Source organism: Cupriavidus respiraculi, assembly GCF_914271545.1.
GTDB classification, from domain to species: Bacteria; Pseudomonadota; Gammaproteobacteria; order Burkholderiales; family Burkholderiaceae; genus Cupriavidus; species Cupriavidus respiraculi.
Genome location: NZ_CAJZAH010000004.1, coordinates 230,687 through 287,466, shown reverse-complemented (window position 1 = coordinate 287,466; position 56,780 = coordinate 230,687). Strand labels below are relative to the sequence as shown.

Sequence of the window (56,780 nt, the reverse complement as noted above, 5' to 3'; positions counted from 1 at the left end):
CGACGGCCCGCAGGACGTCAAGGCGGCGTGGGAGTATGCGATGGCGGGCGGGCGCGTCAGCCACGGCCGCGTGATCGTCGAGGGCTTTATCGACTTCGACTACGAGATCACGCTGCTGACCGTGCGGGCGCTGGGCGCGGACGGCCAGGTGCAGACGCACTTCTGTGAGCCGATTGGCCACGTGCAGGTGGCGGGCGACTACGTCGAGAGCTGGCAGCCGCATCCGATGCATCCGGCCGCGCTGCACAAGGCGCGCGAGATCGCCCGCGCCGTCACCGGCGACCTGGGCGGCCAGGGGCTGTTCGGCGTCGAGCTGTTCGTCAAGGGCGAGCAGGTATGGTTCAGCGAAGTCAGCCCGCGCCCGCACGATACCGGCATGGTGACCATGATCACGCAGTGGCAGAACGAATTCGAGCTGCACGCGCGCGCCATTCTGGGCCTGCCCGTCAGCACGGCGCTCAAGAGCCCGGGCGCCAGCGCGGTGATCTATGGCGGCGTGGAAGGAAAGGGCGTGGCGTTCGACGGCGTGGATGAGGCCCTGCACGTTCCGCAGACCGAGCTGCGCCTGTTCGGCAAGCCGGAGAGCTTTGCCAAGCGCCGCATGGGCGTGGCGCTCGCCTACGACGCCGATGTGGAAACCGCCCGGGCGCGCGCGAAGGACGCCGCCGGCCGGGTCAAGGTCCGGTAAGCCGGCGGGCTGACTACGATGACGGGATCGACGTGAAGCGACTTCTGATGGTACTGGCGCTGGTGGCGCCGCTGAGCGGCTGCGGCGTGTTGGCGGCGCCGTGCCGCGTGGCCTCGGCGGGCATCAAGATGGTGCCCCTGGTCGGCGGCGTGGCGGCATTGCCGACCGACGCCTGCGCCGAGATCATCGACTAGCCGGCGGCGCCGGCGCTCATTCCGGCGATGCGCTGCCGGAGCCGCCATCGATCTGGTTCAGCGCATCGGCGATGGCGCGGGCATCGTTCGGACGCACCAGCCGGCCGATCTCCTTGCCGTCGCGCAGGAAGATCAGCGTCGGCCACAGCTTGACGCGGAACGAGCGCCCCAGCGGGCGTCCGCTGCCATCCTCGATCTTCAGATGGCGGATGTCGGGATGGTTGGCGAACGCCGACGCGATCAGCGGCTGGGCGCGCATGCAGAAGCCGCACCAGGGCGCGCCGAACTCGACCACCGTGGGGCCTGTCATGGCGTCGACATCCGCCCGCGGCGGTTCGGTGGGCGCGTAGGTCTGGGTCATGGTCATCGGATGGCTCCTGCGTGCCTATCGGGCCGGAATCAGCTTGACCTGCTTCACGTCAAGCTCGGATGTGCCGAAGGTTTCCTTGTCGAACTCCCCCGTCAGCTCCACCGTGTCGTTGGCGTCGATAGGCTGGCCCTGCGGGAAATAGCGCTTGTCGATATCCACCTGCATCTCACCGGTGCTGTCCACCAGCACATAGCGATCGCCGCCGATATGGCGCGCCAGCTTGCCGCGCACCGTTACCTGCTGGTCGTCCTTGCCCTGGTCCAGCAGCTGTTTCACCGTCATGACGGGCACGGTGGACGGCCCCGTGTAGCCGGACTGGGCGGGCTGCGTGCCTTGCGCAAGGGCGGGCGCGGTGGCCGCGGACAGCAGCGCCAGCGCGAGCGATGCGCCGATCCGCGCGGCGATACGGGTTGGATTCAAGGTTCGTGCAGGCGACATGGAAGCCCTCCTCTATCGATTGCGACCAGCCTAGTACGGGCACTCCGGGCGCGCAAGGGGCGCTCCTCCTACACGGCGCCGGGCTGCGCGCGCAGGCTTGCATTACCATGGCGCATCCCGCCGAACCGATGCGCCGCCCCACCTTACGCATGTCCACTCAGCACGCCCTCCTGATTTCCCTGCTAGAGAAGCCGTCCTCGGGCTATGAACTGGCGCGCCGCTTCGACCGCTCCATCGGCTATTTCTGGCATGCCACGCATCAGCAGATCTATCGCGAACTCGGGCGCATGGCCGACAGCGGCTGGATTGCCGCGCCCGACAACGAGGACGATCCGAAGAGCCGCAAGAAGGTGTACTCGGTATTGCCAGCGGGCCGCGAGGAACTGATGCGATGGGTGCTGATGCCTACCTCCGGTCTGGACCAGCGCGACGAGATCCTGGTCAAGCTGCGCGCGGACGCGGTGATCGGCCCGCTGGGCCTCGGCGCCGAAATGCGGCGCATGATCGCGCTGCACCAGGAACGGCTGGCGCAATATCACCGGATCGAGCAACGCGACTTTTCCGGGACGGGGCTCGATCGCGGACAGCGGTTGCGCCATGCGCTGCTGCGGCGCGGCATCCGCTACGAACAGGACTGGGTGGAGTGGGGCGTGGAACTGCTGCCGCTGCTCGACGTGGAAGCCGGCCCGCCGCGGGGGGAGGGCGGCGACAGCCAGGGCTGACCGTCGCCGCGCGCCTTACATCGCTTCGGCGGGCGAGTCCTGGCGTGCCGCGGCGTTCGTCGCCGGCAGGCCCAGCCGATGCCGCGCCTGCGCATACTCGTCGATCAGCCGCGCCACCAGCGCGGCGGCCGGCACCACGCGCTTGATCGCGCCCACGCCCTGGCCGGCGCCCCAGATATCCTTCCACGGCTTGACGCGGTTCGAGCCGAAATTCATCTTGGTCGCATCCGACTCCGGCAGCGCGTCCGGATCCAGCCCCGCGTTGATCACGCTCTGGCGCAGGTAGTTGCCATGGACGCCGGTGAAGAGGTTGGAATAGACGATGTCCCCCGCCGCGCTGTCCACGATCATCTGCTTGTAGGCCGGGTCGGCGTTCGCCTCCTCGGTGGCGATAAAGGCCGAGCCGATATAGGCCAGGTCCGCGCCCGCGGCCTGCGCGGCCAGCACGCCGTTGCCCGAGGCGATCGCGCCGGACAGCAGCAGAGGACCGTCGAACCATTCGCGGATCTCGTGCAGCAGCGCGAAGGGCGATTGCGTGCCCGCGTGGCCACCGGCGCCCGCGGCCACGGCGATCAGGCCGTCCGCGCCTTTCTCGATGGCCTTGCGGGCGAACGTGTTGTTGATCACGTCATGCAGCACGATCCCGCCGTAGGAATGCACCGCTTCGTTGACCTCGGTCCGCGCGCCCAGCGAGGTGATGACGATGGGGACCCGATAGCGCACGCACAGCTCGAGGTCGTGATCCAGCCGGTCGTTGGAGCGATGGACGATCTGGTTGACCGCGAACGGCGCGCTGGGACGGTCGGGATGGCGGGCATCGTGCTCGGCCAGCTCGGTCGTGATGCGGTCCAGCCATTCGCCCAGCAATGGCGCGGGGCGGGCGTTGAGCGCCGGAAAGGAGCCGACCACGCCCGCCTTGCACTGGGCGATCACGAGGTCCGGGTTGGAGATGATGAACAGCGGCGAGGCAACCACGGGCAGCGACAGGCGGTTCTGCAGGATGGGGGGAAGGGACATGGCGGGGTCTCGGGCGGGTTGAACGGGATGGGCGCGGGCGAAAGGCCGTATGGCTTCTCTATGCAACCAGTTGCATGGTTCGCTCAAAGGTAGCACGCGGGCGAGGGAGTGGCAACGGCTTTTGCCCGTGCCCGAGACGAGCTGGCCGGGCTTGTGCGGCATCCGCCGTCCCCCCGACCTTGTCTACAATGTCTGCATTTCCACGGCCCGTAAGGTAAGCCAGTGACCACTAACCCCCAATCGGACGCCACGCCGCGAGATCTGTTCGAAGCGGACGCCGAAGGCTGGCGTCGGCATCCCGAACAGGCGTTCGATGCCTGGATGGCCAGGCACGGTTTCGGCCATGCCACCGCTGTGGTGTACCGCTCCATGTGGGGCAAGCTGTTGCGCTGGTCGGCCGAGCGCGGGCTGGCGCCGCTGTCGTGGTCGGCAGAACAGATTGGCGAGTTTCTCGACACCCATGGGCTGCAGAAGCACCATCGCTACCGCTATACGCGGCTGATCGAGCGGGTGTTCCACCATCTGTCGCTGCGGCAGGCGGGCCTGCACAACCCGGGGAGCCAGGCCGTGCGCGCGCATCTGGCCGAAGGGGAGAACGATCCGACCGCCTTCCTGCTGCCGGCCGAGCGGGATGCCATCGTCTCGCGCGTGCTGGCACCCGGCTTGCCGCCGCGGCCCGAGGGGCGCGCGGTAAGCCCCACGGTGTGGAAGCGCTCGCGCGATACGGCGCTGGTCGCGATCCTGCTGGGCGCGGGACTGAAAGTGGGTGAGGCCCGCCACCTTCGCATCGACAGCCTGGCGGACGATGCGAGCGCCGTGCATGTGGTGCGCACGGACAATGGGCGCGCCTACGACATCCCGGTGTTCGCTTTCGCGCGCCCGGTCCTGCTCGACTGGCTGGCGCTGCGCCGGGCGAGCGGAGCGCTCGGCAACCTGGTGTTTCCCACCACGACCGACGGCCAGCCATTGCATGCCGCCTCGCTGTACCGGCGCGTCGAGCGCCTGCTCGACGAGGCCGGCGTTCTCGCCGGCCGCAGCGAACGGGCCTCGCCCCAGACCCTGCGCAATACCTATGGCGCGATGCATTTCGAGGCCGGCGCCGGGCCTGCCGCGGTGGCGCAATACCTCGGCATGCGCGATCTCGAATCCGGTTGGCGGCTAAGGGCCGCCTACGAAGCCTGGATCGCCCGCAGCGGCCAGCTCGCCGCGGGCGCCGCCGGCCCGTCCGGCACGGCGGATGCACCGTAGCGGCGCACCTGCGTGGGCCAGCGCGCTTTCGTGCCTTCCCCTAGCGGTTACCATAGCGTCCGATGCGCGGGATGGCCGGATGCCCGCCGTCCTTCCTGAATTCCTGATTTTCTCTATGTCCCGAACCCTGCTTCTGACCGGCGCCACCGGTTATATCGCCTCGCACACCTGGGTGGTTCTGCTCAATGCCGGCTACGACGTGATTGGCCTGGACAACCTGAGCAACAGCAGCCGCGTGGTCGTCGAGCGCGTCGCCGCCATTACCGGCAAGACGCCGCATTTCGTCGAGGGCGACGTGCGCGACCGCGCCTTGCTCGACCGCCTGTTCGCCGAACACGGCATCACGGGCGCGATCCATTTCGCGGCCCTCAAATCGGTCGGCGAATCGGTTTCCCAGCCGCTGGCTTACTACGACAACAACCTGAACGGCCTGATCACGCTATGCGCCGCCATGGGCGCGGCGGGCGTCAGGCAACTGGTGTTCAGCTCTTCCGCCACCGTCTATGGCAATCCGGCGTCGATGCCGGTGCGCGAGGATTTTCCGCTGTCTGCGACGAATCCGTATGGCCAGACCAAGCTGATGGGCGAACAGATCCTGCGCGATCTGGAGCGTTCCGATCCGTCCTGGCAACTGGCCTACCTGCGCTATTTCAATCCGGTGGGGGCGCATGAGAGCGGCCTGATCGGCGAGGATCCCGGCGGCATCCCGAATAATCTGATGCCCTATGTCGCGCAGGTCGCGGGCGGACGGCGCGAGAAACTGATGGTATTCGGGGGCGATTACCCGACCATCGATGGCACCGGCGTGCGCGACTATATCCATGTCTGCGACCTGGCCGAGGGCCATCTGGCGGCGCTGAACTATTTGCAGGAGCAGCGCAAGGGGGTAACGGTCAACCTCGGCACGGGCCGCGGCTACAGCGTGCTGGAGGTGGTGCGGGCCTACGAACGCGCCAGCGGCCGGCCGGTGCCGTATGAAATCGTCGCCCGCCGCACCGGGGATATTGCCTCGTGCTATGCGGATCCGGGGGCGGCCCGCGAATTACTCGGCTGGCAGGCGCGCCACGATATCGACCGGATGTGTGCCGATTCCTGGCGCTGGCAATCGATGAATCCGCTGGGGTTTGCCGCCGGATAATCCCCGGATGCCGGCCAGGGCGCACGCCCGGATGGCGGGGGGCCATGAAAAAAGCCGGGCTGGGCCCGGCTTTTTGCCGACTGGCGCGCGTCAGCGCACCAGGAAATCGTCGATGGATTTGCCGGAAGCCAGCGCCTGGGTCAGCCAGCCCGGCCGCTTCCCGCGTCCGGTCCAGGTATTCCCCGCGCTGTCGCGGTAGCGCACCGGCACCTTGCGGCTTGCCTTCTTGCTGGCGACGACCTTGCCGCCAAAACCCAGGTCTTCCGGGGTCAATCCATATTCCTCGATCTTCGCGCGGATTTCGGAAATCACAGCTTGCTGTTCCCGTGCCTTGATTTCCTCCGCCTGCTTCTGCAATTCGCTGATTTTTTGTACGATTTCCTGATAGGTTGCCATTTCGACCTCGGTAGCGGTGGGCGTGAACAATGGGGCGATTATAACGACCCTGACCTGCGCTGCAAACCGGCACAATGGACCTGCTACGTATTTTATTAATGCCGATGACCGGGGATTTTTCCGCCGCGCCGCCGTTGCCGCGGGCGGCCATGCCCGTGCGCGGTGCGCCGAATGGCATTTTCACGATTTTTCAATACGGATATTCGGAATTGCTGAAGACGGCATCGGCCGCAGTCTGCCAAAGCCCGCGTCTAATGGCGCTGCCCGGCGCGCCGCGATTTTCGGCCTCTGTTGCGATGACGTACGAAAAACCAAAAAGCCGGAAGCATTTCGACCGTATTCATTTGCTGACCATGAGTTCACAGGCATTGGTGAGACTAAAAAGGCGCTTCCGTAGTGTTTGCTCAAGTAGGAAGCAGAGGCGCCGTTATCCCAAGAACGCGGGCCGCCGGGGTGTCGGACCGTTGCACGTGGCCGGATCCGGCACGGGGCAAACTACTGAATCGGGTTCACCATGTCCTTTCATCGCAATCTCCAGATCAAGACACTGCTGCGCAGCGCCATGGCGACGCTGTCGCTCCTTCTTGTCATCGTCGGCTGTGCCGGCCTGTATGGCATCTCGCACAGCAACGACGCGCTCAAGGCCACGTACAGCAATCAGCTCGCCTCGTCACTGGCACTGGGCGAGGCCATGCTGAGCACCACCCGCATGCGCCTGGCGCTCGACCGCGGCGTGATGCCGGGCGGCGAGGCCGACGGCGCGAAGCACGTCGAGCGTTCGATGGTCTTCGTCAAGAGCTCGGATGCCGCGTGGAAGCGCTATACGGCCCTGCCTCAAGGCGCCGACGAGAAGGCCCTGTCCGACGATCTGGCAAGCAAGCGCCAGGCGTTCATGGACAAGGGCATCGTGCCGCTGCAAAAGGCCCTGCAGGCCAATGACCCGCAGGCGCTGACGATTGCCAAGGACGTGCTGCCCGACTTGCAGCGCGCCATGGCAAGCGCGCACGATGCGCTGCAGAAGTTCCAGATGGAGAGCGGCGAGGCGAACTTCAACGAGGCGCAACACCGCTTCGAAGTGGTCCGCGCCGTTACCATCGCGCTGATCGCGCTGGGCGTGCTGATCGCCGTGCTGTGCACGACCACGCTGAATCGCGCCATCGTCAAGCCGGTGGAAGAGGCGCTGGCGGTGTTCGGCAAGATGGCGCAGGGCGACCTGACCTCGCGCATCACCAGCACGTCGCGCAACGAGATCGGCCGCATGATGCAGGCGCTGGCGACCATGCAGGCGAGCCTGGCCAACATCGTGTCGCAGGTTCGCGGCGGCACCGATTCGATCGCCTCGGCCACGCAGCAGATTTCGACCGGCAACCTGGACCTGTCCCAGCGCACCGAGGAACAGGCGTCGTCCCTGGAGCAGACCGCTGCCAGCATGGAAGAGCTGACTACCGTGGTGCGCCAGAACGCCGACAACGCCCGCGAGGCCGGCAAGCTGGCCGGCGCGGCGTCGCAGATCGCGCTCAAGGGCGGCGACGTGGTTGGCCGCGTGGTCGACACCATGAACGAGATCAACGGCTCGTCGCGCAAAGTGGTGGAAATCATCGGCGTGATCGAAGGCATCGCCTTCCAGACCAATATCCTGGCGCTGAACGCCGCGGTGGAAGCCGCGCGTGCCGGCGAGCAGGGCCGCGGGTTCGCGGTGGTGGCCGGCGAGGTGCGCAGCCTCGCCCAGCGTTCCGCCGCAGCGGCCAAGGAAATCGAATCGCTGATCGGCGAATCCGGCCAGCGCGTGGAAAGCGGCACCAGGCTGGTGGCCGAGGCCGGCCAGACCATGGGCGAGATCGTGCAGGCGGTGCAGCGCGTGACCGATATCATGAACGAGATCAGCGCCGCCTCGCAGGAGCAGACCACCGGCATCGAGCAGGTCAACATGGCCGTGACGCAGATGGACGAGGTCACGCAGCAGAATGCCGCGCTGGTCGAGGAGGCCGCAGCTGCTGCCGGCGCCCTGGAAGAACAGGCGCAGAAGCTCAAGGGCGTGGTGTCGGTATTCCGCCTGGGCGACCAGGGCGGCGCGCCGGCTGGCGAGTACGGTGGCAACCAGGCGCCCCGCCTGATTTCGCCCGCCGCGCCGCCCGCCGCGCACCCCAAGGCGCTGGCTCCGGCCTCGGCCAAGACCCCGGCCAAGACCGCCGCGCCGGCCGCGGCGGCGAAGCCGGCTACAACTTCGGCATCTACGACGCGCGCGCCTGTGCTACCTTCCCGGCAGCGCGCGCCCATCACGCGCAAGGCACAGCCCGGCCGAGCCGCGCTGGCGAGCAGCGCCGGTGCCAGCGACGACTGGAGCGCCTTCTGAACACCTGGGTGTGGCGCCTGGCCGCAAGGCCCTGGACCTAGGTCGAAACCGTGACGCGGTACGGTCCGCCACGCGGGCCGCCGCATCCCCCAACACACGATTCGCGCAGCGCCACCATCGTTATGAGTCTTAGCGTACTGCTGTCCGCTGTCCTGCTCGGCCTGACAGCCGGGCTGGTCATCCGCGCAGCGAGCCGAAGCCGCGGGGCCGCATCCCGGTCCGGGCTGATGCTGACCCTGACCACGGGGCTGGTGTCGCAGGCGTCGGTAGGTCTGCCGCTTTGGGTGGTGCTCTTGTCGGGCAGTGTCCCGGGAACCGAGGAACTGTCGCAAGCGGTACTGGGCGTGCTCGGTGGCCTGGCTCTGGCCGGGGTGACGGCCCACTGGATCGGCCGCGGCTTCGCGTACTGGCGCGGCGCGGCGCTGATGGCCACGATGGCCGGGGCGGGGCTGATCGCCGCGGCCGGTGTCAGCCTGGGCCGCCATTGCGGCGGCTCTGTCGCGATGCGGGCCTCGTGCATGAACGCCACGAATCTGATGCATCCGGCCTGGCTGGGTCTGGGTCTGGCCCTGCTGTTCACTACCATCTTCGCGCTGCACCACTTGCGCGAGCGCCGCCGCCTGGCGCCGCTGGGCGAAGCCGATCGCGCCGACGAGGCACCCGGCGACCTGCCCGAGATCGCCACGCCCCTGATGCCGGCCCGTCTCGCGCGGCGTACCGGCGTGCGTCCGAATGGCCGGCTCACGGTTCGGGCAACCAGCCGGGGGCATGGCACGGTCGGGGAATACAGTGTTTCCACAGATCTGCCGGACCGTGCGGCCTTCGCCCGCTGGCTCGACCAGTCTATCGCGCATGCGCGGCTGGCAGAGACCAGCTGTGCGGTGCTGCTGGTCCATATCGCCGACTTCCGCGAGGTCGACGAAGTGTTCGAGGTCCGGGCCGACGATATCCTGGCGCAGGACGCCGGCGCGCTGGCTCACGCCGCGCTCGACCCGCACGACTTCCTTGCCCGGCTGGCCCGGGACGAGTTCGCGGTCGGCGTGCCCGATCTGGTCAACTCCAACCGCGCGCACGAACTGGGCGCCAAGGTCCTCGGATCGCTGGCGGAGTTCGTCGCGGCGCGCGGCCTGCAGATGCAGATCGGGGTCAATATCGGCATCGCCATCTATCCGCGCGATGCGCAGACGTCCGAGGCGCTGATGCAGGCGGCGCGCGTGAGCCTGGCAGAAGCCCGCGAAAGCGGCTCGAACCAGGTGCGCGTCTTCAATTCGGCCGCGGGCGAGCGGGCGCGCCGCATGCGCGTGATCCGGCGCGACCTGTGGCTGGCCATTCAGGACGACGGCCTGTCGCTCGAATACCAGCCCAAGTTCGACGTGCCGCACCGGCGGCTGGTGGGTGCCGAGGCGCTTTGCCGCTGGCGCCATCCCACGCTGGGCGCGATCAATCCGTCCGAGTTCATCATGGTGGCCGAGCAGTCCGGGCAGATCGACAAGCTCGACGACTGGGTGATCGCCACCGTGTGCCGGCAGATCCGGGAATGGCAGGATGCGGGCCTCACCGTGGCGCCCGTGGCCGTCAACGTGTCGGGGCTGCGCTTTGCCAGCCGCGACTTCCCGCAGTACCTGCTGGAGCAGATCCACCAGCACGACATTCCGCCCTCCGCGATCACGCTGGAGATCACGGAGACCGCGGCGATGAAGGACATCGCCCAGTCGCTGGAGACGCTGGCCGAGCTGCAGTCGCTGGGCATCCACGTCGCGCTGGACGACTTCGGCAGCGGCTATTCCAGCCTGGGCTACCTGAAGCGCCTGCGAGTTGGCACCCTGAAGATCGACCGCACGCTGATCGGGGGCCTGGAGTCCGACGCGCAGGGCCGCGCCATCGTCGGTTCGATGGTCGCGCTGGCGCACGAGCTGAAGATGCGCGTGGTGGCCGAGGGCGTGGAATCCAACGCCCAGCTCGATATCCTCGCCCGCATGGGATGCGACGAGGTGCAGGGCTACCTGCTGGCGCGCCCGCAGGACGCCGCCTCCTTCGCCGACCTGCTGGTCGACGGGCGCCGCGCGCGCGCCTGAGCCAGGCACCTGGCCCGGGCCGCCTCGCCCGGGCCGGCATCCGCCGCCGCGGATCCGCCGCGGCCCACCTCCGATGCTCCTAAAGAATGCGCCCGGCAGCGCCGATATGCTGACGTAACAGGGGCGGCGCGCGTCGTGCGCACAGCGCCCGCAAGCCACCGTCATCCCTCGGTACAACGTTAAGAAGATCCGGAGCCGCCATGCCATCCCACCGCATTCTCGTCGTCGACGATTCACCTTCCCTGCGCCGGATGATCGGCGCCTGCCTGCGCGCGGGTGGGTATGTCGTGACCGAGGCGGTCGACGGCGACGAGGCCCACGCGGTCGCCATGGCCGCGGCCGCGGAGGAGCCATTCGGCATGCTGGTGACCGATCAGGTCATGCCCGGCATGGACGGACTGACGCTGATCCGTTCGCTGCGGGCGACGGCGCCTTACGCCGGCATCCCGATCCTGATGCTGACCACCGAGGCGGACCACACCATCCGGGAGCAGGCCCGCGAGGCGGGCGCCTCGGGCTTCCTGCCCAAGCCTTTCGATCCGGACCAGCTGATGCGCTCGGTCCAGGCCTTGCTGGCCCCCACCGAAGAGGGGTGATTTCGCCGCCTTGCGACCCTTCAGCTTGGCGCCCGCGGTGCCGATAAGACAAGGGACGCAGATCGCGCCGTCCGCAACGGCGGTGCGCCAGGCAAGGGCGGCCGGCAGCAGTGGTCGGGCACAAGCCGGGGTTTTCACGACCACGAGTACAGGTAGGGAGCGCAACATGAAGGACAGCAACAAGCTGGAGGGCGCGGGCGAGGAGTTTCTCGCCTTCACGCTGGGCGGCGAGGAATATGGCATCGACATCCTCAAGGTCCAGGAAATCCGCGGCTACGAGGCTGTGACGCAGATCGCCAACGCGCCCGCGTATCTGAAGGGCGTGATCAACCTGCGCGGCCAGATCGTGCCGATCGTGGACCTGCGCATCAAGTTCGAGCACGAGAAGGTCAGCTACGACCAGTACACCGTGGTCATCATCGTCGACCTGAACCAGCACACCACCGGCATCGTGGTCGATGGCGTGTCCGACGTGCTGACGCTGCCGCCCGCGCAGATCAAGCCCACCCCCCAGTTCTCGGGTGGCATGAACACCGACTACATCCGGGGCCTGGGCTCCATCGACGACCGCATGCTGATCCTGGTCGACATCGAGAAGTTGCTGGCCACCGAAGAACTGGCCGCGATCGAGGCCGCCGCGGCAGCCTGAGGAAGGGCGCGGTGGAGACCCGCGCGCCGCATTGATTTACCTGCATTCCAGTCATGAAAAATAACCAGCCCGTCACGGGCCGCGAGTACAAGCTCTCGCCCAACGATTACCTGATCTCCCGTACGGACCTGAAGGGCCGGATCACGTTCGCGAACCGCGCCTTCGTCGAGGCGAGCGGCTTCGCCTCGGAAGAGCTGCTCGGCGCGGCGCACAACGTGGTGCGCCACCCCGACATGCCGCCCGAGGCCTTCGTCGACCTGTGGCAGACCATCCAGGACGGGCATTCCTGGATGGGCGTGGTGAAGAACCGCCGCAAGAACGGCGACTACTACTGGGTGAGCGCGACGGTCACGCCGACCCGCATCAACGGGCAGATCGTGGGGTTTACCTCGGTACGCTCGATGGCACAGCCGGAAGAGATCGCCGCCGCCGACGCCGCCTATACGCGCATCCGCGAAGGACGCGGGGCGGGGCTGACGGTGCATCGCGGCATGGTGCTGCGGCGGGGCCCGCTGGGCTGGCTCGACCGCCTGCGCCGGGTTGGACTGCGCAGCCGCATCGTGTGGTCGCAGGCGGCGGGGCTCGCGTGGTTCCTGGCCGCGCTGGTTGCCTTCGAGACGCTGGCCGACGCCACCGCGGCGCAGTCGCTGCGGCCGTGGCTGTGGGGCGGCTTCGCGCTGGCCGCGGTGTCGGCCGGCATCGCCGGCGCCATGCTGCTGGCGCGCGTCAACCGCCCCGTCCAGGACATGCTGGATTTCGCGCTGCGCATGGGCGCGGGCGATCTGACCACGACGTTCGACTACCAGGCGGCCGACGAAGTGGGCGCGCTGGCGCGCTCGATGCAGACCATGCAGCGCAGCCTGCTGTCTGTCGTCAGCGAAATCCAGGACGGCATGAGCAGCATCGGCTCGGCCACGCGCCAGGTCGCGGCGGGCAACAACGACCTGTCGCAGCGCACGGAGCAGCAGGCGGCGTCGCTGGAAGAGACCGCCTCGAGCATGGAGGAGCTGACCAGCACGGTGCGCCAGAACGCGGACAACGCGCGCCAGGCCAGCGGGCTGGCGGCCAACGCCTCGGAGACCGCGGTCAAGGGCGGCGAGGTGGTGGGTCGCGTGGTGCAGACCATGGACGAGATCAACGGCGCCTCGAAGAAGATCGTCGACATCATCGGCGTGATCGAGGGCATTGCGTTCCAGACGAACATCCTGGCGCTGAACGCGGCGGTGGAGGCGGCGCGCGCTGGCGAGCAGGGCCGCGGCTTCGCGGTGGTGGCCGGCGAGGTGCGCAGCCTGGCGCAGCGCAGCGCGAACGCGGCCAAGGAAATCAAGGGTCTGATCGGCGATACGGTCGAGCGCGTGGACAACGGCTCGGCGCTGGTGGGCCAGGCGGGCAAGACGATGGACGAGATCGTGCAGGCGGTCAAGCGCGTGACGGACATCATGAGCGAGATCAGCGCGGCCTCGGCCGAGCAGAGCTCGGGCATCGAGCAGGTGAACCAGGCGGTGGCGCAGATGGACGAGGTGACGCAGCAGAACGCGGCGCTCGTCGAGCAGGCCGCCGCCGCGGCCGGCTCGCTGGAAGATCAGGCGGCGCGCTTGCGCGATGCCGTGTCGACCTTCCGGATCGGCATGCAGGCGGAAGTGCGTCCCAAGCGTGCGCGCCGGGAGCCGTCGGCAGAATCGCGGAAGCAGCTCGCGCAGGCATGACGCGCAGGCTGACTCCGCTGCAGCAGCAACGATAACGAACGACAAGATAAACCCGCCGAGTCGCGTGCGCCGTCATCCCGATGGCGACGGCGCGGCGAGGCTCGATCCGTCATCCAGAAGAAGAGGTAGTTCTCATGCAATGGTTCAATCAACTGCGAGTCACGACCCGGCTGGTCGCCGGCTTCCTGATCGTGTCGCTCATCGGTCTTGTGATGGGCCTGCTCGGCGTCATCAACATGGGGCGCATGACGGAGTGGACCAGCACGATCTACCACGAGGATCTGCAGGCCCTGAAGGCCGTGCAGGACGGCAACGTGAACCTGGTCTACTCCAGCCGGTCGCAGATCGGCCTGTTGTCGGCCTCGACGATGGGTGAGCGCGCCACCGAGAAGGCGCAGATCGAAAAGTCGCTGGGCATGGTGGACGAGCGCATGAAGCACGCGCGCGATGCCTTCAAGACCGAAGAGGGCCAGGCGCTGGTCAAGCAGTTCGATGCGCTGATGCCGGCCTACCGCGACCGCATGAACAAGTACGTGGAACTGGTCTCGAAGCAGCCGCTGGATACCTCGCAGTTCGAGAGCACAGTGTTTACGGAAAGCACCGACCTGCTCAAGGCAAGCCGCGCGCTGGAAGAGGTCATGTTCGCGATGGTCAAGGGCCTGGACGCCCGCGCCAAGGGCAATATGGAAGAGGCGCGCTCGGTCTATGAGGGCTCGCGCCTGTGGATGCTCGGCCTGGTGGTCGGCGGCGTGGCGCTGTCGATCCTGCTCGGGCTGTTCATCGCCCGCGCGCTGTCGCGCCAGCTGGGCGGCGAGCCGGCCTACGCGGCCGGTATCGCGGCGCGCATCGCCGGTGGGGATTTCTCCTCGGACGTGAAGCTGCGCGCCGGCGACCAGGGCAGCCTGCTGTACGCGATGCGCCAGATGCAGCAGCAGCTGTCGCAGATGGTCCACGGCTTCAAGGACTCCGCCGAATCGATCGCCTCGGCTTCGCGCGAAATCGCGGCGGGCAACAACGACCTGTCGCAGCGCACGGAGCAGCAGGCGGCGTCGCTGGAAGAGACCGCCTCGAGCATGGAGGAGCTGACCAGCACGGTGCGCCAGAACGCGGACAACGCGCGCCAGGCCAGCGGGCTGGCGGCCAACGCCTCGGAGACCGCGGTCAAGGGCGGCGAGGTGGTGGGTCGCGTGGTGCAGACCATGGACGAGATCAACGGCGCCTCGAAGAAGATCGTCGACATCATCGGGGTGATCGAGGGCATTGCGTTCCAGACGAACATCCTGGCGCTGAACGCGGCGGTGGAAGCGGCGCGTGCCGGCGAGCAGGGCCGCGGCTTCGCGGTGGTGGCCGGCGAGGTGCGCAGCCTGGCGCAGCGCAGCGCGAACGCGGCCAAGGAAATCAAGGGCCTGATCGGCGATACGGTCGAGCGCGTGGACAACGGCTCGGCGCTGGTGGGCCAGGCGGGCAAGACGATGGACGAGATCGTGCAGGCGGTCAAGCGCGTGACGGACATCATGGGCGAGATCAGCGCGGCCTCGGCCGAGCAGAGCTCGGGCATCGAGCAGGTGAACCAGGCGGTGGCGCAGATGGACGAGGTGACGCAGCAGAACGCGGCGCTGGTCGAGCAGGCTGCCGCCGCGGCCGGCTCGCTGGAGGACCAGGCAGCCCGACTGCAGGCCTCGATCGCGCATTTCCGCCTTGCGCACGCCGAGAGCTTCGGCGGCTTCCAGGGTTCGGCGGGCCGCAGCGAGGCATTTGCCCAGCTCGAGGCCCCAGTGGCCGAGGCGGCTGACGAAGATCACGACGTCGAGCCTGCGCCGGCCCCGGCCGCCCGTCCGGCGCCCGCCCCGCGCGCCGCCGCAAGCCGCCCCGCGGCGGCCACCGCCGGTGCCGACAACGGCGACTGGAGCGCGTTCTGAGCCCTGAGCCGGCCGGCACCGCGGCATCCGGCGATGCCGGCGGTGCCGGTGGCAGAGGCATCCGATCATGACGGGGCGTGACGACAGCACCGGAAGTGGCATTGCCGCGGCGGACCGCGCCACGCTGCTGGTGGGCGAGCGTTTCGATTGCGCGGAGGCCGAGCTGCTTGGCCTCGAAGCCCAGCTTCTAAACGCGCTGCGGCGCCAAGGCGACGCCGTCGCGCCCGTCAGGCCGCTGCTCGAGGCGGCGTTGCAGCGCAACCTGGCACGCGCCAGCCCTGCGCTGATCGCGATGACGCTGAGCGGACTGCGGCAACAGCACGCGGCCGCGGCGGCGAGCGAATTGCGCCGGCTGCGCCACGCGCCGCCGACGGATGGCGCCGGGCCCGCGGCGGCCGACCCGGATGCGCGGGCGGAAGCCGTCGTCCTATGGCGTGAGATTCACTTTCTGCGGGAGGTCCGGGCCGACCTTTCGCGCCGCATCCTCCGGATGGAGGCGGGCCTGGCGCGGATGCCCGCTCCGGCCCTGACGCCCACCGCGCCCCGCCATCGACAAGATCCACCATGACCACCCAGATCACCTTCCACCTGCCCAAGGACGCAGCGGACAAGCTACGCGGCGAGTTCGACCACTTCGTGCGCCTGTCGACCGGTCTGGACAGCCAGTTCGAGCCTCCGGCCTTCGAGGACTTTCTGCGTGCGCGCGTGTTGCACCATGAGGGACCGCTGACCGAACGCGCCGTGTCGCGGATGCTGTCCGGCGGCGAGTACGCCTGGGCCAAGCGGGTGTTCGAGAAGCAACTGCCCAACGCCATGGTGAACCTGATGCGCGACGCCCCGCGCTTCGGCTTCGGGCTGGCGGTGCGCTCCGAATGGCCGCCACAGGAGCGCCTTGCCCACGCCCGGGAATGGGCCGTGGAGATGCTGGAGCAGGCCGGCGTGGACCCCAGCCTCGCCGACAGCCTGGCGGCCCAGATCGCCGCCACCGCGATCGATATCCGCACCATCGAGGAGCAGATGCAGACGCCGGCCTGGCGCCTGGCGGACAGCCTGCGGGCGCGCGCCTACGACCTGATGTACGCGGTGCAGACCGAAACCGGCATCCCGGGCGCGTTGCGCAAGCTCGGCGAGTTGCGCGCCGTCCTGGCGCTGGCGCTCGAATACGGCAGTGTCAGCGCCGAGGAGGCCTCACGCGTTATGGAGCAGGTCGAGCACGCGCGGCCGCAATTGTTCCGCGATCAGCCGGACGACGTGTTCGCACGCATCGCGGCCTGGCTGCGGAAAGTGTTCTCGGCGTGATGAACGAGGCACGTAACGGCCTTGTAACAAGATTCGTAACGAACTTGTAACGACCGTCGTTACAAGTCAGCCGAGAGCCGTTACAAAATCCGTAACAATAACCGGCGACCTTGCTTCGGGGCGCACCCCCGAAATGGGGGTGCGTGTGCCGTTTCGACCCTCCACGCAACGTTGCGGCGGACCTCTTTGCGGCTCGGTGTTTACGCGAAGAATCGCCCGGAAAGCCCCGGTTTACCGTGTCAAAAGTATGTTGTGCGTCGCTTCATGTATGTTTCCTGCGACATTTATATACCCCCTACGAAAGTAGGGATTGGCAGGGCCGGTCAATTCCCGATATAAAACAACCCATCCACTTACATTCCGTAACACTTGTAACGTTTCAGGTCGGTGCGGCGGGACACAAAGTGGATCAAGCGTAGTTCCTGAAGTTTAGGTTTTACCCATTCGCAAGCATTTCAACGATCCGGTCGCCGGCGGTTTTCCGCAGGTAAGCGCTGGACAAGCGAGCGAAAGGGCTATTGGTAGCGGGGATAAATTGGAAAGCAGTGAAGTTCTGCAGGAGATCAGGGAGGTCAATCTCGCCTATCTGCTGCTCGCGCAACGTCTGGTTCGCGAAAATCATCTCGAAGCGATGTTCCGTCTTGGCGTCAGCAAGGAAATTGCCGACATCCTCGCCAAGCTCACGCCTGCCCAGCTGGTCAAGCTGGCAGCCTCCAACATGGTCCTGTGCCGCTTCCGGTTCGACGATCACGCGTTGCTGTCGACGCTGACCCATACCGCGAAGAGCCACGACATGCAGCAGATCCACGCTGCGATCCTGTTGGCCAGGCAACCGGTGGAGTCGCTCAATTGACCGCACTGCTCCAAGCCCAAGCGGCCATGAGCACCACGGCCACCCCCGTCCCGAATCGCAAGAGCGTCCTGCAGGACGCCAGCCAGACGCAGCTCGCCATCGAGCTGATCGGGCTCGGCGCGCGCCTGCAGGTGCTCGAAACCGAGACCACCCTCTCGCGCGACCGGCTGATCCGCCTGTACAAGGAGCTGCGGGGCGTATCGCCGCCCAAGGGCATGCTCCCCTTCTCGACGGACTGGTTCACCACCTGGCTGCCGAATATCCATTCGTCGCTGTTCTTCTCGGCCTATCAGTTCATGGTCCAGCAGGGCGAGACGGCCGGTATTCGCGCGGTGGTCGCCAGCTATCGCCTCTACCTCGAGCACGTCTCCCTGCTCGGCGGTGAAATTGTCTTAAGTTTCACCCGCGCATGGACGTTAGTAAGGTTCTTCGAGAGCAATATGCTGCAGCTTTCCTGCTGCACGTGTTGCGGCGGACAGTTCGTGACGCACGCTTACGAACCGCATGCGAACTTCGTATGCAGTCTGTGCCGTCCGCCGTCGCGCGCTGGCAAGGTAAAGAAGCTCTCGAAAGACGCCGCGCCCGCGCAAGTCGCCGCCTGAATACCGGCGGCACCTGCGCGGCAGGCGAGCCCTGCAAGGGAGGACGGGATGCCGTTCGCCCCGGCAGGCGGGCTCGTGCGTGCCTGACGCGTGTTTTTCAGACGGGGATTCGATCGTGCTAGTAGTTATCGGCTATGTCGTCGTGGTGGCGGCGGTGCTTGGCGGTTATGCCATGACCGGCGGCCACATGGGTGCGCTTTACCAACCGGCAGAGCTGGTGATCATCGGCGGCGCTGCGGTGGGCGCGTTTATCAGCGCGAACAGCGGCAAGGCCATCAAGGCCACCATGCGCGCGCTGCCCAAGCTGTTCCGTGGCAGCAAGTACAACAAGGCGCTGTACATGGAAGTCATGGCCTTGCTCTACGTGCTGCTGTCCAAGGCGCGCCGCGAGGGCATCCTGTTCCTCGAAAAGGAAATCGCCGATCCCGCGGCGAGCAGCGTCTTCAGCCAATATCCCCGCATCCTGGCCGACCCGGCCATGATGGAATTCCTCACCGACTATCTGCGGATGATGGTCAACGGCAATATGAATGCCTTCGAGATCGAGGCCCTGATGGACCACGAGATCGAGACCTTCCGCCACGAAGCCGAGATTCCCGCGCACGCCCTGTCGCGCGTCGGCGACGGCCTGCCCGCGTTCGGCATCGTCGCCGCGGTGATGGGCGTGGTCCACGCGCTCGCCTCGGCCGACCTGCCTCCCGCCGTGCTGGGCGCGCTGATCGCCCACGCGCTGGTCGGCACCTTCCTCGGCATTCTGCTCGCCTATGGCTTCATCTCGCCGCTCGCCTCGCGTGTCGAGCACCAGGTGGCCGAGAACGTGAAGATGTACGAGTGCATCAAGGTGACGCTGCTGGCCTCGCTGAACGGCTACGCCCCGCTGGTCGCGGTGGAGTTCGGCCGCAAGGTGCTGTATTCGAGCGTGCGGCCCTCGTTCCTCGAGCTGGACGATCACGTCCGCGAGGTCAAGAGCCTTACCTGATCCACGGCACAAACAAGGCATCGAGTCATGGCCGGTCAATCCGACAACGCGCGCCCCATCATCGTCCGGCGCGCGGCTGCCCACAGCAAGCCGCACGGCAACCATAGCTGGAAGATCGCCTACGCCGACTTCATGACGGCAATGATGGCCTTCTTCCTGGTGCTGTGGCTGCTGCGCGCGTCCACGCCCCAGGATCTGGTCCAGGTCGCCGAATATTTCCGTACCCCGCTGAAAGTGGCGATCGCCGGCGGCGACAAGAGCAGCCTGTCGTCCAGCGTGATCCCGGGCGGCGGCCTCGATCCGGCCCGCAAGGACGCCGAGGTCTGGCGTGCCCGCGACGACAATCCGGAAGCCGCGCAGAAGCGCCGCGACCAGCAGGAGGGCGAGCGGCTGCGCGCGCTCAAGCACCGGCTGGAGCAGGTCATCGAGAACAACCCGGTGATGCGGCAGTTCCGCCCGCAGCTGCTGCTCGATATCACCAGCGAGGGCCTGCGCATCCAGATCCTCGATACCAAGAACCGGCCGATGTTCCGCACCGGCAGCGCCGCCGTCGAGCCATATATGCGCACCATCCTGCGCGAGATCGGGCCGGTGCTCAACGAGATGCCCAACAAGGTAAGCCTGTCCGGCCATACCGACTCGGCCACCTATTCCAACGGCGAGAAGACCTACAGCAACTGGGAACTGTCGGCGGATCGGGCCAACGCCTCGCGGCAGGAACTGATCGCCGGCGGCATGAACGAGGGCAAGGTACTGCGCGTGCTGGGCCTGGCCGCGACGATGCCGCTGGACAAGAAGGACGCACTGGCGCCGGTCAACCGCCGTATCAGCATCGTGGTGCTGAACCAACGCGCCCAGGCGAAGTTCGAGGCGGAGAACGCCAGCGCGGCCGACGTAGCGGTCGAAGCCAAGGCCGGTAGCGCGGCGCGCGACATGGAAAGCGGACTGGCCGGCGCCACGCCGCCGGCGCCACCGGCGCCGCCCGTGCCCGCCGCGCCGACGCCGCCTTCGGCGCTCGGCCCCGGCAGGCCGTAGCGGAAAGCATGTTCCGGCACCGCCCGCGCAAGCCGCGGGCATGGTGCCATCTGAAGGACCGCAGCGCCTCGCCGCGCTCCCGCGCCGCCAACGGGCGGTGCCGGAGCGTCAGTCCTGAGCATTTTTTCAGGCAGGGCTAAATAAGGACGACGGCGGGGACGATAAACAGAGGCTGGCAACGGCTTTCGCAAAGCAATCTAGTGAGTCAGGACGGTCATGTCTGTCGATATCGATATCACGCAGTTTTACCAGACCTTCTTCGAGGAGGCGGAGGAACTGCTTGTTGAAATGGAGCAGCTTCTGCTCGGGCTGGACCTCGAATCCCCGGATTCGGAAGAACTCAACGCGATTTTTCGCGCTGCGCACTCCATCAAGGGCGGCGCGGCCACCTTCGGCTTCGCTGCGCTGACCGAGACCACTCACCTGCTCGAAAACCTGCTCGACCGGACACGGCGGCGGGAAATGGCGTTGTCGCGGTTCATCATCGACACCTTTCTGGAAACCAAGGACGTGTTGCAAGACCAGCTCAACGCCTATCGCAACGGCACCGAACCCGATCCCGAGACGATGGCACGCATCTGTGCCGTCCTGCAGCAGCTGGCCCAGGAAGCCAGTGGCGAGGCCCCCCCGGCTCCGGCCCCGGCCCCCGTCGCGGCACCCGCGGCAGCGGCTCCCGCCGCCGCGCCCGCAGCCGGCGGCGGCCTGAAGGTGCGCCTGCTCAACGTCTCGCCGGCCGACCAGACGTTGCTGCGCGAGGAACTGGCCAACCTTGGCGAGATCACAGGCCAGGCCGAGAGCCCTGGCGAACTCGCGATCTGGCTGTCCACGCAATGCAGCGCCGATGACATCATCGCCGTCTGCTGCTTCGTGATCGACGGCGAGCAGATCGTGGTGGAGGCCGGCGGCGCCGCTCCGGCCGCCGCCCCGGCCGCGGCTCCCGCGCCGGCTGCCGCCGCACCGGCGCCCGCGCCCGCCGCGGCGCCTGCCGCGGCCGCAGCGCCGAAAGAGCCCGCCAAGGAAAAGGAAAAGGCCAAGCCGGCCGCCGCGGCCGCGGGCCACGACAACGGCTCGATCCGCGTGCCGACCGAGAAGGTCGACCAGATCATCAACCTGGTCGGCGAACTGGTGATTACCCAGTCGATGCTGGCGCAGACCGCCTCGTCGCTGGACCCGGTGCTGTTCGACCGCCTGTTCTCCGGCATGGGCCAGCTGGAGCGCAACGCCCGCGACCTGCAGGAATCCGTGATGTCGATCCGCATGATGCCGATGGACTACGTGTTCTCGCGCTTCCCGCGCCTGGTCCGCGACCTGGCCGGCAAGCTCGGCAAGCAGATCGACCTGGTGACCTTCGGCAAGGCCACCGAACTGGACAAGAGCCTGATCGAGCGGATCATCGACCCGCTGACCCACCTGGTGCGCAACAGCCTGGACCACGGCATCGAGACGCCGGACCTGCGCGTGGCCGCCGGCAAGGAGCCGACGGGCCAGCTGATCCTGTCCGCCCAGCATCACGGCGGCAATATCGTGATCGAGGTGAGCGACGACGGCGGCGGCCTGCGCCGCGACAAGATCCTGGCCAAGGCCATGCAGAACGGCCTGCCGGTATCGGAAAGCATGAGCGACGAGGAAGTCTGGCAACTGATCTTCGCGCCGGGCTTCTCCACCGCCGAGGCGGTGACCGACCTGTCCGGCCGCGGTGTCGGCATGGACGTGGTCAAGCGGAACATCCAGGAGATGGGTGGCCACGTCGAGATCAGCTCGCGTCCGGGGCTGGGCACCACCACCCGCATCGTGCTGCCGCTGACGCTCGCCATCCTGGATGGCATGTCGGTGCGCGTGGGCGCCGAGACCTTTATCCTGCCGCTGAACTGCGTGATGGAGTCGCTGCAGCCCAAGTCCGAGGACGTGCATACCGCCGCCAATACCGAGCGCGTGATGCATGTGCGTGGCGAGTACCTGCCGCTGCTGGAGCTGCACCGCGTGTTCAACGTGGAGGACGCCGTGCAGGAGCCGACTCAGGGCATCGCCATCATCCTGCAGTCCGAAGGCAAGCGCTTCGCGCTGCTGGTGGACCAGCTGATCGGCCAGCACCAGGTGGTGCTCAAGAACCTCGAAACCAACTACCGCAAGGTGCCATGCATCTCCGCCGCCACCATCCTGGGCGACGGCAGCGTGGCACTGATCGTCGACGTGGGCGCCCTGCAGCGCAGCGGCGTGCGCCGGATCGATCCGGTCATCGCCCAGTAAGCCCGCGCACGACAATCGTTCAACACATCGGAGAGAGCAGACATCATGGCCGGCATCGGACATATCGATACGACGGAAAGCGACGCCTCGGGTCACGAGTTCCTGGTCTTCACGCTGGGCTCGGAAGAGTACGGCATCGACATCCTGAAGGTGCAGGAGATCCGCAGCTATGACGCGGTGACCCGCATCGCCAACGCGCCGGACTTCATCAAGGGCGTGACGAACCTGCGCGGCGTGATCGTGCCGATCGTCGACCTGCGCCTGAAGTTCCGCCTGGGCAATGTCCGCTATGACCACCAGACCGTCGTCATCATCCTGAACATCGCCGGCCGCGTGGTCGGCATCGTGGTCGATGGCGTGTCGGACGTGCTGACGCTGACCAGCGAAGCGATCAAGCCGGCGCCGGAGTTCGGCGTGTCGGTGTCGACCGAGCACCTGACTGGCCTGGGCACCGTCGATGGCCGCATGCTGATCCTGATCGATATCGAACGACTGATGACCAGCCCCGAGATGGAGCTGATCGAGGCCGAGGCCGCCTGACGGCGGCGAACCCGGCGGCGCGCCGGGTTCCCCCGCCAGCCCAGGCCCCGGCGGCCAGCGCTGCGAGCGGCACGAGCAACACGAAGCAGTACGAGCAATACCGCACCACGAGCAACACGCGCAACACGAGCACCACCAACGGACCATGACGTCGCTTCGTTCCCCCGCCGCAAGCGCCTCCGCCTTCGCCAAGCAGACCTCCGCGACCGCGTTGCGCGACGACGCGCGCGACTTCCTGCTGACCGAGCGCGACTTCGAGAAGATCCGCACGCTGATCCATCGGCGCGCGGGCATCTCGCTGGGCGGCCACAAGCGCGAGATGGTCTACAGCCGGCTGGCCCGGCGCCTGCGCACGCTGCAGCTGAACGACTTCGCCAGCTACCTGGCGATGCTCGACGCCGACGAGTACTCCGACGAGTGGGAGTACTTCACGAATGCGCTCACCACCAACCTGACCTCGTTCTTCCGCGAGCAGCACCACTTCCCGCTGCTAGCGGAGCATGCGAAGAAGACCGGCCGCCCGTACTCGGTGTGGTGCGCGGCGGCCTCGACGGGCGAGGAACCGTATTCGATCGCCATCACGCTGGCCGAGGCGCTGGGCGATCGCGCCGCCACCGTGCTGGCCACCGATATCGATACCCAGGTGCTCGCCAAGGCCGCGGCCGGAGTGTACTCGAGCGAGCAGGTCGCCAAGCTGTCCCAGGAACGCCTCAAGCGCTTCTTCCTGAAGGGCTCCGGCGCGCGCGCCGGCATGGTCAAGGTCAAGCCTGAGCTGGCCTCGACGGTCACGTTTGCGCCGCTGAACCTGCTGTCGCCGGACTGGGGCATCCGCGAGCGCTTCGATGCGATCTTCTGCCGCAACGTGATGATCTATTTCGACAAGCCGACCCAGGGCCGCATCCTCGAGCGCTTCGTCCCGCTGCTCAAGCCGCACGGCCTGCTGTTCGCCGGCCATTCCGAGAACTTCTCCTATGTCACGCGCTCGTTCCAGCTGCGCGGGCAGACCGTCTACGAGCTGGCCTCCGGTTCCGGTTACGGGGGAGCGGCCTGATGCACACGCCGCAGTTGCCGGAGGCCATCGCCACCCGCACGTACTTCGACCGCGAGTTCGGCAAGCAGGCCATCAAGCTGCTGCCGAACGAGTACTACGTGACCAAGCAGGACGTGGTGCTGACCACGGTGCTGGGATCGTGCGTGGCGGCGTGCATCCGTGACGAGACCATCGGCGTCGGCGGCATGAACCACTTCATGCTGCCGGACGACGAAAGCGCGGGCAGCGACCGCGTGCTGTCGGCTTCCATGCGCTATGGCTGCTACGCGCTCGAAGTGCTGATCAACGATCTGCTCAAGGCGGGCGCGCGCCGCGAGCGGCTCGAAGCCAAGGTGTTCGGCGGCGGCGCGGTGCTGGCCAACATGACCACGCTGAACATCGGCGACCGCAACGCGGAATTCGTATTGCGCTATCTGAAGACCGAAGAGATCCGGGTGGCCGCGCAGGACCTGCGCGGCCCGCATGCGCGCCGCGTCAGCTATTTCCCGCAGACGGGCCTGGCGCTGGTGCGCCGGCTCACGCGCCAGGACGACCAGGTGGTCGTCGAGCGCAACGAACGGGCCCTGGCGCGGGTAATTTCCGCGACGTCCCCGTCCGGCGGTGTCGAATTGTTTGGCCGTCGGGCGCCCACGCCCGCCGGCTCCTGAACCACGAAGGAATGTTCCGATCATGACTGCCGCCAGGATCAAGGTGCTGTGCGTGGATGACTCCGCGCTGATACGCAGCCTGATGACGGAAATCATCAACAGCCAGTCCGACATGGAAGTGGTCGGCACCGCGCCGGACCCGCTGGTCGCCCGCGAGATGATCAAGCGGCTGAACCCGGACGTGCTGACGCTGGACGTGGAAATGCCCCGCATGGACGGGCTGGACTTCCTCGAGCGGCTGATGCGCCTGCGGCCAATGCCGGTGCTGATGGTCTCGTCGCTGACCGAGCGCGGCTCGGAAATCACGATGCGCGCGCTGGAACTGGGGGCGGTGGATTTCGTCACCAAGCCCAAGCTCGGCATCCGCGACGGGCTGATGGACTACACCGACACGATCGCCGACAAGATCCGTGCCGCGTCGCGCGCCCGCATCAAGGCGGCCGCGCCGGCGCCCGAGGGCGAGGCCCCCGCGGCGCCGATGCTGCGCAGCCCGCTGCTGTCCACGGAAAAGCTCATCATCGTTGGCGCCTCCACCGGCGGCACCGAGGCGATCAAGGAATTCCTGATGCCCATGCCGCCGGACTGCCCCGCGGTCATGATCGTGCAGCACATGCCGGCCGGCTTCACGCGCTCGTTCGCGCATCGGCTCGATGGCCTGTGCCGCATCACCGTCAAGGAGGCCGAGCACGGCGAGCGGGTGCTGCCGGGCTATGCCTATATCGCGCCGGGCGACTCGCATATGCGGCTGGCGCGCAGCGGAGCCAACTACGTCGCCCACCTGTCGCAGGAAGCGCCGGTCAACCGGCACCGTCCGGCGGTGGACGTGCTGTTCGACTCCGCCGCGGTGCATGCCGGCAAGAACGCCATCGGCGTGATCCTGACCGGCATGGGCCGCGACGGGGCGCAGGGCATGCTGCGCATGCGCGACGCCGGGTCGTACAACCTGGCGCAGGACGAGCACAGCTGCATCGTATTCGGCATGCCCAAGGAAGCCATCGCGGCCGGCGGCGTGCATGAGGTGGTACCCCTGCAGTCTATGAGCCAGCGCGTGATGGCGCGCCTGGCGACCTTCGGCGCGCGCGCGCAACGGGTTTAAGGAAATGAGCCCGGCTGCCGAGAATGGGTAGTGTGGCAGCCGAACGCATCGCAATCATCCACAACTGATTTGGAGCCGTGAACGTGGACAAGAACATGAAGATCCTGGTGGTCGATGACTTCCCGACCATGCGTCGGATCATCCGCAACCTGCTCAAGGAATTGGGTTTTTCGAACGTCGAGGAAGCCGAAGACGGCGCCGCTGGCCTGGAAAAGGCGACGGACGGCAGCTTCCAGTTCGTCGTTTCCGACTGGAACATGCCGAACATGGATGGCCTGACCATGCTGCAGGGCATCCGCGCGAACGCCGCCACGGCCAAGCTGCCGGTGCTGATGGTGACTGCCGAAGCCAAGAAGGAAAACATCATCGCCGCGGCCCAGGCCGGCGCCAACGGCTATGTGGTCAAGCCCTTCACCGCGGCCACGCTGGACGAGAAGATCACGAAGATCTTCGAGAAGATCGCCAAGGAAGGGGCATAGGTGCCGACATGTCGATGACTCCGAACATCAGCAACGACTCGGCCGAACAGATTATCCAGCGCATTGGTAATCTGACGCGGATGCTGCGCGACAACATGCGCGAACTGGGTCTCGACAAAGAGATCGAACGGGCCGCGCAGGCCATTCCGGACGCCCGCGATCGCCTTGGCTATATCGCCGCCATGACCGAGAAGGCGGCCGAGCGTACGTTGACCGCGGTGGAACTGGCACAGCCGATCCAGTCCAACCTGGAAAAGCATGCCGAGGCGCTGGACAAGCGCTGGGACGAGTGGTTCGCCAAGCCGGTGGAACTGGGCGATGCGCGCGAACTGGTGCTGGACACCCGTGCCTTCCTGACCGACGTGCCCTCGCAGGCGCGCGCGACTGGCAGCCATCTGCTGGAAATCATGATGGCGCAGGACTTCCAGGATCTGACCGGACAGGTCATCAAGAAGATGATGGACATGATCCACACCCTGGAGCAGGAGCTGCTGCAGGTGCTGCTGGACAACGTCCCGGCGGAACGCCGTACCGAAGCGCCCGGCACGCTGATGAACGGCCCGCAGGTCAATCCGGAAGGCAAGCCCGACGTGGTCTCGGACCAGTCGCAGGTGGACGATCTGCTCGCCAGCCTGGGCTTCTGAGCCAGCCGCAATCGGCGAACAAGGCCCGCGGCGCGCTTCTGGCGCGCCGCGGGCCTTGTCGTTCCAGCGCCCTGCCGCTATCGGGGCGGTTCCTTGCGTTTGCGCGATGGCGCCGGCAACGTGTCGGCGGCCGGTAGCCCCGCGGTGAGCGCCACGACGGCCTGCATCCAGCGGGTGTCGCCGGGCAGCAGACGCTCCACCAGCGCGGCCACGCTGCTCAGCGCCGATATCCGCGCGTCCGCGGGCAGCGCGGCCACCGCCCTCAGGAGGGGCGGGAAGATGCGGCGCAAGTCCGCTTCCGTCGCACAATCGCGTTGCGCCGACATGGCCAGCTTGGTCACGACCTCGATGCCGTGGTGGTGCAGCGGCGCCAGCTTGATGGTTTCTTCGAGCAGCCAGACCACGCGCGTTGCGCGTCCCTCGTTGTATGACGGTGGACTGGATTCCATTTGCGACAGCGACAACAGTTGGCCTGCCCTGTCCTTGAGCGGCAGCATGGCGAGAATGTCCGAGAGCCGTGCCAGGCTTTGTCCCAGATTGCAGGGAACCTGCGCAACGGCTGGAGCCGCCGGGTCCGGCGAAGGCGGAACCGCCCCGGTGAAAACGTCCGCGTCGCCGTCGTATCTGAACAGCAGATAGGCCAGCGATGCCGCCGGACCGTGACGCGCAACCGGTGGCAGATCGGCCATCTCGAGAACCTGCGCTTGCCACAGGGCCGGAGTGATCCCGTAACTCACGATCATGTCCTTGCAGATGGCGGCCCGGACATCTGCGGGCAGCCGTCGCGCGACGTGCCACAGGCGGGCGCGCCGGCCCGGCGAATCCGTGGCGAATGGCTGCTGCGCCAGTTCATTGACGGCATGCGTGACGGGAAGCAGGTCGTCGACGCCTGCAAGGCGCTGGCAAAGCGCATCCCAGCAGCGCTCCCTGGCCGCTTCGGGAAGCTTGCGGATGGCCGTCGCCAGCCGGAGGTAGAGCGGGGCGGCCGCACCGGGAGCGCACGGTTCGCTCGCATGGAAAGCGCTGTCCCAAAGCGCCAGGGACAAGTCCTCGTCCTGTGCCTGCGACGCAATGATGCCGCTCAGCAGCTTTGCACAGCACGCTTCCGGCAGCGTCCGGGCGGTGGCCCACAATGCGTGGACCACCGGCATCGCGCCTTCGCCGCCCTCATGCTTTCGCCACGCTGCGCTGCTCGATGCCAGGCCGCAGAGGATACTGGTCGCGTCACCGGGGGCGAAACGCCCGAGCACATCGTCGATGAACCGGCGCCACCGTGGGACTGCCTGCGGCGACGCGCCTTCTTTGGGCGGACCGTCGCGATCGAGCGTCCGCGTCAGTGCGGACAGGATCTGCACTTGCACCGGCAGCGGGAAGCGGCACGCTAGATCGAAGATGTCGTCCCAGTATTGGACCAGCGGCTTCTCGCTCAACCATCTTTCGTATCCCGGCAGCCTGCTGGCCTCCTGGGCGAGCGCAGCGGCGTAGTCCTCCGCCACGGCGCCAACCGTATCCAACCCTTGCCGTACGGCCGCGATGATCGTCTGCACGGCGTGTTCGCATTGGTCCCAGGATGGGAAGTCCGCGGTCACTGTCAGAAGGGCTTGTCCCCGTGCCGGCGGCGGCGTTGCGTCGAGGATGCGGTTCCAGGCCGAGATAGCCGGCGAGGCCACGCTGCATGACGCGGACCACGCGGCCAGCAAGGGCAAGTGCGCGTCGGGGGCCAGGGAAAGGACTCGGTCGAGCAGTGCGTCAGGATCGTCGGCGGCGCCGGACTGGCGCAGCCGGCGCCATTCTCCGTCCGGGCGGTGACGCTGCGTGCGGGCGCGTGACGGCGCCAGCAGGGATCGATGCGGCTGCAGCAGGTCGCACGCCGCGTTGCGAAGATGCTCCGGCAATGCGGAGACGCGCTCCGCGAGCCGTTTCAGCAACCGGCGTTGACACGGCCCGGGCGCGCCCATGATCGCCGCCAGCGCGCACTGGAATCGGGACAGGCCGGTCACCCACCTGATGCTGCCGCCCAGGCGAACGGGGTCGACGATGTCGACCTTCAGCGCCGCCAGGATGCCGCGCGCGGTCTCGCTGAAGAGCAGCGCCTCGCTGCGCTTGAGACAACGCGCGATCTGCAGCAGGATTTCCGACGGCAAGTCGGTCAGACGCAAGACAGGGATTGGATGGCGCGTGGCCGGCGCGGACTCGCCAGCAGGAGGTACGTTGAGCGAAGATCCGGTTGGCTGCCCCGAGGGCGAGAGGGTGGGCAAGGACGAAAGGCGATCGAACGGCATGGTGGCAGTGTCCCTGTTGATTAGTCCGCTGCCCCTTCGGGCGGCTCCTTCCTCTTGCGGGTCCGAAGCGGCATCAGATCGGAAGCCGGTAGCCCGACCCACAACGGATTGATGGCTTGCAGCGCTCTCTGGTCTTTCACCAGGCGCTGCATCATCGCGGTGAGATGGAACAGCGCGGACACGCGGGCGTCGGCGGGAAGCGCGGCCACGGCGCCATGAAACGCGGAAAAGACGGCGAGCGCCTCCGCCTCGCTGGGACATTGGCGCGCCGCCGAGTGCGCGACATTGGTCACGACGTCCAGCCCATGGTGGTGAAGCGGAGCGAGCTTCATTACCTCGCGAAGCAGCCAGTTCACCCTGGCCGCGCTCCACGGCAGTGGATTGACGCACAGGCCAGCGCCCGTCCGCGAAAGCGACACCAGCACGGCGCCTCTGTCCGCAAGCGGCAGCAGAACCAGGATATCGGAGAGCCTGTCCAGGGCCTGCGCGGCATTGCGCGGATATTCGGCGGCGGCTAGGCCGCCGGGGTCCGGCAGGAACGGCTCGGTCAAAGCCGGCCGAAAGCCGTGGGGGCCCGTTTGGTAGCCGAACAGCGCGACGGAAAGCCATGCCGCGGTACGGTGGCGGACATGCAGCGGCAGGCTCTCCAGATCCATGACCTGGGCCCGCCACAGCGCCGGCGTGATATCGCTGGTCATCGTCATGGCCGCGCAGAGCCGGCCGCGGTCTTCGGCCGGCAGACGCCCTGCGGTCCGCAGCAGCAGCGTCCGCCGTTCGAGCGAGCGGGAACCGATGGCATGCCTCGCCAGTTCCAGCATCGCGGGAGTCAGCGGCGCAATGTCAGCATGGGTTTCCAGGCAGTGGCAGAGGGCATCCCAGCATGCCGCCTGATGGGACGCCGGAAGGGTTCGGATGCTGCGTGCCAGGGATGTGTAGAGGGGCGCGGCAACGCTGGCGGCGAGCGGTTCGCCGGCACGCAAGCCCTCTTCCCACAGCGCCAGCGCCGCCAGTTCGTCCGCCGGCGCGCAGTCCAGGACGATCGCAAGGAGCTTTGCGCACCAGGTATCGGGCAGTGCCATGGCCGCCTTGCACAGCGCGCGACTCAAGGGCGCGGCGTGCGGATGGCGTTCCCCGTCCTCCGCGTTCGAACTGGCTTGCGCCAGATCGCCGAGAATCCGGGTCGCGTCCGCCGGAGCGAAGTGCGCACTGACATAGCCGATGAAGCCGCTCCAGCGCGGCCTCGGCTTTGCGGCATCGTCGGCTGGCGAAGGAGCATCGTCCGCATGTACCAGCGTTGCCAGTTGCGACATCACCTCCGGCTGTGCCGGCAATGGAAGCCGCCGCGCGAGCCCGAACACCTCGTCCCAGTATTGTCCGAGTCTGGCCGGTACCTCGTTCGAAACTTGCCAGCCCAGCCCGCCGGCAAGCCGGGCAAGCGTACGCGCAAGGTCCGCGGGCAGGAAGCCGTCCCCCTCCACCGACGCCTGTACGGCGGTAATGATGATCTGCAGGGCCTTGCCGTACTCGGCGTCGGGGATCGTCTGGGCCATCGTTGCGAGTACCGCTGCGCGCGCCGGCGCAGGCAGGGCATCGAGGATCCGCGGCCACAGGGACACGGGCGGTGGGGGCGGGACGTCGGACCCGACCCATGCTTCCACCAGCGCCGCCCGCGCATCGGCGGGCGAGGCGAGGATGCGGTGCAGCAGATCCTGCGGGTCGCCGGCGATGCCGGCGTCGACCAGCCGATGCCACTCCGGACGCGATCCGTGGCCGGCGTCCTGACCGGTTGGCGTCGCGCAGGCACGCACGTACGGCTGCAGCGCCTGGTGTGCCGGCCCCCGCAGCGGCTCGGGCAACACGGGCAGGCGCTCCCCCAGGGCGCGCACCAGCGGATCCCTGCACTTCGTAGGGACCAGCAGGAGGTCGGCCAACGCCGCCTCGAAGGCCGACAAGCCGCTGACCCACCTGATCCGACCGCCAAGGCGCTGTACCTCCACGATGTCGGTGCGCAGCATGGCGAAGGTACTTTGCGACGCAGCGGCCAAGGCCAACGCTTTCCCGGGACTCAGGTAATGCGCCACACGAAGGACGATCTCTTGCGGCAGCTCGTCCAGACGCAGGATATGGCCTTGCGGGCCCGCGCTCGATGAGGCATCCAGGGGAGGCGCTGCCTCGGGCCGGAGCGGCGGCGGTGCGGGATCGGAGGATCCCGGCAATGGCAGAAATGTACCGAATGGCATGGTGATTGACTGGTGCGCCGCGACGATCGCGTGACAGCGATGGCGCTGCTGGCGTGATGGCGTGATGGCGGGATCGGAGGGTCGGACGGGCAGCGCCACGCGAAGCGCGGTGGTGAAGCACGGACGACGAGGAAACCGCTGCGGATCCATGCCAGTCTGCCCGGCGATGGAGGCGGCGACTTCCGGGAACGGCCGTCAAACCGTCGAATCCGCGCCTCAGGCTTGCGCGAGCCTTCACAAGGGCGAAAGAATCGCCGCGGGCCGCCGTTAACCCGGAATCGGGACGTTGGCGCGAAAAAGGCCCGTCCGTCCGCCACTCATTGGCCAAATAGCGCCGCAATCCACCGCCTATTCCCGCTAATAGGATGCCGTCGCCGCTCCGATAATCGACACCGTCGAAGGGGCCCCATCGCCCGCATTGCCCCTTCGCAACGGAGCGGCAATGTCCGAAGACAGCGATCTCGAGAAAACCGAACCCGCCTCACCCCGGCGCCTGGAAAAGGCGCGCGAGGAGGGGCAGGTGGTGCGTTCGCGCGAGCTCGGCACGCTTGTGATGCTGATGGCCGGCGTGTTCGGCCTGTGGGGACTGGGCGGCATGATTGGCGAGCGGCTGCATGCCGTGATGCGGGCCAGCCTGGCATTCGAGCCGGCCACGGCGCTGCAGACGGACCGGATGCTGATCCGCATGGCCGAGATGTTCTGGGAAATCCTGCTGGTCGTCATGCCCCTGTTGCTGCTGTTCGCCGCGGCGGCGCTGGCCGCGCCCATGATGCTTGGCGGCTGGCTGTTCTCGACCAAGGCGCTGGCTCCCAAATTCGAGCGGCTGTCGCCGCTGAAGGGGCTCGGCCGCCTGTTCTCGGTCAATTCGCTGGTGGAACTGCTCAAGGCCATCGCCAAGTCGCTGCTGGTCGGCGGCGTTGGCGCGTGGGTCCTGTGGAAGTACCTGCCGGACACCGTGGCGCTGATGAATGCGCCGGTGCAGGAAGCGCTGCTGCACATGATCGAGCTGGTCCTGCTGTGCTGCGGCGTGGTGGCCGGCTCGCTGGTGCTGGTGGCGGCGGTGGATGTGCCCTGGCAGCTGTGGGACCACTACAAGAAGCTGCGCATGACCAAGGAAGAGGTCAAGCAGGAGCACAAGGAAAGCGATGGCGACCCCCACGTCAAGGGCCGCATCCGCCAGGCGCAGCGCGACATGGCGCGCCGCCGGATGATGTCCGAGGTGCCCAAGGCCGATGTGGTCATCACCAACCCCACCCACTTCGCGGTGGCGCTGCGCTATGACGAAGGCCGCATGAGCGCGCCGCGCGTGGTGGCCAAGGGCATGGACGACGTGGCCGCGCGCATCCGCGAACTGGCCGCGGAACACCGCGTCCCGATCCTGTCCGCGCCGCCGCTGGCGCGCGCGCTGCACCGCCATGTCGAGCTCGGGCACGACATTCCGGCGGGACTCTATACCGCCGTGGCCGAAGTTCTGGCCTGGGTCTATTCACTGAAGAACTGGCATCACTCCTACGGCCCGCATCCGGACGCTCCGACCGGCTTGCCCGTGCCCGATGAACTCGCCGTACCGGAAAGCACCGCATGAACGCATTGACCTCCCTCTTCAAGCTGCCTGGCGCCCAGGCGGGTGGCCAGATGAAGGCCCTGACAGGACCGCTGCTGATCATCATGATCCTCGGCATGATGATCCTGCCGTTGCCGCCGTTCATGCTGGATCTGCTGTTCACCTTCAACATCGCGCTGTCCATCATGGTGCTGCTGGTGAGCATGTACACGCAGAAGCCGCTGGATTTCGCGGCGTTTCCGGCGGTGCTGCTGTTCTCCACGCTGATGCGGCTGTCGCTGAACGTGGCGTCCACCCGCGTGGTGCTGCTCGAGGGCCACAAGGGCCCGGACGCCGCCGGCAAGGTGATCGAGGCCTTCGGCCACTTCCTGGTTGGCGGGAATTTCGCGGTCGGTATCGTCGTGTTCGCGATCCTCGTGGTGATCAACTTCATGGTGATCACCAAGGGTGCCGGCCGTATTGCCGAAGTCGGCGCGCGCTTCATGCTGGACTCGATGCCCGGCAAGCAGATGGCGATCGACGCCGACCTGAACGCGGGCCTGATCAACGAGGAGGGCGCCAAGAAGCGCCGTGCCGAGGTGAGCCAGGAGTCGGACTTCTACGGCGCCATGGACGGTGCCAGCAAGTTCGTGCGCGGCGACGCGGTCGCCGGCCTGCTGATCATGTTCATCAACGTCGGCGCCGGCATGGTGGTCGGCATGGTGCAGCACGATCTGAACTTCGCCACCGCCGTGCACAACTACACGCTGCTGACCATCGGCGATGGCCTGGTCGCGCAGATCCCGGCGCTGGTGATCTCCACCGCGGCCGGTGTGATCGTCTCGCGCGTGTCCAACGAGCAGGACGTGGGCCAGCAGCTGACCGGTCAGCTCTTCTCCAACCCGAAGGTGATGTATCTGACGGGCGCCATCGTCGGCATGCTCGGCATCATCCCGGGCATGCCGCATTTCGCTTTCCTGTTGTTCGCCGCGGCGCTGATCTGGTTCGGCCGCTACGTCGCCCGCAAGGAGCAGACCGCGACCCAGGTGAAGACGCGCGAGGAGCGCCTGCCGGCGCTGACGCAGGAGAACACCGAAGCCACGTGGGACGACGTCACGCTGGTCGACCCGCTTGGCATGGAAGTCGGCTACCGCCTGATTCCGCTGGTGGATCGCGGCCAGGACGGCGAACTGCTCGGGCGCATCAAGAGCATCCGCAAGAAGGTGGCGCAGGAGATCGGCTTTCTGGTTCCCGTCGTGCATATCCGCGACAACCTGGAGCTGCGGCCCAACGCCTACCGCATCACGCTCAAGGGCGTGGAGATCGGCACGGGCGAGGCCACGCCGGGACAGTGGATGGCCATCAACCCGGGCCAGGTGTCGGGCACGCTGCCCGGCACGACCACGCGCGATCCGGCGTTTGGCCTGCCGGCCGTCTGGATCGACAGCGGCCTGAAGGAACAGGCCCAGGCCTTGGGCTACACGGTCGTGGACGCCAGCACGGTGGTGGCGACGCACCTGAACCACCTGATCCACCTGCATGCGGCCGAACTGCTTGGCCGCCAGGAAGTGCAACAACTGCTGGACCGCATCGCCAAGGAGTCGCCGAAGCTGACCGAGGATCTGGTGCCCAAGCTGATCTCGCTGACGTCGCTGCAAAAGGTGCTGCAGAACCTGCTGGACGAAAGCGTGCCGATCCGCGACATGCGCACCATCCTGGATGTGATCGCCGAACACGCCCCGAAGGTCACGGACCCCAACGAGCTGACCGCGCTGGTGCGCATGTCGCTGGGCCGGGCCATCACGCAGCAATGGTTCCCCAATGGCGCGGACCTGCAGGTCATCGGCCTCGATGCCGGCTTGGAACGCGTGTTGTCGCAGGCGCTGAGTTCGGGCGGCGGCATCGAGCCGGGACTCGCCGATGCGCTGTTGCAGCAGGCGCAGGCCGCCGCCGCGCGCCAGGAGCAGCAGGGACTGGACCCGGTCCTGCTCGTGCCGCATCCACTGCGGGCGCTGCTCGCCCGCTTCCTGCGCCGCACGATGCCGCAGCTCAAGGTCCTGTCGCATGCCGAGGTGCCCGACAACCGTAATATCCGCATCACCGCGATGATCGGCGGCAACGGCTGATGTCCGCCACGGCGGGCGGCGCGTGGCAGTGCTGCGCGCCGCGCGCCGAAACATTTCAGTAACCGCTAGGGCGGCCGCTTTTCTGGCATCGCATCGCGCCCTCCCACCGCATCCTTGCCGCACCGGCTTTCAGCCTTCCTGGTTGTCCGTGATGCGCAAGCAATGCGATGCCTCCTACAAGATGGTCTTCTCGTCCCCCGAGACCGTGCGGGACCTGATCCTGGGCTTTGTCCCGGACGACTGGCTGCATGCCCTTGACTGGACCACGCTCGAGAAAGTCCCCTCCAGCTACATCACCGACGACCTGCGCCAGCGCGCCGACGATGTCGTCTGGCGGATCAGGGCCGATGGCGAGTGGGTCTACTGCTATTTCCTGATCGAATTCCAGAGCACGGTCGATCCGTTCATGGCGGTCAGGATCATGGCCTATCTGGCGCTGCTGTATCAGGACCTGATCCGCAGCGGCGAGGTGCTGCCGGGCCGCAGGTTGCCTCCGGTGCTGCCGATCGTGATGTACAACGGCGAGGCGGCATGGACGGCGGCCACGGACATTGCCGATCTGATCCTCGAGGCGCCCGGGCTGCCGGCTTGCCATCGGCCGCGGCTGCGGTATTTCCTGGTCGACCAGGGCCAGTACTCCGACCAGCAGCTGGCCCGGATGCACAACGTGGTCGCCTGCCTGTTCCGCTTCGAGCAGGCACCCCGCGGCGAGGTGCTGTGGCAGGTGGTGGACCGGCTGAACGAGCTGCTTTGCGACAATCCCGAGCTCAAACGCGCTTTTGCGCTGCTGCTGTCCGAGGTAGTCTCGCGGCACAGCGACCAAGCGCTGTCGCTGTCCAAGATTCGGGAACTGAAGGAGCTGAAGATGAGACTGGCACAACGCTTCAAGGAATGGTCGGCGCAGTACCGGCAGGAGGGTCTGCAGGCGGGCCTGCAGGAAGGACGGCAGGAAGGGCGGCAGGAAGGGCGGCAGGAAGGGGTCCGGGCGGGCGAGGCGATGCTCTTCCACATGATGCTGACGGAGCGGTTCGGTCCGCTATCGCCCGAGCTGGCTTCCACGGTCGCCTCCGCCACGACGGAGCAGATCGACGTCTGGGCAAGGCGCCTGTTGCGTGCCGATACGCTCGACGAGATTTTCCGGCCCTGATGGCCGCGCGGCCGCGTCCGCCGCGGGCACGGCCGATTGCCGGGGCCAGTAGCAGGCAGCCGGCGTCGTCTCTCGCAAGCCGGGGGTAAAAGAACGCCGCCCGGCTGCCGATAACACTGGCACGAGGCCGTTCTGGCCCGAGACCGTCCCGCCGCACGGTCCGTCATTGGCCAAATAGCGCCGCAATCCCCTTCCTATTCCCCCTAATAGCGCGACCCCCACGCTCGGATAATCAAGACCGTCGAAGTGGTCTGATGCCGCTTCGCCATGCAGCGGCGATGCCGCAGCATCCCGCTGAAACAAGGGTCGCGAGAGATGAGCGTAGCCAAATTTGTGGCGGCCAATGGCCGCGAAGCCCTGCGCCAGGTGCGCGAGGCCATGGGGCCGGACGCCGTGGTGCTGTCCAACCGCACGGTGGACGGCGGCGTGGAGATCGTCGCCATGCGCGATACCGATCTGGGCGCCATCTCGGGCAGCGCGCAACCGTTCGTGCCCCCGACCCCGCCGGTGCCCGAGGTGATCCAGCCCGCGGCGCAGGAAGTCATTGGCGATCTGCGCGGCGAGCTGCAATCGATGCGCGCGCTGATCGAGCGCCAGATGTCCGGCATCGGCGCACACAGCGTGCCTGCCGCCGGCGGCGATCCGCTGCGGGACTCGCTCTTCGAATGGCTGGTCGGGGCCGGCTTCTCCGGCCAACTGGCCCGCACGCTGCTGTCGCGGCTGCCGGTCGGCCATGATCGACCCGCCGCGATGAGCTGGATCCGCCAGGAGATCGCCAGCAAGGTGCCGGTGCTGACCGACGAAGACGCGCTCTTCGGCCAGGGCGGCGTCCTGGCGCTGGTCGGCCCGACGGGCGTCGGCAAGACCACGACCACCGCCAAGCTGGCCGCACGCTTCGTGCTCAAGCACGGCGCGGAGAAACTCGCGCTGCTGACCACCGACTCGTTCCGGATCGGCGCGCACGAGCAGCTGCGCATCTACGGCGACATCCTGGGCGTGCCCGTGCACGCGGTCAAGGACGCCTCGGACCTGCGCATCGCGCTGTCCGCGCTTGCCCAGAAGCATCTTGTCATCATCGACACCGTTGGCATGAGCCAGCGCGACCGCAACCTTTCCGAGCAGATCGCCATGCTGGCCGGCGCCCCGGCGCCGGTGCAGCGCGTGCTGCTGCTCAATGGCGCCAGCCACGGCGACACGCTCAATGAAGTCGTGCACGCCTACCGCAACGACGCCACGCCCGGCGGGGGCGTGGACGGCTGCATCATCAGCAAGCTGGACGAGGCGACCCATCTGGGCTCCGTGCTGGATGTGGTCATCCGCCATCGCCTGCCCGTGTTCTATGCCTCGACCGGCCAGCGCGTGCCGGAGCATCTGGAACTGGCCCGCGGCGATCTGCTGGTCGAGCGCGCCTTCGCGATGCCGCGCCGCGGCTCCGTGTTCGCCGAAGCCCAGGCCGCCCGCAGCGCCTTTGCCGGCGGCCCCGCTCCGGAGGGCGACGACAACGCCGACGCCGCGCACGACGTGCTGCGCTCGATTACCGATAGCAGCCATGCAGTCGGCGCCTGCGTCAACGAGCTGCAGGACGGTCAGTACGGCTTCGACCTGTTGCGCCAGCTGTGGCCTCAGCGCGACGAGCCCGATACCGCGCTCAAGGCGATGGCACAGACGGTACGCGACGCGGTGGCCCGCGACGTGAGCCAGCATTGCGACCGCTACGTGCTTGCCTGCGCCACGACGACGTCGGTGCCCGTGCCGGGCCGCCGCGCGCCGCAATCCTGGCTGAACACGGTGTGGCTGTCGGACCGCGACGGCATGCCGCTCGCGGCCACGATCACCCCGACCGGCCGCGGCTCGCACGGCGCCAACGGGGCCCCCGATACGGAAGCCGCGGATCTGCGCGCCGCGGTGGGCGCGCGCCGCTGCGTCGTCAATGTCCTGGAAGCCATGCCCGCCGCATCGGCCATCGCCCGCTGGCAGACCGCCGGCGAGCGCTGGCTGGCCGCCGCCCGCAAGAGCACCCGCGTGATCTGCGACGGCACGGCGTGGAAGCTCGACGCCCTCGCCGACACGCTGACCTTCCATGCCATTGGCGAAACCCAGGTGCGCGGCCGCGAGGCACTGCAGTGGGTCGCGCAGACTTCGGTGCGCGTGGTCGATGCCCAGCATCGCCCCGTCAAACCCGCGGGCGCGGACAACGGCATCGACGCCACGCTGGTGGTCTCGCGCGCGATCGACCGCGAGAACGGCCAGACCCTGGCCGTGGACTACACCCTGTGCGATGGTGCGCTTTCCCCGGAAGGGTCGCAGGTCGCGCGCTGGGCGCGCTGGAGCGAAGGCGCGGAGTCGCGCTGCCGCACCCTGCGGCTCGCCACCACCCATCTGCGCCAGTCCGGCGCCGAGGGCGCGGTGTCCGCCCCGTGCGCGCAGCTGGTGGCGCTGCAGGCCGGCATCACCGCGCTGCGGCTGGAACACCGTCCGGCCGTCACGGCGGCGCCGTTCCTGGCGCGCCTGACCGGCAAGACCAGCAAGGGCGCGATCGCCGCGGCGACGCTGGTGGACGGCCTGGGCCGTCTGCTGGCCCTGCTGGACGTACTGGAAAACTATCCGGCGCGTGGGCATCGGCCCGCGCTTCGGCAAGCCGCACCCGCGTCGCCTGCGGACGATGAGGACACGCTGATCGCGAGCGCCATGCCCGCCCAGCGCCGCACCGTGCCGGAGTCGGCCAAGCATCTGGCGCAGCAAATGGCTGCCCTTGGAGATTGATTCGTGAGCACGCTCGCTTCAGACCAGGCCGAAAGCCTTCGTCGCATGCTGGCACCGCGCACCACCCGGCGTATCGCCGTGGTGGCGTGCGAGCCGGGCGCCGGAGCGACGACGGTTGCGCTCGGTCTGTCCAATGCGCTTGCCCTGCAGGGCGAACGCGTGCTGCTGGTGGATGAGGATGCCGCGCGCTCGCGCGCCACGCGCCTGGCCGGCGCCAACCCGCGGGGCACGCTGGCCCAGGTGCTGACGGGATCCGCCAGCGCGGCCGATGCCACGGGCGACCGCGCCCAGGGCGCGCCCGCCGTGCTGCCCGGCGACCCGCAGGCCTGGGGCGACCTGGGGGCCCTGGGCGAGTTCCGCTCGGTGCTGTGCGACGCGCGCAGCGGCCCGGACGGCATGCTGTCGCGCTTTGGCGGCTCGGCGCACAACCTCGTGGTTGTCACGCGGGCGGAGCCGGCGTCGATCACCGCGGCGTATGCATGCATCAAGCGCCTGCATCACCTGTATGCCTGCCGCCATTTCCATCTGGTGGTGAATGCCGCGGACAACGACAACACCGTCGCCACCGCGGCGCGCAATCTGGCGCGCACCGCCAGCCAGTATCTCGGGGTGCAGGCGGTATTCGCCGGTGCCCTGCCGTTCGACCCGCTGATCGCGCGCAGCACCGCGCTTGGCCGCTGCGTGGTCGAAGCTTTTCCGGGCGCCGCCGCTACCGCGTCGCTGCGCCGTATCGCCGCCGGCATCGCCGCGTGGCCGTTGAAACCAGAAACCGATTCAAACCGCGCAGCGCCGTTCGTGCCGCCTGCCGCGGCGTTGGCCTGCTAGGAACCAAGCGAGGATTCCACCATGTACACGATCCAGGGAAAACTCGAACAGACGGATACCGTCAAGACGCATGCGCCGCTGGTGCGTCGCATCGCGCTGCAACTGGCGGCCAAGCTGCCGGCCAGCGTGCAGCTCGACGATCTGATCCAGGCCGGGATGATCGGCCTGCTCGATGCGGCCCGCCGCTATGAAGACACGCACGGCGCCCGCTTCGAGACGTATGCGAGCCAGCGCATCCGCGGCGCGATGCTGGACGAGGTGCGCGCCAACGACTGGCAGTCGCGCAGCCTGCGCCAGTCCACCCGCCGCATCGAGAAGACAGTGCGCCAGCTCGAGCAGAAGCTCGGGCGCACGCCGCAGGACTCCGAGGTTGCCGAAGAGCTGGACATGCCGCTGGACGAATACCAGCTGCTGCTCAACGAGGTCTATGGCTGCCAGCTGCTGCACTACGAAGACTTCGAGCGCTCCGGCGAGGAGGACTTCCTGGACCGCCACCTGACGGTCAGCGACGACGGCAATCCGCTCACGGTGCTGATGGAAAGCGGCATGCGCGGCGCGCTGATCCGCGCCATCGACAAGCTGCCCGAGCGCGAGAAGCTGGTGCTGTCGCTGTGCTACGACCAGGAGCTGAACCTGCGCGAAATCGGCGCGGTGCTGGAGGTGACCGAGTCGCGCGTCTGCCAGATCCGCAGCCAGGCCATCAACCGTCTGCGCACGCAGCTGCGCGGCCTGCTCTGACAGCCATGATGGCCTGGCCGTCTCCCTCGCTTGCCGCCTTTACCACCGGCCGCCTGTGGCAGGCGGCCGCCCTCGCGCTCGGCTTGCTGGCGAGCGCCGCATCCGCTTCCAACTCCGGCGATTCGCGCCACGCGTGGACGGCCACGGTCAACGGGCCGGCGCTCTATGGCAAAGGCCAGCGCGCGGTGTCGCCGCCGATCGAACCGGTTGGCCATCTCCCGCAGGCGGAAGGCGTCATCACCGCCGTGCGCTGGCGCTATCGCTTCACCCGCGTGCCGCCGACCAATCTGCAAGCCTATCTGTGCAATGCCAACCGCTGCGTGCTGCTGCCGGGCGCCGAAGGCCGCACCGAGGCATTTCGCGGCGACGATGCGGGCAAGGGCTTCGTGTTTGCCTATCGCGTGCCGGGGCAGGGCCCGCTCGCGCCCGTTTTGCGCGCGCAGTCCAACGAGGTGACGGTCAGCTTCCGCTAGCCGCCGGCCCTGGTGGCCGTCCTCGGGCAATCCACGCCGCCGCGGTTTCGCTGCCGATGCCGAAGTGCGCGCAGTTGTAGGTCTGAAGGCCGCGCAAGGCCTCCTCGACAAGCCGGCGCAGTTCCGACGTCTGGACAGCCGAGCGGCCTTCAAGCGCGACGGCCTCGCCGAGCGGCATTCCGTCCCGCACGATGGCCTGGACGGCGCGGTTCACGGATTCCCTGTATCGGAGCGCCGAGGCGTTGGGCACTTCCATGGCCTCCAGCACCGAGGCGTACCGGTCTATGGAGCGTCCGTACGCCCAGGTGAAGAGGTCGATTGCCATGGACGTGTCCAGCCGCTCGTAGACGCCCATCATCGCCATTGCGTAATCATTCGCGTCGACGCCAAGAAACGACAGGGGCGCGCAGTTGCGAAGCAGCAGCGGGACATTGGCTGTCAGACGGCTCGTACGCTTGTTGCCGTCTTCGAATGCCTGCAGATACGCGAGATTGACCCAGAGAAAGAACGCCGATTCCACAGGGTTGGCGATGCGGTCCGCCTTCTCCAGGATCGTGCGGAACATCTCGTCCAACACGTGAGGCACGTTCGAGGGCAGATAGGTGCTTTGCCCGATATACACCGCTCTGTTCCGGATGGCGCCCAGGCTTCCCGTGTCGTCCAGCAGATCGCGCATCAGGAAACCGTGAAGATTGCGGACCAGAAGCGTCGTCAAGCCGCCACGCGGCGCCGCATCGACCAGAAACTCGATGGCTCTCTTGTGATTGAGCAGCATGACGGCGTCGGCATTGCTGCCGGGCAAGCCGGAAAGAAAGAGCTTGCGCGTGTCCACCAACGAAAAGCGGTTGCCCTCCAGCCTCGAAGACGACCACGAAAGGTCGATGAGAAATTGCTCCAGTACGCGGCGCGCATATGTCCCTGCCGGCTGTTGCCCGCGCAGGCGCGCCCGCATGGCCAGATCGTCGGCGGCGTCGCGAGGCAAGAGGCTGTCTCTGTTGGGCACGTAGCCGTCCACGAAGCCGCGCTGATATGTCGCGATGTCTCTCGTCATCAACGGGCGGCGCAGTACAGAGGCAAGCCGCAGACTTGCCGCAGACCAGGGCGGCGAAGCCACATCAGGCTCGCGGAGCAAGACCGCCATTGCACCCGGGGCGAATGGGAAATCGTGCGTGGCGGCATATCGGGTGGTCCGGGCCTTGCCGGTCCTTCGGACTCGCCCCGACGCGACCAGTCGCTGCAAGGCCCGCTTCGCTGTGGCGACGCTGACCCCGGTAGCGGTGGCCAGCTCGACGGAACTCAGTTGGCTCCCGCCCTGTGACGACAGTGCATGCAGTGTCCCGAGAAGGTTGGCGGAGGTAGTGACGGCTTTCGTGTCGTTGGCGGATCGGCTCACGGCATGGCCCCTGATCGGCTGTTGAGGTGAGCCGATTCTCAGCCGGTATGCGCGGAACGTCGGCGCGCGCGATCGAATCCCGATAGCGTCGAGCCGTTCTGTTTAGAAGTGTTGCGCTGAATGCGCAGTCGACAAGAGGGCGGGACCGGGCGGCCGATGGACATGCCCGGCGCTCCGGCTTCCGGTGCCGATCGCCATCTCGAATGCAAGAAAGGCACGTCAACCCGGCGGAACACCGCCAGGCCTACGTGCCTTTTCTCAATCCAGCAGTAACCGCTCAGCCAGCTGCCAGGCTCACCCCTTGCGGACCGGCCTTGGCCAGTCCGTTGCGGCCATACAGCGTGCCGGTATCGCCGCCGCGCTGGCGCAGGGCCTGCAGGGCGTCCTGGGTGTACTCCAGGTGCGCGTTGACGATGGCACCGTTGAAGTCGTTGGCGTCGGCCGCGGTGCGGGCCGCGAAGACCAGTTGTTGCCAAGCCGCTGTCACGGCCGAATCCACGCCTTTGCCCAGCAGTTGCCTCTCGGCGCCCACGCGGATGCCCAGTGCGGACATTTGCGCCTGGCGGGTCGCGCCGAGCTCGCCGATCATCGCGGCGAGCTGGGTCTTGCGCTCCAGCAACGTGTTGAGCAAGGCAAAGTCGCCGGCCCGGATGGCCTGGCGTTCTTCGTTGAGGGCTGCGGCGAACGCCAGAACGGCTTCGGTTTCGCGCTGCATCCCCTGAACCATGGATTCGGTCATGAGTAGGGCTTAGGGTTGGCCGCCTTGAGCCAGTTCGCGCAGGGAGGCGAGCAGGCCGTCGGCGATTTTGCTGGAGTCCATCGTCAGGCGGCCTTCGGCGATGGCCTGACGGATTTCTTCCACCTTGGCCTGGTCGATATCGCCATCGGCGTCATTGACAAGGCCGGCGCCGATATCGCGCACCTGGGCGGAAAGGGGGCTCATCCGGACGTCGGACGGTGCCGGCGTGGCCGCGGTGACAGCGGCGCCGGAAACGTTGCGGGCGGGGCTTTCGGCGGCATCGCCCGTCCTCGGCGGAGTGGTGTTATTGATCTTCACGGGTATTCCTTGCTGGGTTTCCTTGCCTTAACGGCCGGATTCTCCAGAACTTTAGGGGGTAGTCGGCGGGCTGACGGGCCCGGTCCGGATTGTCGCACGGCTGGTTCGCACGGCGTGCCGGAGGGGGAAATGCCGGCCGACTTACCTCCAAAAAAATGACTATTGAAGCACTACGGTGTCGGCGTCGCGCACCAGCGCGTTGACCACCTGACCGTTCTTGAGCCTGACCTGCACGCTGTTGCCCGGCGCGGCATCGGCCAGCACCTTGCCTTCGCTCGTGACATGGAAGGCTTCGCCCTCGAACTTGACCGCTACGTTCTGTCCCTGGCGTACCGCGATGGCCTTGCGCAGCATGTCCATGCGCAGCGGCGAGCCCGCCGCGACCCGGTTCACCGTGGTGGCGCCCGCCACTTGGGCGGGATCGGTGACCACGGCGCGGGGCAGGGTGGCCAGGTCGCCCTGGCGCAGCTCGAGATCCGCGGCGTTCAGCGCCTCGCCGGCGCCCAGCGCCCGCGCGGCGACGTAATAGTCCGCCACCACCGAGACCCGTGCCTGTACATAGCGCGTCCACGGCCGGTCGCCGCCGCAGCGCACGCCGACCGAGATCCGGCCCCAGGGCGTGGCGCCAGGCTGCAGGAACGGCTCCGGATTCTCGCAATGCGGCGCGCGCCCGCCCGATGGGGGCACAACCTGGATGGTGCTCTTGCCAGGCAGTCCGGCGGTCTGCTGCTGCAGGAACTGCTCCACCGCGACACGGACCGGATCGTCCGGAAACTGCACGCTGGAAACGCTGGCGGCGTGCGCAGCCGGCATCGAGCCGACCGGCGTGACTTGTGCCACCTGCGCCGGCTGCGGTGCGGCCAGGGCGGCGCCGGCCAGCGCCAGTGCCGCCACGGCGGCGGGCAGCGACGCCCAAAGGCGGGCCAGTGCCATACGGTGTGCCACGGTCGAAACGGTCATGCTCATCCTGTCATCCCAGCAAGGAAGAGAGCGGCTCGCGCGGGCGCGAAGCGCGTCTCTGTCAACGGTGCCCATTGTAGGGAGCCGCAGCGTCCGGCTCAGGGCGAAATACGCGGATTTCCCACTCCTATTCAGTCGATTGGTGTGGCCATGCCGCACCTAAGATGGCAGCCGTGAAGAAGGTCGCCCATGGCACCTGCCTTCATCGCTTTCTCACTCGACGCGACGTGCGTGCGCGAGATCGAGGCGCAATACACGGACGCAAACCGACGCAACACGGACGCAAAAACGGGACGCGAGATACAGACATGATCGACAGACTCGACGCGGCACTGCGCTTCCAACAGGAGGCATTGAGCCTGCGCAACGAACGGCAATCGGTGATTGCCGCCAATATCGCCAACGCGGACACGCCCGGCTTCAAGGCGCGCGATTTCGACTTCGCCAGCCGGCTGTCGGAATCCGTCGAACGCGGCAAGCGCGCCGACGGCGTGACGCTGTCCACGACTTCGAATCGCCATCTGCCCGGCCAGGGCGTGACGATGACCAAGGAGGAACTGGCCTACCGTATCCCGATGCAGTCCAGCATCGACGGCAATACCGTCGAAATGGATACGGAGCGGGTGGCCTTTGCCGACAACACGGTCCGCTACGAGATGGGACTGACGGTGATGAGCGGCAAGATCAAGTCGATGTTGACCGCGATCCAGCAGTGAGGAAGCCATGCCAGCAATGAACATCTTCGACGTGGCCGGTTCGGCCATGGCCGCGCAGGCGCAGCGCATGAACGTGACGGCCTCGAACCTGGCCAACGCGGACAGCGCCGTGGCGCCCAACGGCCAGCCCTACCGCGCCAAGCAGGTGGTGTTCGGCCTCGCGCCCACGCCTGGCCAGAACGACATCGGCGGCGTGCAGGTGCAGAACGTGATGGAAGACCCGTCGCCGCCGCGCATGGTCCACAACCCCACGCATCCGCTCGCCAACGCCGAGGGTTATGTCGTGATGCCCAACGTCAACCCGGTGGAAGAGATGGTCAACATGATCTCCGCCTCGCGGTCTTACCAGGCCAACGTCGAGGTGCTCAATACCGCCAAGAACATGATGCTGAAGACGCTGACCATCGGTCAGTGAAACCGGAATACGACATGACGACTCCCGTTAATAACAACACCAGCAGCCAGAGCCTGGCCGATCAGCTCAAGAGCAACTCGTCGAGCGCCTCGGACCTGCAGGGCAACTTCCTGAAGATGCTGGTGACGCAGATGAACAACCAGGATCCGCTCAATCCGATGGAGAACTCGGAGCTGACCTCGCAACTGGCGCAGATCAGCACCGTGAGCGGCATGGAAACCTTGAACGCGACGATGATGCAGCTGCTGGCGCAAACCAGCGCCAGCCGCGCGATGGATTCGGCCGCGCTGATCGGCCGCACGGTCGTGGTGCCGGGCTCGGACGTGACCGTCAAGGACGGCGTGGCGTCGAAGATCGGCATCGATCTGCCCAAGACGGCCGACGCCGTGACGGTCGACGTGCTGGACGCGGACGGCAAGGTGGTGCGCACCATCGACCTGAAGGGTCAGGTCGCCGGCGTGCACGACGTGGAGTGGGACGGCAAGGACAACGCCGGCGCGGTGGTGGCCAATGGCGACTACACCTTCAAGGTCAACGCGACCGCCGACGGCACCAGCGTGCAGCCGGTGGCGCTGGTGTACGGCAAGGTCGAGAGCATCAGCGGCGACGCCACGGGCGTGCTGGTCAACCTGGCCGGCGGCACCAAGTCGAACGTCGACGAAGTTCGCAAGATTCTTTAATCGCCCGCTGTCGCACACCGGCGCCGGCACTATCCATTGGCCGGACCGGATCGCGGTGCGATAAGGGTCCCAAAGTTAGACAGCAGAGTTAGACAGGAAACAAGGGGAAAAACATGGGTTTCGGTCAAGGGGTAAGCGGCATCAACGCCGCCGCGCAGAACCTGGATGTGATCGGCAACAACATCGCGAACGCGAACACCGTCGGCTTCAAGCAATCGACGGCGCAGTTCGCCGACGTGTACGCCGGCTCCAAGGTGGGCCTGGGCACGCGCGTGAACTCGGTGGTGCAATCGTTCAACGCCGGCAATATCGAGGCCAGCGGCCGTTCGCTGGATGTGGCCATCACCGGTGGCAACGGCTTCTATCGCCTGATGAGCACCGACGGCGAAGTGTTCTTCTCGCGTAACGGCCAGTTCCTGCGTACGGACGACGGCCGCCTGACCAACGCGCAGGGCCTGCAGCTGACCGGCTACGCGCCTGGCGTGGCGCCGGGCGGCGGCGCGCAGCCGCAGCCGCTGGTCGTCTCGAATGCCCAGATGCCCCCGCGTGCCACCACCAGCATCACCGGCCAGTACAACCTCGACTCGCGCAGCGTGCCTCCGAACCCGACCCTGACCGAGACGACCACGGCCGGCGCGGGTACCGCCACGGCGTCGGTGTCGGACGTCAAGGTGCTGACCGGCAGCAACTACAACATCACGTACGACGGCACGAACTACAGCATGACCCGCGCCTCGGACGGCGTGGTGGTGGCCACCGGCGCCGGCCCGACGCTGACGGCCGACGGCCTGACCGTCACCATGAGCGGCACCGTTGCCGCCGGCGACGCGTACACGATCAGCAGCGCCCCGTCGTTCGCGACGGCCGCCGGCGATCCGCCCGATGCCTCGATGTTCAACTACAGCAGCACCATCGAAGTGTTCGATTCGCTCGGCAACGCCAAGCAGCTCACGGCCTACTTCGCCAAGGGCACCAGCGATGCGACCGGCACCAACTGGAACATGTACGTGACCGACGCCACCGGCGCCCTGCTGTCGGGCCCGAACGCGATGCGCTTCGACCTGAACGGCGCGCTCGTCACGCCGGCGCCGGGCACCCCGGTCAACGTGACCATGCCCGCCGCCAACGGCGCGGACGTGATGAACGTGGCCTTCAGCCTGGCCGGTACCACGCAGTTCGGCGACGACAACGATCCGAAGCTGATCGACCAGGACGGCTACACCTCGGGCAGCCTGCTGGGCTTCTCGATCGAGGCCGACGGCACCATCCGCGGCAGCTACTCGAACGAGGAAACGCAATCGCTGGGCACCGTCGCGCTGGCCACCTTCGGCAATGTCGAAGGCCTGCAGCCGGAAGGCGACAACGTGTGGTCGGCGACCGGTGCCTCCGGTCAGCCGCTGATCGGCCAGCCGGGCGGCAGCATGGGCAAGCTGCAGTCCAACGCGGTCGAGGCGTCGAACGTGGACCTCTCGGGCCAGCTGGTCAACCTGATCGTCGCGCAGCGCAACTACCAGGCGAACGCGCAGACCATCAAGGCGCAGGACCAGGTCCTGCAGACGCTGGTCAACATCTGATGACGCCAAGGGCGGCGCGCTCGCGCGCGCTGCCCGCGGAACGCTAGAGATCGCATATGGATCGCATGATCTACACCGCCCTGTCGGGCGCGAAACAGACGATGGACCAGCAGGCCGCGGTGGCCAACAACCTGGCCAACGTGTCGACCCCCGGCTTCCGGGCCCAGGTCAATATGTTCCGCGCCGTGCCGGTGGTCGGGCAGGAAACGCCGACGCGCGCCTTTGCGCTCGCGAGCACGCCGGGCGCCGACCTGAAGGCCGGCCCGCTGACCTATACCGAGCGCTCGCTCGATGTGGCGATCAAGGGCAACGGCTGGCTGGTCGTGCAGACGCCCGACGGCGGCGAGGCCTACACCCGCGCCGGTTCGCTGCAGGTATCGGCGGACGGGCAGATCCAGACCATGAGCGGTCGTCCCGTGCTGGGCGACGGCGGCCCCTTGGCGGTACCGCCCGGCTCGATGGTCACCATCGGCAATGACGGCACCATCACCGCGCGCGGTCCTGGCGAAACCGCTCAGGGCCTTGCGCAGGTGGGCCGGCTGCGCCTGGTCAATCCGCCCGCCGACGCCATCGCACGCGGCGACGACGGACTGTTCCGCCTGCGGCCCGGCGCTGCGCCGGTCGAGCGCGATCCGACCATCGGCGTCATCACCGGCGCGCTCGAGGGCAGCAACGTCAATCCGGTCGAGGCCATGGTGGACATGATCGCCAACGCCCGCCGCTTCGAGATGCAGATCAAGATGATCCAGGGCGCGGACACCAACGACCAGAGCGCCAACCAGCTGCTGTCCAACCGCTGATGCCCGCGGGCATCGCCACCGGACCCACCGACTCAACCGAATCAAGGGCATGCCGCGCCGCCGCGGCGGCCACGCAAGGACAACCATGAACCGCTCTCTCTGGATTGCCAAGACCGGCCTCGATGCGCAGCAGACGCAGATGGACGTGATCTCGAACAACCTGGCCAACGTCTCGACCTCGGGCTTCAAGCGCGGCCGCGCCGTGTTCGAGGAACTGATGTACCAGACCATCCGCCAGCCCGGCGCGCTGTCGTCGGACCAGACCGTGCTGCCCTCGGGCATGCAGCTGGGTACCGGTGTGCGCCCCGTCGCCACCGAGCGCATCCACACGCAGGGCAATCCCCAGCAGACCGGCAATGCGAAGGACGTCGCCATCATCGGCCAGGGCTTCTTCCAGGTCACGATGCCGGACGGCACCACCGCCTACACGCGCGACGGCTCGTTCCAGGTCGATGCCAACGGCCAGCTGGTCACGGCCAGCGGCTTTGTCATCGAGCCGGCCATCACGATTCCCGCGAACTCGACGTCGCTGACCGTCGCCCGCGACGGTACGGTGTCAGTGACGCAGCCGGGCTCGAGCAACAACGTGCAGGTCGGCCAGCTGCAGCTCGCCACTTTCATGAACCCGACCGGCCTCGAAAGCCTGGGCGAGAACCTGTACGTGCAGACCGACGCCTCGGGCCAGCCCAACCCCACCGTGCCGGGCCTGAACGGCGCCGGCGTGCTGCAGCAGAACTATGTGGAAGCGTCGAACGTGAACGTGGTGGAAGAGCTGGTCAGCATGATCCAGACCCAGCGCGCCTACGAAATCAACAGCAAGGCCGTGCAGACGTCCGACCAGATGCTGCAGCGCCTGACGCAATTGGGTTGAACATGATGCAAACGCTGTCTCGCCTGGGCACGATGATCCTGTGCCTGCTCGCCACCGGTTGCGCGCTGGTGCCGCGCGAACCGCTGGTGCAGTTGCCCACTTCGGCCCGGGCCGAACAGCGGCCGATGCCTGCGCCCACCGGCTCCATCTACGCCAGCTCGTACGCCGGCAATCCGCTGTTCGAGGACCGCCGGCCGCGCAACGTCGGCGACATCCTGACCATCCTGGTGCGGGAGAACCTGAACGCCTCGAAGAACTCGGGCTCGAATGCCAGCCGCACGGCCAACACCGCGCTGTCGTTCGGCTCGGTGCCGCGTGTGCTCGGCGGCCTGTTCGGTGCGAGCCAGAACGCCGAGATGGAGGGCGCCAATGCCATGCAGGCCAGCGGCGGCTCGTCCGCGGCCAATACCTTCAACGGCACCATCACCGTGACCGTGATCGAGGTGATGCCCAACGGCAACCTGGTCGTATCCGGCGAAAAGCAGATGGCGATCAACCAGGGTGCCGAGTTCATCCGCTTCTCGGGTGTGGTCAATCCGCGCACGGTCGCCGGAGACAACTCGGTGCTGTCCACGCAGGTGGCCGATGCCCGCATCGAGTACACCGCCAAGGGCTATATCGACGAAGCGCAGAACATGGGATGGTTGCAGCGCTTCTTCCTCAACGTTTCACCGTTCTGAGCTGTCTCATGTCTTTGCGTCTGCCTGATCTCTTCCGTACCCGCCGCGCCGCCGCGCGCCTCGCCGGCATGTGCCTGGCGCTCGCGCTGGGCCTCGCCGCGGGCACCGCGCAGGCCGAGCGCCTGAAGAACCTGGCCACGATCCAGGGCGTGCGCGACAACCCGCTGGTGGGCTACGGCCTGGTGGTCGGTCTCGACGGGACCGGCGACCAGACCATGCAGACGCCGTTCACCACGCAGAGCCTGAGCAACATGCTGTCGCAGCTGGGCATCACCTTGCCCGCCGGCCGCAACATGCAGCTCAAGAACGTGGCCGCGGTGATGGTGACCGCCACGCTGCCGCCGTTCGCGCAGCCGGGCAGCCAGATCGACGTCGTCGTTTCGTCGCTGGGCAATGCCAAGAGCCTGCGCGGCGGTACGCTGCTGATGACGCCGCTCAAGGGCGCCGATGGCCAGGTCTACGGCATCGCGCAGGGCAACCTGCTGGTGGGCGGCGCGGGCGCGTCGGCCAACGGCAGCAAGGTCCAGATCAACCAGCTCGCCGTGGGCCGCATCGCCAACGGCGCGATCATCGAGCGCGCCGTGCCGGCCTTCCAGTCCGACAACGGCATGCTCACGCTCGAGCTCAAGAGCACCGACTACGGCACCGCGCAGCGCGTGGTGGACGCGATCAACAACAAGCTGGGCGGCGGCGTGGCGAGCGCGCTGGATGCCCGCGTGGTGCAGGTGCGCGTGCCGCCCACGCCGGCCGGCCGCGTAAGCTTTCTGGCCAGCATGGAAAACATCGACGTGACGCCGGGCAAGGCCGCGGCCAAGGTGGTGCTCAACGCGCGTACCGGCTCCATCGTGATGAACCAGGCCGTGACAGTGGACGATTGCGCCATCGCCCACGGCAACCTGTCGGTCGTCATCAATACGCAGCCGGTGATCAGCCAGCCCGCGCCGTTCAGCGGTGGCGAGACGGTGGTCGCGCCGGTCTCGGAGATCAGCCTCAAGCGCGATGGCGGCTCGCTGCAGGTGGTCAAGGCCGGCGCCTCGCTGGCGGCGGTGGTGCGCGGGCTGAACGCGCTGGGCGCGACCCCGGCCGACCTGCAGACCATTCTGGAAGCGATGCGTGCCGCCGGTGCCCTGCGCGCCGAGCTGGAAATCATCTGACGCCAGCCCGGAGCCGACCATGAGCAGGAATCTGTCCGCACAGGCCGATGTCTCGCAGCGCTTCGCGCTTGATACGCAGGGCTTCGAGATGCTCAAGCAGAGCGCCCGCGCCGATGGTGGTGGCGAGGCGCTGAAGGCGGCGGCCAAGCAGTTCGAGGCCGTGTTCACGCACATGATGCTCAAGAGCATGCGCGACGCCACGCCGCAGGACGGCATTTTCGACAACGAACAGACCAAGCTGTACATGTCGATGCTGGACCAGCAGATGTCCCAGCATCTGTCCTCGCGCGGCATCGGCCTCGCCGATGTCATGGTGCAGCAGCTGGCGCGCGCCAGCGGCATGCAGGTGCCCGGACAGGTCCAGGGCAAGCCGGCCACGCCGATGGACGCGGCCGCCGCCAGCGTGGCGGGGCTGCTGGACAGCCGCGGCGCAACGGAGGCGGGCGGCGAATTCTCGGAGACGCCGCGCGCCGGCACCGTGGTGCTGGGCTCGAACTGGAACCCGACGGCCGGCCTGCGCCAGTACCAGGCGCAGGAGACCGGCGCATGGCAGGGCAACCAGATCGCCGTGCCCGAAGATGCACCGCCGCACGTCACCGCGTTCGTGTCCCGCATGTCGGCACCGGCCGCCGCGGCGTCGCAGGCCACCGGCGTGCCGGCGAGGCTGATCCTGGGCCAGGCCGCGCTCGAGTCCGGCTGGGGCAAGCGCGAGATCACGCACCCGGACGGCAGCACCACCCACAACGTGTTCGGCATCAAGGCCGGCGCCAACTGGAAGGGCCCGACCGCCGAGATCACCACCACCGAATACATCGACGGCCAGCCGCAGAAAGTGCGGGCGCGCTTCCGTGCCTACGGCTCGTATGAAGAGGCGTTCCACGACTACGCCCGCCTGCTGGCCAACAACCCGCGCTACGCGCCGGTTCTGTCCGCCGGCTCGGCCGACGAGGCCGCCCGCGGCCTGCAGCGCGCGGGCTACGCGACCGATCCGGAATACGGCGAAAAGCTGGTCCGGATCATGCGCAAGGTCTCGACCTGAGTGCCTGCCGGCCGCGCGCATGCGCTGGCCGGCCGATGAGCCGCGCCGAGTCCCGCGCGCGCGATGTAGCACAGATTTCCGGGGCGCGAAACAGCGTTAAAGTCCGCGCCCCAAAGTGCCGTTAGACACCACATCCACTTCCGCTGTCCCGGCTGTTGCACGCCGGGTGGGCGGCAGCTACCAGATCCGGGGTTAGTGCATGTCACTCTTCAATATCGGTCTTTCCGGCCTGAACACGGCGCAGAATGCGCTGACCACCATCGGCCACAACGTCAGCAACGCGGCAACGGCCGGCTACACGCGCCAGAACACCATCATCGCCTCGGCGGGTGGCCAGGGCACGAGCCAGGGCTTCTTCGGGCAAGGCTCGAACACCATCACGGTGATGCGCGTCTATGACGAATTCCTGACCGCGCAGCTGCGCAACACCGAGACGCTCAGCGCGCAGTACGCCGCCTATTCCGAGCAGATCGGCCAGATCGACAACCTGCTGGCCGACCAGAAGGGCGGGATCGCCCCGCTGATGCAGAAGTTCTTCGCCGCGGTGCAGGGCATGGCCGATACGCCGGCCGACACGGCGACGCGCCAGGGCCTGCTGAACGCCGCCGAGTCGCTCGCCGGCCAGTTGCGCGCGGCTTCCGAGTATTTCTCGCAGCAGCAGGAAGGCATCAACAACCAGCTCAAGGGCGCGGTGTCGGACATCAACGCCTACGCCAAGCAGATCGCGTCGCTCAACGGCGAGATCGCCAAGGCGACAGCCGCCAGCGGCGGCGAACCGCCCAACGACCTGATGGACCAGCGCGACGAAGTCATCGCGCAACTGAACAAGCAGGTAGGCGTGAAGGTCGTCAAGCAGGACGGCGGCAGCTACAACGTGTTCGTCGGCAACGGCCAGCCCCTCGTGGTGGGCACCTCGTCCTACGATCTCAAGGCGGTCAACTCGGCCGCCGATCCGTCGCGCACCGCCATCGCGTACACGCTGCCGGACGGCACCGCGATCGAGATGGAGGACAGCATCCTGAAGGGCGGCAGCGTCGGCGGCCTGCTCAAGTTCCGCAGCGAGACGCTGGATGCCGCGCAGAACGCCATCGGCCGGCTGTCGCTGGCGCTCGGCCAGACCTTCAACAAGCAGCACCAGCTGGGCATGGACCTGAACGGCGCCATCGGTGGCGACCTGTTCAGGATGGGCTCGCCGGCGGTGATGCGCAATGCCACGAATACCGGCACGGGCACGCTCGCGGTGACCGTGGCGAACGCCGGCGCGCTGGAAGCCAGCGACTACACGATGAAGTTCGACGGCACGAACTACAGCCTGACCCGCCTGACGGACGGCAAGGTCGTGGCGAGCGGCGCCGGTCCCACCTTCAACGTGGACGGCCTGGAGATTACCGCCAGCGGCGCGATGGCCGCCGGCGATTCGTTCCAGATCCAGCCGACCCGCAACGTCGCCAGCCAGTTCGAAGTCGTCATCAAGGACCCGGCCAAGCTGGCCGCGGCCTCGCCCGTGCTGGCGCAGGTGGTGGCCTCCAACACCGGCAAGGGCACCATCAAGGTGGCCAACGTGGCCGAGGGCTTCGCCGTGCCGCCGTCCAAGGTGACCGCGACCTTCGATGGCACGACGTACACCTTCACCGACGCGGCCGGCAATCCGGTCACGCCGGATGCGGGCCCGGTCCCCAACGGCACCGCGGTGGAGTACACCTTCGACGGCGTGACGATCAGCTTCGATGGCACGCCGGCGACCGGCGACACGTTCACCTTCGGGTCGAACGCCGGCGGCATCACCGACAACGGCAATGCGCTGGGGCTGGCCAAGCTGCAGACCGCCAAGACCATCAAGGGCGTATCGAGCTTCAACGATGCCTACGCGCTGCTGGTCAACGATATCGGCAGCCGGGCCAAGTCGATCGACATCGCGTCGAATTCGCAGGACAGCATCACCACGCAGGTCAGGACCGCGCAGCAAGGGGTATCCGGCGTCAACATGGACGAGGAAACCGTGAACCTGCTGCGCTTCCAGCAGCTCTACCAGGCCAGCGCCCAGGTGATCCAGACCGCGTCGTCGCTGTTCGACACCATCATCGGCATCGCCTGACCGTAAGCCACAGCCACCAGCCATCGCCATCAGCGATCGGGGCAGCACCATGCCCCGGTCGTCATGCGGAACAGGCTGAACAGACAGCTATCAGCACAAGGGAAACCAGCATGCGCGTCGCATCTTCCACCTTCTACCAGCTCGGCCTGGCCTCGATGAACGGCCAGCAGCACTCGCTGCTGCACGTGCAGCAACAGCTCGGCACGGGCCGGCGCATCCTGACTCCGTCGGACGATCCGGTAGGCGCGACGCGTGCGCTGACGGTTGCGCAGGCCGGCGCCGTCAACGAGCAGTACGCCAGCTCGCGCGTGCAGGCAAGCAACAGCCTGAAGACCGAGGAAAAGGCGCTGCAGAGCGTGATCACCACCATCCAGAACATCCAGACCCTGGTGGTGCGGGCAGGCAACGGCGGTCTCAGCGACTCGGACCGCGCCGCCATCGCCACCGAACTGGAAGGCAACTACAACCAGCTGCTGGGCCTGGCCAACAGCGACGACGGCAACGGCCAGTACCTGTTCGCCGGCTTCAAGTCGGGCACGCCGCCGTTCGCCAAGTCCGGCACCACCGTGCAATACAACGGCGATACCGGCGCGCAACTGCTCCAGGTCGACGTGCAGCGCCAGATGGCGGCGGGCGACAACGGCCAGGACATCTTCCTGAGCGTCACCGGTTCGGCCAACTATGTGCTGCAAGCCGGCGGCGCCAACACCGGTACCGCCACCTTCAGCGCCCTGTCGGTGACCGACCCGACCGACCCCCTGTACGGCCACAAGTTCGAGGTGCAGTTCGCCATCGACCCGCTGACGAACGCCACCAGCTATACCGTGATGGACAACAGCGTGGTACCGCCGGCAGCGGTGGGCCTGCCCACGCCCTACACCGCCGGCGACGAAATCGAAGTCGGCGGCGTCTCGTTCGCGGTGTCGGGCGTGCCCGCCGACGGCGATACGATGTCGCTGGCACCGGCCAAGCAGGCCGGCACCGACGTGTTCGCGAACGTGCAGGACGTGATTACCGCGCTGCGCAAGCCGCTGGCGACCGACGCCGACCGCGCCGCGCTGGACAACACGCTCGCCACGGCCAACCGCAAGATGAGCAACTCGCTGGACAACGTGCTGACCGTGCGTGCGTCCGTGGGCTCGCGCATGCAGGAACTGGATGCGCTGGACACCATCGGCGAAAACCGCGGCCTGACCTACGAGCAGACCCTCTCGGCCCTGCAGGACGTGGACTACGCGGCGGCCATCTCCGAGTACTACCAGCGCTCGATGGCGCTGCAGGCAGCGCAGCAGTCCTTCATGCAGATCCAGGGCATGAACCTGTTCAACTATCTGAAGTAATCGGGGCGGCGCGCCGGCGGTCTCCGCGACCGTCCTGCGCCGTCTTGCCGTGCTGACCGCACGCGCGGCCGGAACGAAAGCCCGGCCGCTTTCCTCCTCCTGCCCACCCCATTGCGGTGCGTCTCCGGCGCGACAGGTCGCCCCGCCAGCCGGCTGAACACCTGCCGGTGCTCACGCGAGCGTGCGGAACATCAGGTCGCTGTCCGTACCGAACACGGCGCGGCCCTTGCTCTCGCCGATCCCGCCGCCTCCGCCTCCGCCGCTGGTGCTACTGCTGCTACCCCCGGCCGTGGTGCATGCGGCGACGGCCACCAGCGAGACCACCATCAGCAGTTTCTTCAGTCTGTCGTACATGGTGTCCTCCGTGGCTAAGGCTTGCTTTGCTTGACGAGGTCCTGCCAGATCACCGCCATCGCGGGCGTCGACCGCATGCCCGGATTGGCTTCGTACCACTTCGTCACGCGCGCCTCGATATCGGCGATGGTCATGTTCTGCGCCGCCGCCGCGATGCGCACGCCGGCCGGAGGCGGGGCGGTGTTGTTGCGCTTGGCATAGGCATTCTCGGCCAGGATCATGTTGCCGGCTCCCACCAGGAAAGCCTTGCGCTCCGTGACGGAGGCCTTGAGCCAGTCGTCTCCATCGACGACGATCGATGGCCTCTGCTGTGCCGCGGCCGACCAGGCGCAGCACACCATGCCTGCCGCCAGCAGCCCGCGTTTCCATGTTGTTGTCATCCCTCGTCTCCTCGCTCTCAGTTTGACCTCCAGCGCCGGCCGCGATCCGACCGCGGCGGTTGCAATATAGTCAAATCCAGCGATTGCGCCAGCACCGCGCAGATCGGCACCGCAGCAACGCACGGTCCTTCCCGGCCGCGCTGCAGCCGGCCGC

55 protein-coding genes (1 of these 55 cut by a window edge) are annotated in these 56,780 nt (G+C 67.4%); 43 read left to right on the top strand and 12 right to left on the bottom strand.

The genetic code is table 11. The features are described 5' to 3' along the window. Positions 1–688 carry the 3' portion of a formate-dependent phosphoribosylglycinamide formyltransferase gene (gene purT / locus LDO27_RS19240; protein ID WP_224043469.1) on the top strand. The gene continues 509 nt to the left of window position 1, outside the view, so the window shows 688 of its 1,197 coding nt (coding positions 510–1,197); its start codon lies beyond the left edge, outside the window; its stop codon occupies positions 686–688. A gap of 32 nt (positions 689–720) precedes the next feature. After that, positions 721–882 carry a DUF6726 family protein gene (locus tag LDO27_RS19235; RefSeq protein ID WP_224043626.1) on the top strand — a complete coding sequence of 54 codons (162 nt, stop codon included), beginning with the start codon at positions 721–723 and terminating at the stop codon, positions 880–882. A 16-nt stretch (positions 883–898) separates the two neighbouring features. Here the strand turns inward: LDO27_RS19235 and LDO27_RS19230 are convergent, their stop codons facing one another. Then, complete coding sequence (locus tag LDO27_RS19230; RefSeq protein WP_224043467.1) at positions 899–1,249, bottom strand: thioredoxin family protein; 351 nt, start codon at positions 1,247–1,249, stop codon at positions 899–901. An 18-nt stretch (positions 1,250–1,267) separates the two neighbouring features. Further along, on the bottom strand, positions 1,268–1,690 hold the full coding sequence (locus LDO27_RS19225) for a YgiW/YdeI family stress tolerance OB fold protein (protein WP_222207196.1): 423 nt from the start codon (positions 1,688–1,690) through the stop codon (positions 1,268–1,270). A 149-nt stretch (positions 1,691–1,839) separates the two neighbouring features. Here LDO27_RS19225 and LDO27_RS19220 point away from each other — a divergent pair, with 149 nt between their 5' ends. Next, entirely contained in the window at positions 1,840–2,412 is a 573-nt protein-coding gene (locus LDO27_RS19220) for a PadR family transcriptional regulator (RefSeq protein ID WP_224043465.1), read from the top strand. 15 nt (positions 2,413–2,427) lie between these two features. Here the strand turns inward: LDO27_RS19220 and LDO27_RS19215 are convergent, their stop codons facing one another. Beyond that, on the bottom strand, positions 2,428–3,429 hold the full coding sequence (locus LDO27_RS19215; protein WP_224043463.1) for an NAD(P)H-dependent flavin oxidoreductase: 1,002 nt from the start codon (positions 3,427–3,429) through the stop codon (positions 2,428–2,430). Positions 3,430–3,651: 222 nt separating this feature from the next. On the opposite strand from LDO27_RS19215, the gene LDO27_RS19210 reads away from it, so the two are divergent. Then, positions 3,652–4,677 carry a tyrosine-type recombinase/integrase gene (locus LDO27_RS19210; protein ID WP_224043461.1) on the top strand — a complete coding sequence of 342 codons (1,026 nt, stop codon included), beginning with the start codon at positions 3,652–3,654 and terminating at the stop codon, positions 4,675–4,677. A gap of 115 nt (positions 4,678–4,792) precedes the next feature. Continuing rightward, the gene (gene galE / locus LDO27_RS19205) at positions 4,793–5,815 is read left to right on the top strand and encodes a UDP-glucose 4-epimerase GalE (RefSeq protein ID WP_224043459.1); all 1,023 of its coding nucleotides are present in this window, start codon (positions 4,793–4,795) and stop codon (positions 5,813–5,815) included. 90 nt (positions 5,816–5,905) lie between these two features. Here galE and LDO27_RS19200 read toward each other — a convergent pair whose 3' ends face one another. Beyond that, the gene (locus LDO27_RS19200) at positions 5,906–6,211 is read right to left on the bottom strand and encodes an H-NS histone family protein (protein ID WP_222207200.1); all 306 of its coding nucleotides are present in this window, start codon (positions 6,209–6,211) and stop codon (positions 5,906–5,908) included. A gap of 16 nt (positions 6,212–6,227) precedes the next feature. On the opposite strand from LDO27_RS19200, the gene LDO27_RS19195 reads away from it, so the two are divergent. The 20 genes from LDO27_RS19195 to cheZ all read left to right on the top strand — a co-directional run bounded on the left by LDO27_RS19195 (position 6,228) and on the right by cheZ (position 26,981). Continuing rightward, the gene (locus tag LDO27_RS19195; protein ID WP_224043457.1) at positions 6,228–6,608 is read left to right on the top strand and encodes a hypothetical protein; all 381 of its coding nucleotides are present in this window, start codon (positions 6,228–6,230) and stop codon (positions 6,606–6,608) included. Between the two features lie 117 nt (positions 6,609–6,725). Continuing rightward, positions 6,726–8,564, top strand: coding sequence for a methyl-accepting chemotaxis protein (locus LDO27_RS19190; RefSeq protein WP_224043455.1), 1,839 nt, complete (start codon positions 6,726–6,728; stop codon positions 8,562–8,564). A 122-nt stretch (positions 8,565–8,686) separates the two neighbouring features. Continuing rightward, positions 8,687–10,639 (top strand): putative bifunctional diguanylate cyclase/phosphodiesterase, encoded by a 1,953-nt coding sequence (locus tag LDO27_RS19185; protein WP_224043453.1) that lies wholly within the window; start codon positions 8,687–8,689, stop codon positions 10,637–10,639. A 200-nt stretch (positions 10,640–10,839) separates the two neighbouring features. Continuing rightward, positions 10,840–11,235, top strand: coding sequence for a response regulator (locus LDO27_RS19180; RefSeq protein ID WP_222207204.1), 396 nt, complete (start codon positions 10,840–10,842; stop codon positions 11,233–11,235). Positions 11,236–11,401: 166 nt separating this feature from the next. Beyond that, entirely contained in the window at positions 11,402–11,884 is a 483-nt protein-coding gene (locus LDO27_RS19175) for a chemotaxis protein CheW (protein ID WP_222207205.1), read from the top strand. A gap of 53 nt (positions 11,885–11,937) precedes the next feature. Further along, positions 11,938–13,590, top strand: a complete 1,653-nt coding sequence (locus LDO27_RS19170; protein ID WP_224043452.1) for a methyl-accepting chemotaxis protein — start codon at positions 11,938–11,940, stop codon at positions 13,588–13,590. Between the two features lie 134 nt (positions 13,591–13,724). After that, positions 13,725–15,509: a methyl-accepting chemotaxis protein gene (locus LDO27_RS19165; protein ID WP_224043450.1), complete on the top strand. Its 1,785-nt coding sequence runs from the start codon at positions 13,725–13,727 to the stop codon at positions 15,507–15,509. Positions 15,510–15,576: 67 nt separating this feature from the next. Beyond that, a complete protein-coding gene (locus tag LDO27_RS19160; protein WP_224043448.1) occupies positions 15,577–16,077 on the top strand; it encodes a hypothetical protein in 501 nt (166 codons plus the stop codon). Further along, positions 16,074–16,808: a DUF4088 family protein gene (locus tag LDO27_RS19155; protein ID WP_222207209.1), complete on the top strand. Its 735-nt coding sequence runs from the start codon at positions 16,074–16,076 to the stop codon at positions 16,806–16,808. The genes LDO27_RS19160 and LDO27_RS19155 overlap by 4 nt, the downstream gene beginning before the upstream one ends. A 535-nt stretch (positions 16,809–17,343) precedes the next feature. Next, complete coding sequence (gene flhD, locus LDO27_RS19150; RefSeq protein WP_006162633.1) at positions 17,344–17,661, top strand: flagellar transcriptional regulator FlhD; 318 nt, start codon at positions 17,344–17,346, stop codon at positions 17,659–17,661. Further along, a complete protein-coding gene (gene flhC / locus LDO27_RS19145; RefSeq protein ID WP_222207210.1) occupies positions 17,658–18,263 on the top strand; it encodes a flagellar transcriptional regulator FlhC in 606 nt (201 codons plus the stop codon). Before flhD ends, flhC begins: the two co-directional genes overlap by 4 nt. 115 nt (positions 18,264–18,378) lie before the next feature. Continuing rightward, the gene (gene motA, locus LDO27_RS19140) at positions 18,379–19,242 is read left to right on the top strand and encodes a flagellar motor stator protein MotA (RefSeq protein ID WP_222207211.1); all 864 of its coding nucleotides are present in this window, start codon (positions 18,379–18,381) and stop codon (positions 19,240–19,242) included. 27 nt (positions 19,243–19,269) lie between these two features. Continuing rightward, complete coding sequence (motB, locus tag LDO27_RS19135) at positions 19,270–20,277, top strand: flagellar motor protein MotB (protein WP_222207213.1); 1,008 nt, start codon at positions 19,270–19,272, stop codon at positions 20,275–20,277. Positions 20,278–20,493: 216 nt separating this feature from the next. Continuing rightward, positions 20,494–22,524 (top strand): chemotaxis protein CheA, encoded by a 2,031-nt coding sequence (gene cheA, locus LDO27_RS19130; RefSeq protein WP_224043446.1) that lies wholly within the window; start codon positions 20,494–20,496, stop codon positions 22,522–22,524. A gap of 45 nt (positions 22,525–22,569) precedes the next feature. Next, positions 22,570–23,064, top strand: coding sequence for a chemotaxis protein CheW (cheW, locus tag LDO27_RS19125; protein WP_222207217.1), 495 nt, complete (start codon positions 22,570–22,572; stop codon positions 23,062–23,064). Positions 23,065–23,209: 145 nt separating this feature from the next. Further along, a complete protein-coding gene (locus tag LDO27_RS19120) occupies positions 23,210–24,115 on the top strand; it encodes a CheR family methyltransferase (RefSeq protein WP_222207219.1) in 906 nt (301 codons plus the stop codon). Then, positions 24,115–24,762, top strand: a complete 648-nt coding sequence (gene cheD, locus LDO27_RS19115) for a chemoreceptor glutamine deamidase CheD (protein WP_222207221.1) — start codon at positions 24,115–24,117, stop codon at positions 24,760–24,762. The genes LDO27_RS19120 and cheD overlap by 1 nt, the downstream gene beginning before the upstream one ends. A gap of 22 nt (positions 24,763–24,784) precedes the next feature. After that, the gene (locus LDO27_RS19110; RefSeq protein ID WP_222207222.1) at positions 24,785–25,858 is read left to right on the top strand and encodes a protein-glutamate methylesterase/protein-glutamine glutaminase; all 1,074 of its coding nucleotides are present in this window, start codon (positions 24,785–24,787) and stop codon (positions 25,856–25,858) included. 83 nt (positions 25,859–25,941) lie between these two features. Further along, positions 25,942–26,337: a chemotaxis response regulator CheY gene (gene cheY / locus LDO27_RS19105; RefSeq protein ID WP_222207223.1), complete on the top strand. Its 396-nt coding sequence runs from the start codon at positions 25,942–25,944 to the stop codon at positions 26,335–26,337. A 14-nt stretch (positions 26,338–26,351) separates the two neighbouring features. Next, complete coding sequence (gene cheZ, locus LDO27_RS19100; RefSeq protein ID WP_222207516.1) at positions 26,352–26,981, top strand: protein phosphatase CheZ; 630 nt, start codon at positions 26,352–26,354, stop codon at positions 26,979–26,981. 77 nt (positions 26,982–27,058) lie between these two features. Here the strand turns inward: cheZ and LDO27_RS19095 are convergent, their stop codons facing one another. Together LDO27_RS19095 and LDO27_RS19090 are read right to left on the bottom strand one after the other, a co-directional pair. After that, positions 27,059–29,140 (bottom strand): hypothetical protein, encoded by a 2,082-nt coding sequence (locus LDO27_RS19095; protein WP_224043444.1) that lies wholly within the window; start codon positions 29,138–29,140, stop codon positions 27,059–27,061. 143 nt (positions 29,141–29,283) lie between these two features. Then, on the bottom strand, positions 29,284–31,653 hold the full coding sequence (locus tag LDO27_RS19090; RefSeq protein WP_224043442.1) for a hypothetical protein: 2,370 nt from the start codon (positions 31,651–31,653) through the stop codon (positions 29,284–29,286). A 292-nt stretch (positions 31,654–31,945) separates the two neighbouring features. Between LDO27_RS19090 and flhB the strand changes: the two genes are divergently transcribed. The 7 genes from flhB (at position 31,946) to LDO27_RS19055 (ending at position 41,118) form a co-directional block, all read left to right on the top strand. Further along, positions 31,946–33,088: a flagellar biosynthesis protein FlhB gene (gene flhB, locus LDO27_RS19085; RefSeq protein WP_224043441.1), complete on the top strand. Its 1,143-nt coding sequence runs from the start codon at positions 31,946–31,948 to the stop codon at positions 33,086–33,088. Next, a complete protein-coding gene (gene flhA, locus LDO27_RS19080; protein ID WP_222207227.1) occupies positions 33,085–35,172 on the top strand; it encodes a flagellar biosynthesis protein FlhA in 2,088 nt (695 codons plus the stop codon). The genes flhB and flhA overlap by 4 nt, the downstream gene beginning before the upstream one ends. 151 nt (positions 35,173–35,323) lie before the next feature. Further along, positions 35,324–36,319, top strand: a complete 996-nt coding sequence (locus LDO27_RS19075) for an Rpn family recombination-promoting nuclease/putative transposase (RefSeq protein WP_224043439.1) — start codon at positions 35,324–35,326, stop codon at positions 36,317–36,319. Positions 36,320–36,634: 315 nt separating this feature from the next. Continuing rightward, positions 36,635–39,082, top strand: a complete 2,448-nt coding sequence (flhF, locus tag LDO27_RS19070) for a flagellar biosynthesis protein FlhF (protein WP_224043438.1) — start codon at positions 36,635–36,637, stop codon at positions 39,080–39,082. Positions 39,083–39,085: 3 nt separating this feature from the next. Beyond that, complete coding sequence (locus LDO27_RS19065; RefSeq protein WP_224043436.1) at positions 39,086–39,907, top strand: MinD/ParA family ATP-binding protein; 822 nt, start codon at positions 39,086–39,088, stop codon at positions 39,905–39,907. A 21-nt stretch (positions 39,908–39,928) separates the two neighbouring features. Then, positions 39,929–40,645 carry an RNA polymerase sigma factor FliA gene (locus LDO27_RS19060; RefSeq protein WP_222207231.1) on the top strand — a complete coding sequence of 239 codons (717 nt, stop codon included), beginning with the start codon at positions 39,929–39,931 and terminating at the stop codon, positions 40,643–40,645. Positions 40,646–40,650: 5 nt separating this feature from the next. Next, a complete protein-coding gene (locus LDO27_RS19055; protein WP_224043434.1) occupies positions 40,651–41,118 on the top strand; it encodes a flagellar protein FlhE in 468 nt (155 codons plus the stop codon). Here LDO27_RS19055 and LDO27_RS19050 read toward each other — a convergent pair. From LDO27_RS19050 to flgA, 4 genes are all read right to left on the bottom strand, one after another. Beyond that, on the bottom strand, positions 41,105–42,511 hold the full coding sequence (locus tag LDO27_RS19050; protein WP_224043433.1) for a Fic family protein: 1,407 nt from the start codon (positions 42,509–42,511) through the stop codon (positions 41,105–41,107). The two genes, LDO27_RS19055 and LDO27_RS19050, sit on opposite strands and share 14 nt — an antisense overlap. A gap of 277 nt (positions 42,512–42,788) precedes the next feature. Next, positions 42,789–43,250 carry a flagella synthesis protein FlgN gene (locus LDO27_RS19045; RefSeq protein ID WP_222207233.1) on the bottom strand — a complete coding sequence of 154 codons (462 nt, stop codon included), beginning with the start codon at positions 43,248–43,250 and terminating at the stop codon, positions 42,789–42,791. Positions 43,251–43,259: 9 nt separating this feature from the next. Continuing rightward, positions 43,260–43,568 (bottom strand): flagellar biosynthesis anti-sigma factor FlgM, encoded by a 309-nt coding sequence (gene flgM, locus LDO27_RS19040; protein WP_222207235.1) that lies wholly within the window; start codon positions 43,566–43,568, stop codon positions 43,260–43,262. Positions 43,569–43,727: 159 nt separating this feature from the next. After that, a complete protein-coding gene (flgA, locus tag LDO27_RS19035) occupies positions 43,728–44,501 on the bottom strand; it encodes a flagellar basal body P-ring formation chaperone FlgA (protein WP_222207520.1) in 774 nt (257 codons plus the stop codon). Between the two features lie 335 nt (positions 44,502–44,836). On the opposite strand from flgA, the gene flgB reads away from it, so the two are divergent. The 11 genes from flgB to flgL all read left to right on the top strand — a co-directional run bounded on the left by flgB (position 44,837) and on the right by flgL (position 55,892). Beyond that, positions 44,837–45,244 carry a flagellar basal body rod protein FlgB gene (flgB, locus tag LDO27_RS19030; protein ID WP_222207238.1) on the top strand — a complete coding sequence of 136 codons (408 nt, stop codon included), beginning with the start codon at positions 44,837–44,839 and terminating at the stop codon, positions 45,242–45,244. Between the two features lie 7 nt (positions 45,245–45,251). After that, positions 45,252–45,659, top strand: coding sequence for a flagellar basal body rod protein FlgC (flgC, locus tag LDO27_RS19025; protein ID WP_224043429.1), 408 nt, complete (start codon positions 45,252–45,254; stop codon positions 45,657–45,659). Between the two features lie 14 nt (positions 45,660–45,673). After that, complete coding sequence (locus LDO27_RS19020) at positions 45,674–46,339, top strand: flagellar hook assembly protein FlgD (protein WP_222207241.1); 666 nt, start codon at positions 45,674–45,676, stop codon at positions 46,337–46,339. Positions 46,340–46,452: 113 nt separating this feature from the next. Then, positions 46,453–47,913, top strand: coding sequence for a flagellar hook protein FlgE (locus LDO27_RS19015; RefSeq protein WP_222207242.1), 1,461 nt, complete (start codon positions 46,453–46,455; stop codon positions 47,911–47,913). Positions 47,914–47,969: 56 nt separating this feature from the next. Further along, entirely contained in the window at positions 47,970–48,713 is a 744-nt protein-coding gene (gene flgF / locus LDO27_RS19010) for a flagellar basal-body rod protein FlgF (protein WP_222207243.1), read from the top strand. Positions 48,714–48,798: 85 nt separating this feature from the next. After that, a complete protein-coding gene (flgG, locus tag LDO27_RS19005) occupies positions 48,799–49,584 on the top strand; it encodes a flagellar basal-body rod protein FlgG (protein WP_222207244.1) in 786 nt (261 codons plus the stop codon). A gap of 2 nt (positions 49,585–49,586) precedes the next feature. Further along, positions 49,587–50,264 carry a flagellar basal body L-ring protein FlgH gene (gene flgH, locus LDO27_RS19000; protein WP_222207521.1) on the top strand — a complete coding sequence of 226 codons (678 nt, stop codon included), beginning with the start codon at positions 49,587–49,589 and terminating at the stop codon, positions 50,262–50,264. A 68-nt stretch (positions 50,265–50,332) separates the two neighbouring features. Next, the gene (locus LDO27_RS18995; RefSeq protein ID WP_224043614.1) at positions 50,333–51,418 is read left to right on the top strand and encodes a flagellar basal body P-ring protein FlgI; all 1,086 of its coding nucleotides are present in this window, start codon (positions 50,333–50,335) and stop codon (positions 51,416–51,418) included. 19 nt (positions 51,419–51,437) lie between these two features. Continuing rightward, positions 51,438–52,457, top strand: coding sequence for a flagellar assembly peptidoglycan hydrolase FlgJ (gene flgJ / locus LDO27_RS18990; protein WP_222207246.1), 1,020 nt, complete (start codon positions 51,438–51,440; stop codon positions 52,455–52,457). 199 nt (positions 52,458–52,656) lie between these two features. After that, on the top strand, positions 52,657–54,552 hold the full coding sequence (flgK, locus tag LDO27_RS18985) for a flagellar hook-associated protein FlgK (RefSeq protein ID WP_222207247.1): 1,896 nt from the start codon (positions 52,657–52,659) through the stop codon (positions 54,550–54,552). 110 nt (positions 54,553–54,662) lie between these two features. Further along, positions 54,663–55,892, top strand: a complete 1,230-nt coding sequence (gene flgL / locus LDO27_RS18980; protein WP_222207248.1) for a flagellar hook-associated protein FlgL — start codon at positions 54,663–54,665, stop codon at positions 55,890–55,892. A 171-nt stretch (positions 55,893–56,063) separates the two neighbouring features. On the opposite strand, the gene LDO27_RS18975 is transcribed toward flgL, so the two are convergent. Together LDO27_RS18975 and LDO27_RS18970 are read right to left on the bottom strand one after the other, a co-directional pair. Beyond that, positions 56,064–56,246, bottom strand: a complete 183-nt coding sequence (locus LDO27_RS18975) for a hypothetical protein (RefSeq protein WP_224043427.1) — start codon at positions 56,244–56,246, stop codon at positions 56,064–56,066. A gap of 14 nt (positions 56,247–56,260) precedes the next feature. Then, a complete protein-coding gene (locus LDO27_RS18970) occupies positions 56,261–56,626 on the bottom strand; it encodes a hypothetical protein (protein ID WP_224043426.1) in 366 nt (121 codons plus the stop codon). Positions 56,627–56,780: the final 154 nt, after the last annotated feature.

What these genes read in the sequence shown, in the direction of transcription:
- LDO27_RS19155 (WP_222207209.1), top strand. Translation starts at nt 16,074, where the DNA reads ATGACCACCCAGATCACCTTCCACCTGCCCAAGGACGCAGCGGACAAG.
- LDO27_RS19015 (WP_222207242.1), top strand. Translation starts at nt 46,453, where the DNA reads ATGGGTTTCGGTCAAGGGGTAAGCGGCATCAACGCCGCCGCGCAGAAC.
- LDO27_RS19165 (WP_224043450.1), top strand. Translation starts at nt 13,725, where the DNA reads ATGCAATGGTTCAATCAACTGCGAGTCACGACCCGGCTGGTCGCCGGC.
- flgB (WP_222207238.1), top strand. Translation starts at nt 44,837, where the DNA reads ATGATCGACAGACTCGACGCGGCACTGCGCTTCCAACAGGAGGCATTG.
- flgJ (WP_222207246.1), top strand. Translation starts at nt 51,438, where the DNA reads ATGAGCAGGAATCTGTCCGCACAGGCCGATGTCTCGCAGCGCTTCGCG.
- flhA (WP_222207227.1), top strand. Translation starts at nt 33,085, where the DNA reads ATGAACGCATTGACCTCCCTCTTCAAGCTGCCTGGCGCCCAGGCGGGT.
- flgC (WP_224043429.1), top strand. Translation starts at nt 45,252, where the DNA reads ATGCCAGCAATGAACATCTTCGACGTGGCCGGTTCGGCCATGGCCGCG.
- flgA (WP_222207520.1), bottom strand. Translation starts at nt 44,501, where the DNA reads ATGGCACTGGCCCGCCTTTGGGCGTCGCTGCCCGCCGCCGTGGCGGCA.
- cheA (WP_224043446.1), top strand. Translation starts at nt 20,494, where the DNA reads ATGTCTGTCGATATCGATATCACGCAGTTTTACCAGACCTTCTTCGAG.
- flgK (WP_222207247.1), top strand. Translation starts at nt 52,657, where the DNA reads ATGTCACTCTTCAATATCGGTCTTTCCGGCCTGAACACGGCGCAGAAT.
- LDO27_RS19230 (WP_224043467.1), bottom strand. Translation starts at nt 1,249, where the DNA reads ATGACCATGACCCAGACCTACGCGCCCACCGAACCGCCGCGGGCGGAT.
- LDO27_RS19185 (WP_224043453.1), top strand. Translation starts at nt 8,687, where the DNA reads ATGAGTCTTAGCGTACTGCTGTCCGCTGTCCTGCTCGGCCTGACAGCC.
- motB (WP_222207213.1), top strand. Translation starts at nt 19,270, where the DNA reads ATGGCCGGTCAATCCGACAACGCGCGCCCCATCATCGTCCGGCGCGCG.
- cheZ (WP_222207516.1), top strand. Translation starts at nt 26,352, where the DNA reads ATGACTCCGAACATCAGCAACGACTCGGCCGAACAGATTATCCAGCGC.
- LDO27_RS18995 (WP_224043614.1), top strand. Translation starts at nt 50,333, where the DNA reads ATGTGCCTGGCGCTCGCGCTGGGCCTCGCCGCGGGCACCGCGCAGGCC.
- LDO27_RS19225 (WP_222207196.1), bottom strand. Translation starts at nt 1,690, where the DNA reads ATGTCGCCTGCACGAACCTTGAATCCAACCCGTATCGCCGCGCGGATC.
- LDO27_RS18975 (WP_224043427.1), bottom strand. Translation starts at nt 56,246, where the DNA reads ATGTACGACAGACTGAAGAAACTGCTGATGGTGGTCTCGCTGGTGGCC.
- cheD (WP_222207221.1), top strand. Translation starts at nt 24,115, where the DNA reads ATGCACACGCCGCAGTTGCCGGAGGCCATCGCCACCCGCACGTACTTC.
- LDO27_RS18970 (WP_224043426.1), bottom strand. Translation starts at nt 56,626, where the DNA reads ATGACAACAACATGGAAACGCGGGCTGCTGGCGGCAGGCATGGTGTGC.
- LDO27_RS19090 (WP_224043442.1), bottom strand. Translation starts at nt 31,653, where the DNA reads ATGGATCCGCAGCGGTTTCCTCGTCGTCCGTGCTTCACCACCGCGCTT.
- LDO27_RS19220 (WP_224043465.1), top strand. Translation starts at nt 1,840, where the DNA reads ATGTCCACTCAGCACGCCCTCCTGATTTCCCTGCTAGAGAAGCCGTCC.
- flgL (WP_222207248.1), top strand. Translation starts at nt 54,663, where the DNA reads ATGCGCGTCGCATCTTCCACCTTCTACCAGCTCGGCCTGGCCTCGATG.
- flhF (WP_224043438.1), top strand. Translation starts at nt 36,635, where the DNA reads ATGAGCGTAGCCAAATTTGTGGCGGCCAATGGCCGCGAAGCCCTGCGC.
- LDO27_RS19020 (WP_222207241.1), top strand. Translation starts at nt 45,674, where the DNA reads ATGACGACTCCCGTTAATAACAACACCAGCAGCCAGAGCCTGGCCGAT.
- LDO27_RS19110 (WP_222207222.1), top strand. Translation starts at nt 24,785, where the DNA reads ATGACTGCCGCCAGGATCAAGGTGCTGTGCGTGGATGACTCCGCGCTG.
- LDO27_RS19175 (WP_222207205.1), top strand. Translation starts at nt 11,402, where the DNA reads ATGAAGGACAGCAACAAGCTGGAGGGCGCGGGCGAGGAGTTTCTCGCC.
- cheW (WP_222207217.1), top strand. Translation starts at nt 22,570, where the DNA reads ATGGCCGGCATCGGACATATCGATACGACGGAAAGCGACGCCTCGGGT.
- LDO27_RS19060 (WP_222207231.1), top strand. Translation starts at nt 39,929, where the DNA reads ATGTACACGATCCAGGGAAAACTCGAACAGACGGATACCGTCAAGACG.
- LDO27_RS19170 (WP_224043452.1), top strand. Translation starts at nt 11,938, where the DNA reads ATGAAAAATAACCAGCCCGTCACGGGCCGCGAGTACAAGCTCTCGCCC.
- LDO27_RS19215 (WP_224043463.1), bottom strand. Translation starts at nt 3,429, where the DNA reads ATGTCCCTTCCCCCCATCCTGCAGAACCGCCTGTCGCTGCCCGTGGTT.
- galE (WP_224043459.1), top strand. Translation starts at nt 4,793, where the DNA reads ATGTCCCGAACCCTGCTTCTGACCGGCGCCACCGGTTATATCGCCTCG.
- flgF (WP_222207243.1), top strand. Translation starts at nt 47,970, where the DNA reads ATGGATCGCATGATCTACACCGCCCTGTCGGGCGCGAAACAGACGATG.
- LDO27_RS19160 (WP_224043448.1), top strand. Translation starts at nt 15,577, where the DNA reads ATGACGGGGCGTGACGACAGCACCGGAAGTGGCATTGCCGCGGCGGAC.
- LDO27_RS19055 (WP_224043434.1), top strand. Translation starts at nt 40,651, where the DNA reads ATGATGGCCTGGCCGTCTCCCTCGCTTGCCGCCTTTACCACCGGCCGC.
- LDO27_RS19180 (WP_222207204.1), top strand. Translation starts at nt 10,840, where the DNA reads ATGCCATCCCACCGCATTCTCGTCGTCGACGATTCACCTTCCCTGCGC.
- flgH (WP_222207521.1), top strand. Translation starts at nt 49,587, where the DNA reads ATGATGCAAACGCTGTCTCGCCTGGGCACGATGATCCTGTGCCTGCTC.
- flhB (WP_224043441.1), top strand. Translation starts at nt 31,946, where the DNA reads ATGTCCGAAGACAGCGATCTCGAGAAAACCGAACCCGCCTCACCCCGG.
- LDO27_RS19075 (WP_224043439.1), top strand. Translation starts at nt 35,324, where the DNA reads ATGCGCAAGCAATGCGATGCCTCCTACAAGATGGTCTTCTCGTCCCCC.
- flgG (WP_222207244.1), top strand. Translation starts at nt 48,799, where the DNA reads ATGAACCGCTCTCTCTGGATTGCCAAGACCGGCCTCGATGCGCAGCAG.
- LDO27_RS19200 (WP_222207200.1), bottom strand. Translation starts at nt 6,211, where the DNA reads ATGGCAACCTATCAGGAAATCGTACAAAAAATCAGCGAATTGCAGAAG.
- LDO27_RS19190 (WP_224043455.1), top strand. Translation starts at nt 6,726, where the DNA reads ATGTCCTTTCATCGCAATCTCCAGATCAAGACACTGCTGCGCAGCGCC.
- LDO27_RS19045 (WP_222207233.1), bottom strand. Translation starts at nt 43,250, where the DNA reads ATGACCGAATCCATGGTTCAGGGGATGCAGCGCGAAACCGAAGCCGTT.
- LDO27_RS19120 (WP_222207219.1), top strand. Translation starts at nt 23,210, where the DNA reads ATGACGTCGCTTCGTTCCCCCGCCGCAAGCGCCTCCGCCTTCGCCAAG.